General features: G+C 46.6%; 39 protein-coding genes and 1 pseudogene (1 of these 40 only partly in view). 8 read left to right on the plus strand and 32 right to left on the minus strand.

Annotation, left to right across the window (positions count from 1 at the left end):
* The 5 genes from R8O70_RS17715 to R8O70_RS17735 all read right to left on the minus strand — a co-directional run.
* Positions 1-798, minus strand: the 5' end (the start) of a protein-coding gene (locus tag R8O70_RS17715) for a hypothetical protein (protein ID WP_318184289.1). It extends 939 nt beyond the left edge of the window; the window shows 798 of its 1,737 coding nt (coding positions 1-798); the start codon lies at positions 796-798; the stop codon falls past the left edge of the window.
* A gap of 101 nt (positions 799-899) precedes the next feature.
* Positions 900-2,501: a BCCT family transporter gene (locus R8O70_RS17720; RefSeq protein ID WP_005388593.1), complete on the minus strand. Its 1,602-nt coding sequence runs from the start codon at positions 2,499-2,501 to the stop codon at positions 900-902.
* A gap of 109 nt (positions 2,502-2,610) precedes the next feature.
* Positions 2,611-3,600 (minus strand): membrane dipeptidase, encoded by a 990-nt coding sequence (locus R8O70_RS17725; protein WP_005388594.1) that lies wholly within the window; start codon positions 3,598-3,600, stop codon positions 2,611-2,613.
* A 69-nt stretch (positions 3,601-3,669) separates the two neighbouring features.
* On the minus strand, positions 3,670-5,130 hold the full coding sequence (locus tag R8O70_RS17730; RefSeq protein ID WP_104980773.1) for an aldehyde dehydrogenase family protein: 1,461 nt from the start codon (positions 5,128-5,130) through the stop codon (positions 3,670-3,672).
* Positions 5,131-5,199: 69 nt separating this feature from the next.
* Positions 5,200-5,598, minus strand: a complete 399-nt coding sequence (locus R8O70_RS17735; protein ID WP_005375789.1) for a RidA family protein — start codon at positions 5,596-5,598, stop codon at positions 5,200-5,202.
* A 155-nt stretch (positions 5,599-5,753) separates the two neighbouring features.
* On the opposite strand from R8O70_RS17735, the gene R8O70_RS17740 reads away from it, so the two are divergent.
* Complete coding sequence (locus tag R8O70_RS17740) at positions 5,754-6,644, plus strand: LysR family transcriptional regulator (protein WP_104970091.1); 891 nt, start codon at positions 5,754-5,756, stop codon at positions 6,642-6,644.
* An 80-nt stretch (positions 6,645-6,724) separates the two neighbouring features.
* Here R8O70_RS17740 and R8O70_RS17745 read toward each other — a convergent pair whose 3' ends face one another.
* The 13 genes from R8O70_RS17745 to R8O70_RS17805 all read right to left on the minus strand — a co-directional run bounded on the left by R8O70_RS17745 (position 6,725) and on the right by R8O70_RS17805 (position 21,663).
* Positions 6,725-7,831, minus strand: coding sequence for an NADH:flavin oxidoreductase (locus R8O70_RS17745; protein ID WP_062730958.1), 1,107 nt, complete (start codon positions 7,829-7,831; stop codon positions 6,725-6,727).
* Between the two features lie 671 nt (positions 7,832-8,502).
* Positions 8,503-9,417: a heme o synthase gene (gene cyoE / locus R8O70_RS17750; RefSeq protein ID WP_017634257.1), complete on the minus strand. Its 915-nt coding sequence runs from the start codon at positions 9,415-9,417 to the stop codon at positions 8,503-8,505.
* Positions 9,378-9,689, minus strand: coding sequence for a cytochrome o ubiquinol oxidase subunit IV (gene cyoD, locus R8O70_RS17755; RefSeq protein ID WP_012842490.1), 312 nt, complete (start codon positions 9,687-9,689; stop codon positions 9,378-9,380). Before cyoD ends, cyoE begins: the two co-directional genes overlap by 40 nt.
* Positions 9,689-10,291, minus strand: coding sequence for a cytochrome o ubiquinol oxidase subunit III (gene cyoC / locus R8O70_RS17760; RefSeq protein ID WP_005375782.1), 603 nt, complete (start codon positions 10,289-10,291; stop codon positions 9,689-9,691). The genes cyoD and cyoC overlap by 1 nt, the downstream gene beginning before the upstream one ends.
* Complete coding sequence (cyoB, locus tag R8O70_RS17765) at positions 10,281-12,317, minus strand: cytochrome o ubiquinol oxidase subunit I (RefSeq protein ID WP_005375781.1); 2,037 nt, start codon at positions 12,315-12,317, stop codon at positions 10,281-10,283. The genes cyoC and cyoB overlap by 11 nt, the downstream gene beginning before the upstream one ends.
* Before the next feature lie 5 nt (positions 12,318-12,322).
* Positions 12,323-13,204 (minus strand): ubiquinol oxidase subunit II, encoded by an 882-nt coding sequence (gene cyoA, locus R8O70_RS17770; protein ID WP_005388604.1) that lies wholly within the window; start codon positions 13,202-13,204, stop codon positions 12,323-12,325.
* 798 nt (positions 13,205-14,002) lie between these two features.
* Positions 14,003-14,761, minus strand: coding sequence for an SDR family oxidoreductase (locus R8O70_RS17775; protein WP_005375778.1), 759 nt, complete (start codon positions 14,759-14,761; stop codon positions 14,003-14,005).
* Positions 14,762-14,871: 110 nt separating this feature from the next.
* Positions 14,872-15,777 (minus strand): 3-hydroxyisobutyrate dehydrogenase, encoded by a 906-nt coding sequence (gene mmsB, locus R8O70_RS17780; protein ID WP_005375775.1) that lies wholly within the window; start codon positions 15,775-15,777, stop codon positions 14,872-14,874.
* A gap of 11 nt (positions 15,778-15,788) precedes the next feature.
* Complete coding sequence (locus R8O70_RS17785; RefSeq protein ID WP_017821198.1) at positions 15,789-16,928, minus strand: enoyl-CoA hydratase/isomerase family protein; 1,140 nt, start codon at positions 16,926-16,928, stop codon at positions 15,789-15,791.
* Between the two features lie 8 nt (positions 16,929-16,936).
* Positions 16,937-17,722: an enoyl-CoA hydratase gene (locus R8O70_RS17790; protein ID WP_005375773.1), complete on the minus strand. Its 786-nt coding sequence runs from the start codon at positions 17,720-17,722 to the stop codon at positions 16,937-16,939.
* Positions 17,723-17,760: 38 nt separating this feature from the next.
* A complete protein-coding gene (locus tag R8O70_RS17795) occupies positions 17,761-18,915 on the minus strand; it encodes an acyl-CoA dehydrogenase family protein (RefSeq protein ID WP_318184290.1) in 1,155 nt (384 codons plus the stop codon).
* Positions 18,916-18,934: 19 nt separating this feature from the next.
* Complete coding sequence (locus R8O70_RS17800; protein WP_258656242.1) at positions 18,935-20,428, minus strand: CoA-acylating methylmalonate-semialdehyde dehydrogenase; 1,494 nt, start codon at positions 20,426-20,428, stop codon at positions 18,935-18,937.
* 23 nt (positions 20,429-20,451) lie between these two features.
* The gene (locus tag R8O70_RS17805) at positions 20,452-21,663 is read right to left on the minus strand and encodes a thiolase family protein (protein ID WP_053303721.1); all 1,212 of its coding nucleotides are present in this window, start codon (positions 21,661-21,663) and stop codon (positions 20,452-20,454) included.
* 275 nt (positions 21,664-21,938) lie between these two features.
* Here R8O70_RS17805 and R8O70_RS17810 point away from each other — a divergent pair, with 275 nt between their 5' ends.
* From R8O70_RS17810 to R8O70_RS17830, 5 genes are all read left to right on the plus strand, one after another.
* Positions 21,939-22,313 carry a MerR family transcriptional regulator gene (locus tag R8O70_RS17810; RefSeq protein ID WP_017821195.1) on the plus strand — a complete coding sequence of 125 codons (375 nt, stop codon included), beginning with the start codon at positions 21,939-21,941 and terminating at the stop codon, positions 22,311-22,313.
* A gap of 66 nt (positions 22,314-22,379) precedes the next feature.
* Complete coding sequence (locus R8O70_RS17815) at positions 22,380-23,549, plus strand: isovaleryl-CoA dehydrogenase (protein WP_005375766.1); 1,170 nt, start codon at positions 22,380-22,382, stop codon at positions 23,547-23,549.
* Between the two features lie 25 nt (positions 23,550-23,574).
* Positions 23,575-25,179: a carboxyl transferase domain-containing protein gene (locus R8O70_RS17820; RefSeq protein ID WP_158173129.1), complete on the plus strand. Its 1,605-nt coding sequence runs from the start codon at positions 23,575-23,577 to the stop codon at positions 25,177-25,179.
* Between the two features lie 29 nt (positions 25,180-25,208).
* Positions 25,209-26,048, plus strand: coding sequence for an enoyl-CoA hydratase-related protein (locus R8O70_RS17825; protein ID WP_053303724.1), 840 nt, complete (start codon positions 25,209-25,211; stop codon positions 26,046-26,048).
* Positions 26,048-26,956, plus strand: coding sequence for a hydroxymethylglutaryl-CoA lyase (locus tag R8O70_RS17830; RefSeq protein ID WP_176311599.1), 909 nt, complete (start codon positions 26,048-26,050; stop codon positions 26,954-26,956). The genes R8O70_RS17825 and R8O70_RS17830 overlap by 1 nt, the downstream gene beginning before the upstream one ends.
* 46 nt (positions 26,957-27,002) lie before the next feature.
* On the opposite strand, the gene R8O70_RS17835 is transcribed toward R8O70_RS17830, so the two are convergent.
* The 4 genes from R8O70_RS17835 to R8O70_RS17850 form a co-directional block, all read right to left on the minus strand.
* On the minus strand, positions 27,003-27,881 hold the full coding sequence (locus tag R8O70_RS17835) for a DMT family transporter (protein ID WP_017634269.1): 879 nt from the start codon (positions 27,879-27,881) through the stop codon (positions 27,003-27,005).
* A gap of 215 nt (positions 27,882-28,096) precedes the next feature.
* Entirely contained in the window at positions 28,097-31,144 is a 3,048-nt protein-coding gene (locus tag R8O70_RS17840; protein ID WP_318184291.1) for an FAD-binding and (Fe-S)-binding domain-containing protein, read from the minus strand.
* A gap of 55 nt (positions 31,145-31,199) precedes the next feature.
* Positions 31,200-32,069: an amidohydrolase family protein gene (locus R8O70_RS17845; protein ID WP_206952814.1), complete on the minus strand. Its 870-nt coding sequence runs from the start codon at positions 32,067-32,069 to the stop codon at positions 31,200-31,202.
* 58 nt (positions 32,070-32,127) lie between these two features.
* Positions 32,128-33,021 (minus strand): alpha/beta hydrolase, encoded by an 894-nt coding sequence (locus R8O70_RS17850; protein WP_005375755.1) that lies wholly within the window; start codon positions 33,019-33,021, stop codon positions 32,128-32,130.
* A gap of 154 nt (positions 33,022-33,175) precedes the next feature.
* On the opposite strand from R8O70_RS17850, the gene R8O70_RS17855 reads away from it, so the two are divergent.
* The gene (locus tag R8O70_RS17855; protein ID WP_005375751.1) at positions 33,176-34,132 is read left to right on the plus strand and encodes a GlxA family transcriptional regulator; all 957 of its coding nucleotides are present in this window, start codon (positions 33,176-33,178) and stop codon (positions 34,130-34,132) included.
* 36 nt (positions 34,133-34,168) lie between these two features.
* Here the strand turns inward: R8O70_RS17855 and R8O70_RS17860 are convergent, their stop codons facing one another.
* The 9 genes and pseudogenes from R8O70_RS17860 to R8O70_RS17895 form a co-directional block, all read right to left on the minus strand.
* Positions 34,169-35,518 carry an MmgE/PrpD family protein gene (locus tag R8O70_RS17860; protein ID WP_206952811.1) on the minus strand — a complete coding sequence of 450 codons (1,350 nt, stop codon included), beginning with the start codon at positions 35,516-35,518 and terminating at the stop codon, positions 34,169-34,171.
* Between the two features lie 14 nt (positions 35,519-35,532).
* Positions 35,533-36,369 (minus strand): nitrilase-related carbon-nitrogen hydrolase, encoded by an 837-nt coding sequence (locus tag R8O70_RS17865; protein WP_206952809.1) that lies wholly within the window; start codon positions 36,367-36,369, stop codon positions 35,533-35,535.
* A gap of 4 nt (positions 36,370-36,373) precedes the next feature.
* Complete coding sequence (locus R8O70_RS17870) at positions 36,374-37,255, minus strand: glycine betaine ABC transporter substrate-binding protein (protein WP_193837744.1); 882 nt, start codon at positions 37,253-37,255, stop codon at positions 36,374-36,376.
* A 35-nt stretch (positions 37,256-37,290) separates the two neighbouring features.
* The gene (locus tag R8O70_RS17875) at positions 37,291-38,025 is read right to left on the minus strand and encodes an ABC transporter permease (RefSeq protein WP_005375743.1); all 735 of its coding nucleotides are present in this window, start codon (positions 38,023-38,025) and stop codon (positions 37,291-37,293) included.
* Complete coding sequence (locus tag R8O70_RS17880; protein ID WP_005389193.1) at positions 38,022-39,191, minus strand: ABC transporter ATP-binding protein; 1,170 nt, start codon at positions 39,189-39,191, stop codon at positions 38,022-38,024. The genes R8O70_RS17875 and R8O70_RS17880 overlap by 4 nt, the downstream gene beginning before the upstream one ends.
* Before the next feature lie 24 nt (positions 39,192-39,215).
* Positions 39,216-39,818 carry an ABC transporter permease gene (locus R8O70_RS17885; protein WP_017635730.1) on the minus strand — a complete coding sequence of 201 codons (603 nt, stop codon included), beginning with the start codon at positions 39,816-39,818 and terminating at the stop codon, positions 39,216-39,218.
* A gap of 287 nt (positions 39,819-40,105) precedes the next feature.
* Complete coding sequence (locus R8O70_RS26500) at positions 40,106-40,642, minus strand: methyl-accepting chemotaxis protein (RefSeq protein ID WP_372036153.1); 537 nt, start codon at positions 40,640-40,642, stop codon at positions 40,106-40,108.
* Positions 40,640-41,419 (minus strand): annotated as a pseudogene (locus tag R8O70_RS26505) (PAS domain-containing protein); the annotation flags it as partial. The pseudogene R8O70_RS26505 and the gene R8O70_RS26500, both read right to left, overlap by 3 nt.
* Before the next feature lie 414 nt (positions 41,420-41,833).
* Positions 41,834-42,004: a hypothetical protein gene (locus tag R8O70_RS17895; protein WP_258624136.1), complete on the minus strand. Its 171-nt coding sequence runs from the start codon at positions 42,002-42,004 to the stop codon at positions 41,834-41,836.
* Between the two features lie 174 nt (positions 42,005-42,178).
* On the opposite strand from R8O70_RS17895, the gene R8O70_RS17900 reads away from it, so the two are divergent.
* A complete protein-coding gene (locus R8O70_RS17900) occupies positions 42,179-42,619 on the plus strand; it encodes a phosphate-starvation-inducible PsiE family protein (protein ID WP_005375731.1) in 441 nt (146 codons plus the stop codon).
* 419 nt (positions 42,620-43,038) lie between these two features.
* On the opposite strand, the gene R8O70_RS17905 is transcribed toward R8O70_RS17900, so the two are convergent.
* Complete coding sequence (locus R8O70_RS17905) at positions 43,039-43,647, minus strand: MarC family protein (RefSeq protein WP_017635732.1); 609 nt, start codon at positions 43,645-43,647, stop codon at positions 43,039-43,041.
* Between the last annotated feature and the right edge of the window lie 218 nt (positions 43,648-43,865).

Consider the following 43,865-nt stretch of genomic DNA (forward strand, 5'->3'; position numbering starts at 1 on the left):
CCATTGGTCAACGATGCACGGGTGATTAATCAAGTATGGAGCCATGCCTAAGCCAGTCGCATTGCCGACACCAAGGTAGCGCTGCAAGCCACGATGCAAAGCCACCGCGTTGTCGCCACCTTGTTGAAGTGCCAGATAGTGCACCCAATCTAGGCTGAATTCACGCAACATATATACGGCACACATTTGAGCACTAAAAGACTGGCTGAAATCTGAGTTGTTCTCTAACAGTTTGAAATCGGCGATACCAAACTTTCCGTTACCATAAACTGCTGTGGTACGCAGGATATAACCCACTTCCGCTAACTCTTTCGGCTCAGGCTGCTCGCCTTGAGAAAGTGCGCTAACAATGTGCTCAAACACGCGCACACTTTTATTTGCGCGAGCAAGAACAAGTACGTTGTTTGGATTACGTCCCGCTTCTTGCAGCGGTACATTTTCTCGCAATCTTTCCAACAAAGTAACATCAACATCGCCTTGAACCAGTGCAAATGTGACGTCCCACTTTTCAGCAATTACGCGATCATTACGCTCGTCGTCGGCAATTTCATCACAGAATACCACCAAATGATAAACGTGCTCTGGCGTGGTCAATTTGTAAATCACATGACCATAACCACGAGGACAAAGCTGCCACTCATGCTTGGTTACTTGCCAGTTTTGGCTTGCCATATTACGAATCAGACTGCGTACAAAGCTGATTCGGTTTTGGTGCATTGCGCCAAGCCTTTCGGCTGCCATGACAATCGCTGCATCGCGCATAGTTGCTTCCGTATAAGTAGAACGATGTGCATCCATTTTGCTCACCACCTATTTGTTATTGTAAGAATACTAGGGTTTGTGCGGATGCAGGAGGAAAACACCCGCACAAGCTCCACGTTGTTTGAATTAGATAATTGTTATAGCCCTTGCTCTTTCGCCATTTTGATTGCGATTTGCGGCGCATTCCAAAGTGACGGTAACAGAATCAACGAAACCGGAACCGCGGTAATCACAATGAAAGATTGCAGTGCAGAGATGCCACCAGAGCCAAGAGAAATCAGGATTAGTGCCGTCACACCCATCATTACGCCCCAAAAGGTACGGATGATCGCATTCGGCTCCGTTTCACCACTGATCACGACACTGATTGTGTAGGTCATTGAGTCGCCCGTCGTGACGATGAAGATCGTGGTTAAAATCAGAAATAGAATTGAAGTCAGCATTGGCATTGGTAGTTGCTGAGTCACCGCAAGCAAAGCACCTGGCAGGTTAAAGCCTTCGAACGCCGCACTCACGCTACCCGGTTCAGCAATTTCAAACGCAAGACCTGAGCCGCCCACAATCGTGAACCAAAAACAGGTGGTTAACGGAGCCACAATACTGATGGTGGAAATGACTTGTCGGATAGTTCGACCACGGGAAATACGCGCAATAAAAATTGCCATCATCGGACCATAACCAAGGAACCAGCCCCAGAAAAATACTGTCCACCAGCTTAGCCAACCTTCATCACCACGGTAGGTCGCCATTGGGATAAAGTTATCCAGCATGCTCCCTACACCTTGAATGTATCCGTTAAAGATAAAATTCGTAGGGCCAAAAAACAGGATGTAAACCATCAATGCCATTGCCAGAATCACGTTGTAACGACTAAGCAGTTGCATGCCTCGGCTTAATCCACTGAGTGCTGACAAGGTGTAAAGAGCAATCGCAAACAAGATGATGATAAGCTGAGTGGTAAAGCCATCAGGAATATCAAACAGCGCATTTAACGCGTAGCTAACCTGCAAGCCTAGAAACCCAATGGGCCCGATGGTGCCCGCTGCTACCGCGATAATGCAGCACGCGTCAATCAATGCACCGAGTTGGCCTTTAAGTGCTCGTTCGCCCAAGACTGGGTAAAGCAAAATACGGGGTTTTAGTGGTAAACCTTTGTCGTAATGTAGGTGCATCACCACGATGGAAGTTAAGCTACCTACAATCGCCCAAGCTAGAAAGCCCCAGTGCATAAAGGATTGCGACAACGCATTCACCGCACCTTGCTGCGGGTTATCTTGCGCGCCGTACAAAGGAGGTGGGCTAACATAATGCGCGATAGGCTCAGCCGCGGCCCAGAAAACGCCACCACCAGCCAATAAGGTACAGAAAATAATCGCCATCCAGCGGAAAGAATCCATTTCTGGTTTTGCAATCCCGCCCAACATCACCTTGCCTGTTCGCCCTGCAGCCAAGCCAAGACCAATAAGAAAAGTGAGAAGCAGCAGTAACTGCCAGTATGGACCAAACACCTGAACTGCCCAGCCAAAGCCAGCGTTAACGATCGTAGATAACAGCTCGCCGTCATAAAGTGCAATAGCAACGAACAACGCGATGAAACCACCGCTATACCAAAAGGCCGGGTTATTCAGTCCTAATTTGTCCGTCGTGTTTTCTGTTGTTGATGTGTTGTGTTTTGCTTTTGACTTGCCCGATGACACGCTCATCGTGGAAGCTTTCATGCTATTGGTTAAATCAGACATACTCTGGCTCCAGAGGTTCTTTGCAGCAGCCAAAGACTGGCTACAAATGTGAGTTTTACGCCTGCCGTATTGTTATTATGTGGACAGGCGGTTCCTACTTTGGGGAATGCTATGAAATAGGCTCTAATCCTTCTTTAAGGAAGTTGAACCAGTTTTCACCCAATATTTTTCCAGCCTCAGATTCACTGAATCCGTGACCCATTAATCCGTTGTAGATGTTCTCCATCCCTGCGCTGCCGCAGAACCATGGCAGCGCATCTGGCCATCCCGAGTTACTTGCTGAACCTTCGCCGTAATCCATCGCTTTTGACCAACGCCCGTTGCGCATCCACTCCAACACTTGTTGCGGCTGATTTAGGCACAAATCGCTACCGATACCTAAATGGTCAACGCCAAACATGTCTGCGGTTTTCGCAACCATCTGGCAGAAATCATCCAACGTGCACTGGCTGCCATTTGGCAAATGGAACGGATATAAACTGAATCCAATCAAACCACCGCGCTCCGTCAGTGCTTTGATCACGGTGTTGGACTTGTTGCGCAGTGCGTCATGCGCAAACGTCGGGTTAGCATGGCTGATACAAATTGGACGCGAAGAAAGATCGATGGCTTCCAACGTCGAACGCTCTGCACTGTGGGACATATCAATGATCATTCCGACTCGGTTCATCTCTTCAATCGCTTGCTTACCAAAGCGAGTTACGCCGGAATCGTTTTGTTCGTAACAACCTGTCGCCAGTAAGCTTTGGTTGTTGTAGGTCAGTTGCATGATCAGCAGACCTTGGCGGCGCATCACTTCAATCAGACCAATTTCATCATCGATAGGTGAGCAATTTTGCGCGCCGAAGAAGATGCCGACTTTGCCTTCTGCTTTGGCTTTTTCTACATCTGCCATTGAATAAATAGGCATGATGAGGTCCGCATTTTGCTCGAAGCGCAAGTTCCACTCAGCAAAACGCGTTAAGGTTTCGCGCGCAGTTTCGTGGTAGACGATGGTGGCATGAACGGCAGTAATGCCACTCGCCTTAAGCGTTTGGAAATACTCTCGATCCCAATTGCAGTACTGCAATCCGTCAATCACAATCCGTTGTTGGTACATAACCACTCCTTAAACAATTTCTTAGCCTTTTCGTGCGGGCAACTGACACCATCAGTTACCCTGCCGATCTTAGTAAGGACGCTGATAAGCGGTTTTCACTACGGTGTAGAACTCTTTGGCGTACTGACCTTGCTCACGAGGACCAAAGCTAGATTCTTTACGGCCACCAAATGGAACGTGATAATCTGTACCCGCAGTTGGCAAGTTAACCATGACGCAGCCCGTTTGGACTTGCTGTTTGAAGATCGCGCTATTGCGCAAGCTTTGCGTGATAATGCCGCCTGTCAGGCCAAAGCGCGTATCGTTCGCGACTGCAATTGCCTCATCCAGATCAGAAACGCGAATCACGCTCGCCATTGGTGCAAAGACTTCGTCTTGGTTCACTTCCCAGCTGTTTTGTGTGTTCAAGAACAGGGTTGGTGACATGTAGTAACCGTCATGCTCTAGGCTCAGACGCTCACCACCAAAAGCCAGCTCTGCGCCAGCTTGGCGTGCGTTTTCGATCCACTCAAAGTTCGCATTCAATTGGTTACCATCAACCACTGGGCCCATAAACACGCCCTCTTCCAGTGCGTGACCCACTTTAAGTTCACTCATGCGTTTGATTAGCGCTTCAACATACGCGTCGTGAATTCCGTCCATAACCACAAGACGAGAAGACGCGGTGCACTTTTGACCTGCACCCGAGAATGAGCCTGCGATTGTCGCTTCGACAGCAATCTGAATGTCTGCATCATCTGCCACTACGAGCGCATTTTTGCTACCCATCTCTAGCTGACAACGCACAAAATTTGGTGCCGTTGCCGCTGCAACTTTGCGGCCAGTGTCCACAGAACCAGTGAAGCTAACGCCGTTCACATCCTTCGAATTGATAAGGGTATTACCGACTTGCGAACCGCTGCCCAAAACGAGGTTAAACGTGCCAGCAGGTAAACCTTGGCGATGGATAATCTCTGTCAGCGCAACGGCACTTGCTGGGGTTAGGTTGGCAGGCTTCCAGACGACGCTGTTGCCAAACGCAAGTGCTGGCGCGATTTTCCAAGCCGCTGTTGCTGTTGGGAAGTTCCAAGGAGAGATAATGGCGATAACGCCGACGGCTTCGCGAGTAACTTCAACGGAGACACCTGGACGGACGGAAGCAGCGCTATCGCCAATTTGACGCAGAACCTCAGCAGCAAAGTATTGGAAGAATTGGCCAGCACGGTAAATCTCACCTCGACCTTCAGCAAATGGCTTACCTTCTTCACGCGAAAGCAAGGTGCCCAATTCGTCACATCGTGCAATGAGCTCATCACCAATCGCTTGTAGCACTGCTTGCTTGCGCTCGATTGGTGTTTTTTCCCACTCTGGCTGCGCTGATTTAGCCGCTTGAATCGCTTGCTCTACTTGCGACACACTCGCTTGTGCGAAATCGCCAATGTTTTCGCTGATATCAGAAGGGTTAATATTGGCGATGGTGTCCATGCCCGATTGCCATTCACCTGCTATATAGAGGGATTTTTCTGCTTGAACATTGTTAATAAAAGTCATGGTTCTTTCCTTGTTCTTCCGATTTGTGATGGCAAGCCACTCACTGATCTCTAATTATTCTCGTTGGATTTATTCTGGTTGGCTTGCCGACGCGTAGACAACAAACTCCACCAACATCTCTTCTCGCGCTAACCCTGCAACCACCATGGCGGCGCGATTTGGGTACGGCGCTTCAAAATATTCCGCGTACACTTGGTTAACGGTCTTTAAGTATTCTCTGTCAGTCACATAAATCAGGACCTGCAACACCGAGTCCAAAGACTCCCCTGCACACTCCAGGGTGTGAATGAGATTGTTAAAGGTTTGACGTGTTTGTGCTTCGATACCGCCTTCCACAACCGCGCCTGTGTCATCAATAGGAATTTGAGCCGTATACAGGGTTCCGTTGTTGACTATCGCCCATTCAAGCGGCGCTTTAGAAGCAAATAGACTGGTTTTAACTGGGTGTTTTTTAGTAGGAGTATTCACGTGCCTTTCAACCTTTGTAACAGCTTTGTTTCAATATGGTTAAATGATGCACATTGACAGGCGATAAATCTAACGGTAAATTTTTTACATTTGATAAATTAAACTTATCACTCTGTTTAAAATAACGTAAATAAAGGGATTAAGAGGCATTAGGGATGAGTATTAAGCTTCAACAATTAATGCATTTTGTGATGGTAGTCGAGGAAGGAGGCTTTCGAGCCGCTTCACATCGTGCAAATCGTTCTCAGGCGGCACTGTCAACATCGATAAAAGAGCTTGAAAGAATTCTAGGGCAAACGCTGTTTGAACCCGGAAACAAAACCAAATTGACCCCGTTTGGTGAAATTTGTCTTCCCAAAGTGGTTCAGTTTCTCAATATCTACAGTGCACTAGACAACGATCTCAAAGCAGCCGCTGCCGGACAGCAAGGGAGAGTGCGAATTGCGAGCGTTCCTTCTGTTGCAGCGAAGCTCATTCCTAGCGTGTTGGGCGCCTTTTGCGAACAGTATCCAAATGTAGAAGTAAGCTTGATAGACGATAATGCCGCTGGCGTCGAGGCTCGCCTACTCTCCGGTGAGGTCGACTTAGCGCTCGGTAACCCCTCTCACCTCGATGAGGGCGGCATTGACTTTACGCCGCTGTTAGCCGATCCAATAGGTGTGGTGTGTTTAAAGGACAACCCTATTGCGAGTCATCCAGAAGGAATCGAGTGGCAAACTTTGTTGGAACAACCCTTTATCCGTAACGGCACTTGTACACTTCTCGATCCAACCCCAGCAAGAGCTCTGAGTCAGCAAGCGCTCTATTCGGTCGAAAATATTACTTCGCTGTTTTCTGTCTTAGAACTTGGGATTGGTGTCACGACCCTACCGAAGCTTGCTTTCCCAACCAATGAAACACGCTTGGTTTGGATTCCGCTTATCGATCCACCACTTGAAAGGCAAATTGGTATATTTACGTTAACCGATCGCACGATCTCGCCTCAAGCTAAAGCATTTCACGATCTTTGTGTGCATTATTTAAACTATCAAAAAGAAGATAAATAATGGTTCGATTAACATGCGGATAATTAAAAGCCTCCATATTCAGAGTGGAGGCTAATTTGTATTTGTGTATTCGCTTCGTTCTATTTTTTGCGACGATTTCGGTTCTTATACACCACGCAAAAGTTACCACGCTTGGTACGACACTTTGAGCAACGTTCGCAATCTACTGGTGCGCGATTGCCTTCTTTCCAACGTTTGATCAACTGTGGCTCAGCCAATAAAGGGCGTGACACAGCAAAAAATTGGATACCTGTGTTTTCTGCAATTTTCTCAATCGCATCAATGTCGCTCAGCCCGCCGACAGTAATCACCGGTATGCTAACGTCCTGACTGATCACGTGACCATATTCGTGAAAGTAACCTTCTTCTTGTAGTGTGTAACCATCGAACGTTTGACCAACAAGTTCGTTTGCTTTGCCGTGAACATTGCCAGATACGATGATCGCATCAACGCCTATTTCTTCAAGTTTCTTGCAGACGACGCGAGTTTCGTTGAACGTTAAACCGCCGTCAAAGAACTCTGTTGCCGTCAGTTTAACGAGGATGGGAAATTCGCTTCCAACCAGCTTTCTGGTTTCAGAATAAATTTCTAAAAGAAAGCGCATGCGATTTTCTAAGTCACCACCATATTCGTCTTCGCGACGATTATAGTACGGGCTTAAAAACTGGTTAATTAAATAAGTGTGCGCCGCATGAATCTCTACGCCGTCAAAACCAGCGTCTTGAGCACGTTTACTCGCCAATGCGAATGCCTTTACGATGTAGTCTATTTCGTCCTTTGTCATCGCTTTGCCTTGCGTATTTGTACCACGCTCAGGCACGTCACTCGGAGCGAAGATGACACGCTCACCGACGTTATGGGTGGTTTTGGTGCCACCGTAAGCAATTTGCATCACGATTTTAGAATCTTGTTGATGTACTAGCTCTGTTAGCTTTTTGTATTCTTCAATAAAAGAGTCGTTGTAGATCCCCATCATACCTGCGTTGGGTTTCTCTTCTTCAACGATATTGGCATAACCCGTAACAATAAGCCCAACTTCCCCTTTCGCAAGCGTTTCGTAAATATCGTAAAGCTTTACCGTCATGTGACCATCTTCGGTCGCCATGTTCTCCCACGTTGCGCTTCTCACAAAACGGTTCTTTAGGGTCATGTTGCCAATGCGGGCTTCGGAAAACAAAATGCTCAAAACCAGTCCTCTTAAAGTTGTCTTTATGTTTTATCTTTTCGCAAGTAAACAAGATCGAAAAAGGAACAGCGATACACGATGTATGGCTGTTCCTTCTCTGAATCCTTGAGACCTGCAAACTACAGGCGCACCTTAATGCCTCGGAGACGACAAAACTTTAATCTGGGTTAAGGTTTGGTGAGTTTTTAGATTATGTAAAAGGATGATTCTTAATCGTGTTCATTTCACTGGAGCTAAGATGCTTCCTCACCCACTTTCAGTCGTAAAACTTGTGTATTTCGTTAGCTGGTGATTCAACTCAAACATTCACATTGTTAGTTTGTATGCTGCTATGGGAACTAGCACTCCCCCCCAAATGTTTACATTACAAACTATCGATATTGAATTCTCATATGGTAAGTAGAGTTATTGCGCTGTTTATACTTTTTAGCTTAATAGTCACTATCTCTTGGCATTATTACGCGTCAGCGCAAACGTGCTTCACTATGTTTTACACACTGGTTGTTTTTGCTTTTAGATATGAATACGTGATAGTGAAGCTAGAGGAGGAACAGGAAAAACAGGGAAAATAAAGGACAATAGAAAGTTAAATGACCTTACTTCTAGGTAAGGCCATTGATGCATTCAGCAGCAAAAGATATTAGCGCGTAGCAAACGCTTAGGTTTGGTTGTTACAGAGCTAGAGGAATCAACTCGACGCCAAGCACACCACTGATCCCCATCACCACTAGCAGTGAGACTTTAAACACCGACTTTGACCAAGCGATGTAGTTGTTGTCATCAATGCTGCGAAAGGTCACTTTCGTCCACATAAAGCAAACAACCGCTGCAACCGCTAAGTATTCATACCCGGCTTCACCTAGTAAAAATAACCCCAACGATACTGCTCCAAACGCCACGACATACGCTTTCATGTGTCGATGCGCTTTATGAATGCCTTCTTTAACTGGCAATACGGGAATCCCGGCTTCTCGGTAGTCTTGCATGCGGAACATGGCAATGGCATAAGAGTGCGGCATTTGCCAGAGACAGAACATGGTAAAGAGTAAAATCGCTTCCAAGCTAATGAAGTTTGTTACCGCCAAGTAACCCACCAATGGCGGAACTGCGCCTGAGATACTTCCCACTAAGGTTCCATACACCGAGTTACGTTTGTACCACATCGTGTAAAAGAACACGTAATACACGTAGCCAAGCAACACGACGACAGCGGATAGTGGGTTCACTCGGATAAATAACAGTGCGGTTCCTACCAGCAATAAAGCAAGTGCATAAACAAACGCAATATCGATATTGATGTTGCCTTTCACTGTTTCACGATTTCGTGTACGTGCCATCTTTTGGTCGATATCACGATCGAAAATATTATTCACCACACAACCTGAAGCGATGACTAACCCAACACCAACTAACGTCGTAACGAACAGCATTAGACTGGCTGGTTCTGTTTTTGCGGCGAGGAAGAACCCCGCCGCAACAGAAATCAGGTTGCCGAAAATAATGCCCGGTTTAGTGATAGACAAATAACTTTTCAGCATACCTTGACCTACAACTTCATGTTGACGTTCATGTTGTAGATGATCCATACCGAGCCAGCGATAAGGATAAGTACAACAATGGCGGTAAACATCAGTGATACAAGGTTCCAACGTCCGTCGGATGTTTTTGTTTCCATGTGCAAGAAGTATTTAAAGTGAACAAATATCTGCACTAATGCACATCCAAATAGAATCGCATAGGTCGTTGTATCTGGTAATGATTTCGTCCAAACAAAGTAGAACGGAATTACCGTCAGAATCAGTGAGGCAATAAAGCCTTTCACGTAATCTGACGCACTGGTTTCTACATGTTGATCCATTACATTACCCCCAGTAAGTAAACGATGGTAAAGACACAAATCCAAACGATATCTAGAAAGTGCCAGAATAGGCTTAAGCAGTTAAAGCGCATTGCCATATTGTCGTTCAGACCTTTCGTCGACAGTTGATGATACGCTACCGCTAACCAAATCAGACCAAAGGTTACGTGCAGGCCGTGCGTACCAACCAACGTAAAGAATGCCGATAGGAATGCACTTGTTTGTGGCCCATAGCCTTCTTCAATCAGGTGATGGAACTCATAGACCTCCATACAGATAAAGCCAAGACCAAGCGCGAACGTGACTAACATCCAACGTTTGAGACCAGCAACGTTGTTGCGCTTCATCGCGATAATGCCAAAACCAAATGTGATACTGCTAAACAGAAGCAGCATGGTTTCGACAAACACGAATGGGAGTTCAAAAATGTCTTTACCTGTTGGGCCCGCAATTGAATTGCTCGACAGCACAGCGTATGTCGCGAACAAGGTCGCAAACAGTACACAGTCACTCATCAGGTAAACCCAGAAGCCAAATAGCTTGTTGCCATTCGTGTCATGGTGGTGATCATGGTCGTGATGTGCTGCGATATTAGTTTGCATACGTCACCTCCAGATCATCTTTACTTTCGCTGTCTTTCACTGAGTTTTTCTTCGCTTCTTCAAGCTGAGCTCGACGTTCGGCCTCAATTGCTTTGATCTCTTCAACTTCCACGTAGTAATCCACATCATCGTTATAGCTATGCTGAATACACGTCACGATAATACCGACCAAACTTGCCGCCGCTAGCCACCAGATGTACCAAATCATGCCGAAGCCAAATAGGAGCGACCAAGCCGACACGTAGATGCCTGTTGCCGTGTTTTTTGGCATATGAATACGTTCGTATTCCACTTCTTTAGTTGGATCGAACTCGCCACTTTGTTTCTGGTACCAGAAGGCATCCAGCACATCACCTTTTGGTAGGTGCGCAAAGTTGTAGAACGGCGGTGGAGACGATGTTGCCCACTCAAGAGTACGTCCACCCCACGGGTCACCAGTTAAATCACGATTTTGCTCGCGGTCACGGATACTCACGTAAATTTGGATGAACTGAGACAATACGCCCAGCGCAATCACAACCGTACCTGCTGCGGCAATCGACAACAGTGGGAAGTATTCTGGGTTGATGTCTTGGCTTAAACGACGAGTCATCCCCATAAAGCCCAGCGCATAAAGCGGTAGGAACGCCATTAAGAAACCAATAATCCAAAGATAGAACGCACGTTTGCCCCAAGTTTCATTCATGGTGAAACCGGTCGCTTTCGGGAACCAGTAAGTGATCGCAGCGAAACATCCAAACACCACACCACCGATGATAACGTTGTGGAAGTGAGCGATAAGGAATACTGAGTTATGCAGAACGAAATCTGCACCCGGAACAGCCATTAGTACGCCCGTCATACCACCAACAGTAAAGGTGATCAGGAAACCCACCGTCCACATCATTGGCGTCGTAAAGCGGATGCGGCCTTTGTACATGGTGAATAGCCAGTTGAAGATCTTCACCCCTGTTGGGATAGAAATGATCATCGTGGCAATACCGAAGAAGGCATTTACGTTCGCGCCAGACCCCATCGTAAAGAAGTGGTGTAGCCAAACAACAAAGGCAAGAATCGTGATAACTACGGTAGCCCAAACTAGCGATGTGTAACCGAACAACTTTTTACGTGAGAAGGTTGCGGTGACTTCTGAGAACACACCAAAAATTGGCAAGATCAAAATGTACACTTCTGGGTGACCCCAAGCCCAAATCAGGTTGACGTACATCATTACGTTGCCGCCAAGATCATTGGTAAAGAAGTGCATGCCTAGGTATCTATCCAGCGTAAGCAGAGCGATAGTCACCGTTAGGATTGGGAATGAAATGATGATCAAAATGTTTGCACACAGAGACGCCCAAGTGAAAACTGGCATCTTCATCATTGGCATAGACGGTGTACGCATACGCAAAATGGTCGCGAAGAAGTTCACGCCTGTTAACGTCGTACCAACACCTGATATCTGCAGCGCCCAAATCCAATAGTCGACCCCGACTCCTGGGCTTGCCTCAATACCTGAAAGCGGCGGATACGCTAGCCAACCTGTACGACCAAATTCACCTAAGCCGAGAGACATGTTTGTTAGGATGACACCAACAACAAACAGCCAGAAGCTCAAGTTATTCAGATACGGGAAAGCCACGTCACGTGCACCAATCTGCAATGGCACGATGATGTTCATCAAACCAATGACCAATGGCATCGCTACAAAAAAGATCATGATCACGCCGTGGGCAGTAAAAATTTGATCGTAGTGATGCGGTGGCAAGTAACCTGCTTCACCCGCAGAAGAAAGGAGTTGCTGACTACGCATCATGACTGCGTCAGCAAAACCACGAACAAGCATCACCATCGCTACTGCGATGTACATGAAGCCAAGTTTTTTATGGTCTACTGAAGTAAACCATTCATTCCACAAATATTGCCACTTTCCGGCTTTGGTCACCGCGTAAACTACGGCTAAACCAACCAGCGCCACAACCGCTAGGGTGATGACGATAATAGGTTCGTGGAATGGAACTGAATCAAGAGTTAATCTTCCAAACATTACGATTATCCTTGGTTTTCAGGCAAACAGTTCATTGAACCAGGATGCTGAGTCACAACGTCGGTGAACAAGAACGGAGGAACGCTAGAGAACAAAGTGACTGGCTCTGCGATACTTGGCGCTGCCAGTGAGCTGTATTGCTCCCAATCTTCAATACGATCAGGGCTCGCCTTCACTTTCTGCACCCAATTTAGGAACGCAGCACGATCAGACATTGCTGAAGCTGTGAACTTCATTTGCGAAAAGCCTTCGCCGCTGTAGTTCGATGCAAAACCCTTGTAGTCACCTTCGTGGTTCGCTATCAGGTTGAGCTTGGTTACCATTCCTGGCATCGCGTAGATCTGTGTACCTAAGCGAGGGATGAAAAACGCGTTCATGATGTTGTCCGAAGTCAGTTTGAACTGCACTGGCACGTCTTTCGGGAACGCCACATAGTTCACCGTCGCAATGTTTTCTTCTGGATATATGAACAACCATTTCCAATCGAGTGACACCACTTCGATGGTCATTGGTTTAACATCACTTTCCAAAGGTTTGGATGGCTCTAGTTCATGAGTTGAACGCCATGTGATCGTCGCAAGAATCGCAATGATGATGATTGGAATTGTCCATACCACCACTTCGATTTTGGTCGAGTGTGACCACTCGGGTGCGTACTCTTCTTCAGTGTTAGAGGCGCGGTATCGGTAAGCGAAGTAAATCGTCATTAAAATCACAGGGATTACAACGATCAACATCAGCAAAAGAGCAGTAATAATTAACTCTTTTTCTTGCACACCAATGGCACCTTTGGGGTCAAGTAAAGCTGAATTACATCCTGAGAGCATAAGTATGACGGACGCCAAACTTCCCCTCGACAAGATGCGTTTATATCTTGAGGCTTCCATTAACTTTCTCGATGGTTGTCTGGTTTCAAAGCAGATGCCAATCAAAGTAAATAAAAGCTCACAAATAGCGCAGAGGTAATGTATGAGAACAAGAAAAAACTTCGATAAGTAGTTATTCTACTTACAATTTTTCAACTTCGTCATCAAGCATTTAACCAGCTAGAATGAACCGTTATTTGCTACGATACGATTGGTATCAAGCCAAGAACCAGTTGTTATAGTCATTAGAATGTTTATGTGTTGAGCATGAGTAACGTCGGGCTCAGAGCGAAACAAAACGGAATTGAGTGGAGATCAAAACCACACTCTTAGTGTGAGTTTATTGTTACACTTTGAAACACTATGTTACATTTGGCGCATTATGAGGAGTAAAAAGTTAAAGCTCATTAGCCACAACTGGAAACTAACCTTCCATTAATGGAAGTTACACACTTTAAATCGAATATCAACCTCAACACGAATTTCTCGTGCTTCAACAATTAATTATTTAAAAACAAATAGTTGAAACTTAAAATTGATGAGACTGACTATCAACTTCATTTACGCAGATAGCCTTAATGAGAAGCGGAAACTAAAAAACCAAAAGTGTGATCAGCATCAAATTAATGATTTCACTTAATATTTGAGTGGTATTTACATCTCTTTATTGGATTGCGAGAAATCATTCTCAAGGTAAATCCAAACATAAGTTGTAAATACATTTGGGTTGCGCAGAATTAGCACTCCACAACATAGAAAATGTTGAAATGGAAAGAAACTTATTATTCAGGTCTATCAGAGCCTTATTTAAGTGGTCACTTACATACGAATACCGCCATCCACTTCTAAAACCCTGCCAGTAAAGTAATCACTCTCAATAATGTATTTTACTGCATGCGCGATTTCGCTTGTTTCGCCCATCCTGCCAACTGGGATCATCTTTTCTAATCGCTCTATGGCTTCTGGTTTCATTTGCTCTGCCATCGCGGTATGAACTACACCTGGTGCAACCGCCGCCGCGCGAATACCGTATCTTGCGAGCTCACGGGCCCATGTTGTCGCCATGGTCGCGACCGCCGCTTTTGACGCAGAATAATTGGTTTGTCCGATATTCCCTGCTCTCGCAACACTAGAAATATTGATGATAACGCCTTGGGAGCCACTCTCAATCATCTTGACGGCAGCTTCACGCCCACACAAAAATGTTCCTGTCACGTTAACGTTCATGACCAAATTGAATTGATCTAAAGACATCTTACTGATCACGCCATCTTTTGCTTTTACAAGTAACCCATCTCTTAACACGCCAGCGTTATTGACTAACCCATTGAGTTGACCAAAATCTTGGATAATCGCTTCAAACGTGGTTTCAACATCGATTTCGTTGGTGACATCCACTTGATATGTCAACGCTTTCGCACTCAGCATTCGACACTGCTCTTGTGTTTCCATTAAGCCACTGGCGTTTACATCCAATAACGCTAAATCAGCGCCAGCTTGAGCAAGGGTAATGGCCATCATTTGCCCAAGCCCCTGCCCTGCTCCTGTAATGGCAATAACACTACTTTTTATGTCCATATTGGTGCACTCCATAGCTCGTAATGTTCTATACCTCAACCAGTCTAAGTTGGCCGAAATGATGCGCATTTTACGTCACCATCTCGGGCTGGTTTGTCACAAAACTCGGTCTAGCCTTTCTTACTCTTGTATAACTCAAATAAGCTTGAGAAATCGAGCTCGCCGTGGCCGCTCGCGTTGTGGAAAGAATATAAGTTGCGCGCTAACGACCCCATCGGAACCGAAGAATGTGTTTGTAACGCCGCATCTAACCCCAAGCCGAGATCTTTTAGCATGAGTTTGCTCATAAAGCCCGGTTGGTAATCGTGACTGGCTGGCGCACTGTCCATCACGCCTGGGCAAGGATTGTAAAGCTCCAATGCCCAATTTCGGCCAGAGCTTTGCAGCATGATGTTTGATAGCACTTTTGGATCGAGTCCATGATCGATACCTAGGTTTAATGCCTCGCACGTACCAGACATTAAAATGCCGAGCATAAGGTTGTTACAGATTTTTGCCATTTGACCATCGCCTGCTTTGCCAGCATGGAAAACATTTTTTCCCATATACTGCAAAATCGCATTGGCTTTAGAAAACGCTTGATCCGAACCACCAACAATAAAGGTTAATGTCGCCGCTTTAGCGCCAGCAACGCCCCCCGAAACGGGCGCGTCGACAAACAACACGCGTTTATTTGCCGCTTCATTGGCGACTAATCGCGCAGAGTCCGGATCAATGGTTGAACAATCAATCATCAAGGTACTTGGCGAGACAAGATTGAGGACACCTACGCCACCGTGTAAGTCACCAAGATACACGGAACGAACGTGAGACCCTGCTGGTAGCATCGTGATGACTGTGCTAGCACCATCTACTACCTCTTCGATAGAGCTCGCCACCACCGCACCAAAAGGTACTAGTTGCTTTGCGGCTTCGCTATCGACATCGAATACTTGCACGTTAAATCCAGACGCGAGTAAGTTTTGCGCCATAGGATGCCCCATCCTTCCTAAACCGATAAATGCGATGGTACTCATGATCATTCTCCTTATTGACCTAGTGTTTGTTCACCCAAATTAGCAAGCGGATGCTCGTTATCTGACCAAAGCGAGGTAAACAAAGTATCGATAACATCTTCATCGACTTCACTGACACTGTTAAATATCCAGCTCGGCTCGCCATCCCGGTCAATGAGCCGAGAACGGACGCCCTCTTTAAACTCACCTAATAAGGCACTGCGAACCGACAAACTCAACTCTAAACGGAAGCAATCTGCAAGCGGTAAGCTGTGGTACTCTTTCACTTGTCTAAAGCAAATATGCGCGGTGATCGGACTGCCCGATGCGAACGTTTGTTTCGCGTTTTCTATCCACTGACTGTTCCCGTCGATAGCCATGATTCGCTGTGCTATCGCATTAAGATCAAAGCCTTTGCACGCTTCCTCTATCTGATCTAAGTATGGACAAATTTGCGTGGTTGGTTTGCTATCAATAACCTGTTCTTCCATTAATTGTAGTAGCGCAGTTACCAACTCTTTCGCATCTTCTTTGCCCCACTGGAGCCGCTTTAGCTCATCCAGTAAGGTGGGATACTGCTCTTCCAACAGTAACCAATCGGCCAAACCAATAGTGACAGCGTCACTTGAATTTACCATTGAACCTGTCAATCCGAGGAATAAGCCCACTTGCGGATCTATCTGGCTTAAAAACCACGTACCTCCCACATCAGGATACAGTCCGATATTGATTTCTGGCATAGCAAGGCGTGATGTTGTTGTCACAACTTTATGGCTGGTTCCCATAAAAAGCCCCATCCCACCGCCCATGACAATACCTTCTCCCCAACCGATAATGGGTTTGTTGTAAGTGTGGATGAGATAGTCACACTCATACTCCAACGAGAAATAGTTCGTACAGAACTCTACGATTTTTTCTTTACTCTCGTTATGCATGACGTGATACATAGCTCGAACATCACCACCAGCACAGAATGCTTTTTCTCCAGCGCCAGTCAGTACCACACAAGCCATATGTGGATCATCTTGCCACTTGATAAGCTGATCGTTGAGTTGGACCAACATGTCATACGTCAATGCATTCAATGAAGCGGTGTTTTCTAACGTTGCGATACCAATGCGGTGCACGCCATCTAAGCACTCTATTTCACTAATGGTTACCATCCCTGCCATGTGGCCTCCTATCGGTTTTTCCATTGCGGTGGGCGTTTTTCTAAAAAGGCGCGAACACCCTCAACTTGATCTTCCGTATCAAAAAGATTCAGAAATAACTCTCGCTCTTTCATTAAGCCGTGCTTAAGTGGCGCAGAGCGCATATTTTGAATGAGCGCCTTACATGCGGCGACAGAAGATGGTGACTGGTTCGCAACAGATTCAGCAAGCTCCAGCGCTTTACTTAAAGCTTCGCCTTTGGGAACCAACTCCTCAACTAGGCCTAGTTCTTTTGCTTTGTCAGCGCTGACTTGCTCTCCACATAAAATGATGCGCTTTGCCCAGCCTTCCCCCACTAACGCTGTGAGGTTTTGGGTACCACCAGCACAGGGCAAAAGTCCGACTTTGGCTTCTGGTAAAGCAAGTACCGCTTGCTCTTCAACGACTCGAATATCACAAGCTAATGCCACTTCTAACCCTCCGCCCATGGCGTAACCATTAATGGCGGCAATGGAAACACCACGAAATTCCGAGAGCGTTTCAAAGGCTTCACCAAAGCATCGCGCCATGTCTGACGCAACCGCTTTGTCACCGTCAGAAAACAACTTGAGATCCGCACCAGCAGAGAAAAACTTTTCTCCACTGCCAGTTAAAACCAGTGAATAAACCTGGTTATCATCGTTAAGTGTGAGTATCAGCGATTTCAGTGCCTTGAGACTCTCTGCTGTCCACGTATTGGCTGGCGGGTTGTTCATCGTCACCAGCGCAACGTGATTAGCGATCGTATGTTGAATGGCAGTTTGGGTTAATGGCATATCTGAATCCTTTCTCAATGAGCAAATCCAATACTTCGCTACAGCAAGGCCGATTCCTCAGAGAGCAAACGGCGCGCGATGATCAAGCGCATGATTTCGTTCGTTCCCTCCAGAATTTGATGCACACGCACATCTCTGAAATGACGCTCCATTGGATACTCTTTGATGTAACCATAGCCGCCATAAAGCTGCAGCGCTTGGTCGCAAACCTGAAAGCCCACATCAGTTGCGAACCGTTTTGCCATCGCACAATAAGCCGTGGCATCCGGGTCATTTCGGTCGAGTTTACTGGCGGCATAGCGCACTAACTGCCGCGCAGCCACTAGCTCTGTTGCCATGTCTGCCAATTTGAATTGTAAGGCTTGAAACTGCGCAAGCGACTTGCCGAACTGCTTACGTTCTTGAATGTACCGTGCCGCCCGTTCAAGGGCCTGTTGAGCCGTACCGACGGAACAGGTCGCAATATTTATACGCCCTCCATCAAGCCCTTTCATCGCAAAGACAAAACCTTGCCCTTCTTCGCCCAGTAAATGGCTAGCTGGAATAACGACATTTTCAAAAGTAACCGCTCGTGTTGGTTGGCTGTTCCAACCCATTTTGGGTTCTTTGCGCCCATAGCTGATACCATCAGCGTGAGCAGGAATAACAAATGCGGACACGCCTTTGGCACCCGCTTCTCCGGTTCGCGCCATCACGACCAAAACATCTGTCTCTCCTGCGCCAGAGATAAAGGTTTTGCCGCCGTTGATGACATACTTATCTCCCTTTTTTGTAGCGGAAGTGGTCAGTGCAGCGGCGTCTGATCCTGCGTTAGGCTCAGTTAAGCAATAGGAGCCTAACCACTCCCCCGTAACTAATTTCGGACAGAACTGCGTTTTGGCTTCATCGGTAGCAAAACTGGCTATCATCCAACTGACCATGTTGTGAATCGTCATAAACGCCGTAGTGGACGTACATCCCATGGCCAGTTGTTCAAAGATAATTGAAGCATCCAAGCGACTCAGCCCTAGGCCACCTTGCGCTTCTGGAGTGTAGAGACTGAGAAACCCTAGTTCCCCCGCCTCTCTCAATACGTCTTTGGGGAAAATCTGCTTTTCATCCCACTCCGCCGCCATCGGTGCTAAACGCTCATCGGCAAATTGTTGAGCGGTATCGGCAAATGCACGTTGATCTTCATTAAGTTCAAAGTCCATAAAAGCTCCTTTTATTCACTCAGCGCAGTTGGATGGTCAGATTGAGCCCCGTTGGAATATCGTCATCAAACCAACGCGCCGTCACCGTTTTGGTCTCGGTATAAAAACGCACTGCTTGTTTACCATACGCATGTAAATCACCATAGAAACTGCCTCTCCAACCAGTAAAGGAGAAAAATGGTAAAGGGACTGGAATTGGCACATTAATCCCCACTTGACCGACTTGAATGTCATGCTGATATTTTCTCGCAGCAGCGCCATTAGCGGTAAATATAGAAGTTCCGTTGCCGTAAGGGTTGCGATTCACCAACTCAATGGCCTCTTGCAACGTTTCGACTTCCATACAAACTAAAACAGGGCCAAATATCTCTTGCGTGTAAATCGACATGTTCGCTGTTACACCGCTAAACAAGGTTGGGCCAATCCAGTTTCCATCGGGAAAGCCGTCCACTTCACACTGACTGCCATCGAGTTCACACACTGCGCCTTGTTGTTTGCCATCTTCGATTAGGCCCAATACGCGTTGTTTGGCTTGCTCACTGATCAGTGGGCCATAAGCAGCCTGTTCATCATCCCAAGGCCCTGGGTGTACTTTCGCCATCGCCAGTTTCAGGTCTGCAATCCATTGTTTTGAATCGCCGACAAATACCGCAACAGAAATTGCCATACAGCGTTGCCCCGCAGCCCCTACGGAGGCTCCGATTAGGTTATTCACCACTTGATCTTTGTTTGCATCAGGCATGATCACCATGTGATTCTTTGCACCAGCAAAAGCTTGAACCCGTTTAAAATGTTTAGTCCCTGTGGTGTAGATATAACGGGCAACGGGAACCGAGCCAACAAATGACACCGCTCGAATATCAGGATGAGCCAGAAGAAAGTCGACTTGCTCTTTGCGGCCATGAACGATCTGCAACACTCCTTTCGGCGCGCCAGCTTGCTCAAATAATTCAGCTAAACGAATAGAGGTCAATGGCACTTGTTCGGAGGGTTTAAGCACAAATGTATTGCCCGCAGCGATAGCGATTGGGAACATCCACAACGGAATCATGGCAGGAAAGTTAAATGGCGTAATGCCGCAACACACACCTAGGGGCTGAATCATTGAGTAACTATCAATATCCGTGGCAACGTTTTCGACGGTTTCGCCCATCATGTTGCTAGCAATGTTTGCCGCCTGCTCAACCACCTCGATACCACGCCACACATCGCCTTTAGCATCCGCTAAAATCTTACCCGTTTCATGAGAAAGCAGTGTGGCAAGCTCATCATGATGCTCTTTGAGCAAGTGCTGATAACGAAGCATGACTCTGGCACGCTCGGATACTGCCACTTCCTTCCAGGATTGGAATGTCTCTTTCGCATTATCAATGGCAGCTTCCATCTCGTGCTCTGTGGAACATGGAACGTACGCAATGACATCATTAGTGGCAGGATTGGTTACCTCAACCCAATCCGATGTTTGAGATTCACGAAACTCGCCACCAATAAACAAGGGAACCAAACGAGTCATCATTTACTCCTTTCTGATTTCAATTAAAGCGGTATTTCAATGCCTATCGCCGTGGCTTCTCCACCACCGATACAAAGTGACGCAACACCCCGCATCACTTTTTTGGCTTCGAGATCACCATTGGTGCCTAGCGCTTGTAGCTGACGCAAACTGTGAATCAATGTCACCAGAATTCGTGCGCCACTAGCCCCTATCGGATGCCCAAGTGCACAGGCTCCACCTTTAATATTTACTTTGCTCGTATCAAGCCCAAGTTCCGCCACCGCTATTTGTGTCACAACGGCAAAGGCTTCATTGATTTCCCACAGGTCCACTTCATAAATTGACCAATCTAGCTGGAACAGCAGTTGCTCAATTGCGTAGACGGGTGCCAAAGTAAATTCTGCAGGTTTTCTGGCATGTGTAGAGTGCGCCTTGATGATCGCAAGTGGTTTAAGCCCCTGATGACGCGCAGTGTCTTCATCCATAAGCACAAGAGCCGCCGCGCCATCTGAAATGGCACTCGAATTAGCAGCGGTCACCGTACCTTTTTCATCGAATGCAGGTTTGAGTTGAGGAATTTTACCAAGGTCAATCGAGCGTGGGTGCTCATCGTAGTCCAGCACCGCTTGTTCTGACTTGGTATTGAGTGAAACCGGCGAAAGTTCATCGGCAAACAAGCCTCGCTCTTGAGCTTCCAACGCACGTTTTGCCGACATCACGGCCCATTCATCCATTTGCTCTCTGGTGAACTTAAGCCTGTCAGCGACTTGCTGAGCATAAACACCCATTAAGTGCCCTTCGTAAGCATCTTGTAGCCCATCGAGAAACATGTGGTCATACGCAGACTGGTGCCCCATACGCATTCCCTTTCTCGCCTCCCTCAGCAAATACGGCGCATTGGTCATACTTTCCATACCACCAGCAATGGCAGAGCGAATCGTTCCAGCTTTAATGAGATCGTGCGCTAACATGACGCTCTTCATGCCAGAGCCACACACTTTGTTAATGGTGGTGCCCCCTACACCCAAAGGAAGATCTGCCCCCATAGATGCTTGCCTCGCAGGAGCTTGTCCACACCCTGCTGGAAGCACACATCCCATGAACACTTCATCCACCGAAGTCACATTCACTTCGTGCATTGCCGCCTTGATCGCCAGTGCGCCTAATTGAGGAGCAGAGTAAGTTTGCAACTTGCCTTGAAAGCGCCCAATTGGCGTTCTTTTCGCGCTGACAATCCAGATGTCTTTTCCCATGATTCGCATTCCCTTAAGGTATATGTGAACACTTGGCAGACTGATGACACCCTACATAGAATTACTCACCAAGCGCCACACCAGCCTTTATCGCCTTTTTCACTAACAAACTTTCATTCCGCGATTTCTTGACGTTTACGTAAGCATAGCACTAGCCTTTACAATGAGATGAAAAAACACACCAAGCAGACGTTTATATTTCAAAGTTGATGTTCGGCCTTCCCATTTAAGGTTCGATTTCCAGAAACTGGATTTTTATTCGAGGTAAGTATGTTATGGAAAAATACAAGATCAGTGACCTCGCCAAGGAGTTTGATATTACTACTCGCAGTATCCGGTTTTATGAAGACGTGGGTCTGATTGAACCAGAGCGAAAAGGCAATATGCGCGTTTATCAACGCAGGGATAGAATTCGCCTCAAACTGATTTTAAGAGGGAAACGACTCGGTTTTTCGTTGGCAGAAATTCGTGAACTTTTCGAGCTCTACGACATGCAACAAACCGAAGGACAGTTATTGAAAATGCTCAATATCATTGAAGAGAAACAAGCCGTCCTACAGCAACAACTCAACGACATCAGCGTCGTTATGGCAGAGTTGAATGCCGCTAAGGAGCGTTGTATTCAAACACTCAAAAGCAAGCAGACATAAACGCTATACTCAATTAGCAACACCGCTACAGGCTTTTCCACCTTACCTCTGATACCGGGAGACGTTATGAAAAGCACCTATACCCCACTCAATTTCGGACTTGGTGATACCATCGATATGCTCCGAGAACACGTTAATGCCTTTGCTACGGAACATATCGCGCCCATCGCCGCTGAGATAGACCGCGATAACCAGTTCCCGAATCATTTATGGCCTTTGTTGGGAGAAATGGGGTTGCTTGGTGTGACCGTCGATGAAGAGCTTGGTGGTGCAGGCATGGGATACCTCGCTCATGTTGTTGCCATGGAAGAAATCAGCCGTGCCTCTGCGTCTGTCGCTTTAAGCTACGGAGCTCATTCTAACCTGTGCGTCAACCAAATCTTTCGTAACGGCACGCCTTCTCAACGCGAAAAATACCTTCCAAAACTCATTGATGGTACGCACGTTGGCGCCCTAGCGATGAGTGAGCCCAATGCCGGTTCAGACGTGATAAGCATGCAACTGAAAGCGGAGAACAAGGGCGACCATTTTGTACTGAATGGCAACAAAATGTGGATAACAAACGGGCCCGATGCTGACGTAGTGGTGCTTTACGCTAAAACAGATGTCAGCGCAGGTTCACGTGGCATTACCGCATTCATTATTGAACGTAACTTCGCAGGTTTCACTCATGCTCAAAAGCTGGACAAGCTAGGCATGAGAGGCTCGAATACTTGCGAACTTGTATTTAACCATTGCGTAGTGCCAAAAGAGAATATTCTTGGCGAGTTGAATCAAGGCGTCGAGGTGTTAATGAGTGGGCTGGATTACGAGCGCGTCGTCCTCGCTGCCGGACCACTCGGGATAATGCAAGCTTGCATGGACATTGTGGTCCCGTACGTACATGAACGAGAGCAGTTTGGAAAACCCATTGGCGAGTTTCAGTTAGTTCAGGGCAAGATCGCCGATATGTACTCTCGAATGAGTGCAGCAAAAGCGTATGTATATACCGTCGCAGCGGCTTGTGATCGAGGTAACGCAACACGCAAAGACGCCGCTGGCGCGATTTTGTACAGTGCAGAACTCGCCACACAAATGGCACTCGATGCAATCCAGTTGCTCGGTGGGAATGGCTACATCAATGAATACCCTGCTGGTCGTTTGCTACGTGATGCAAAGCTTTATGAAATCGGCGCGGGTACCTCAGAGATTCGCCGCATGTTAATAGGCCGAGAACTGTTCGAAGAATCTCGCTAACGGAACATACGACAAGGAAGTCATTATGGCCATTATCAAAAGTAAAACTAAGCCAACTGACGAGTTATTTCTTTCCAATAAAGCTGCGATGGAAACGTTGGTCACTCAACTGAATCAACACATCGATACCATCAAACAGGGAGGCGGTGAAAAAGCCATTCAGCACCAGAGGCAAAAAGGAAAACTCCCAGCCCGAGAACGCATCGCGCGCTTGCTTGATGACAACACTGACTTTCTTGAAATCAGCCAGTTTGCCGCCTGGCAGGTGTATGACGAAGCGATCCCATGCGCTGGCGTTATCGCCGGCATTGGTATCATAGAGGGAATTCAATGCATGGTTATCGCCAACGATGCTTCGGTAAAAGGTGGAACCTACTACCCACTCTCGGTAAAAAAACACCTAAGAGCGCAAGAGATTGCCCAACGCTGCCAACTCCCCTGCGTGTACTTGGTGGACTCCGGTGGAGCAAATCTCCCTCATCAGTCCGACGTCTTCCCCGACAAAGAACACTTTGGTCGCATTTTCTTTAACCAAGCGAGAATGTCAGCGAAAGGCATTCCCCAAGTTGCTGTTGTGATGGGGCTTTGCACTGCTGGGGGCGCGTACGTTCCTGCCATGGCGGATGTCTCCATTATGGTTAAAGAGCAAGGCACCATTTTTTTGGCGGGGCCACCTTTGGTGAAAGCGGCCACTGGCGAAGTCGTGACGGGTGAAGAGCTCGGCGGTGCAGACGTGCATTGTCGGAAATCTGGTGTCGCAGATTATTACGCTGAAAATGATGAACATGCCCTAATGCTTGCGAGAGAAGCCATTGCCAATGCCAATAGAACAAGACCTGTTAAGCCAGAAAACACCGTACTTCCTCCCCGCTACGACGCAGAAGAAATCTACGGAATCGTGAATGCCAACTTACGACTGTCATTCGACGTTCGAGAAATTATTGCCCGCATCGTCGATGATTCTGATTTCGACGAATTCAAATCCTTGTACGGCAGAACGCTAGTGTGTGGCTTCGCTCGTATTCAAGGACACTTGATTGGTATTGTGGCAAACAACGGTATCTTGTTTTCTGAATCGGCACAAAAAGGCGCGCACTTTATTGAGCTGTGCGCCAAACGGAAAATACCGCTTCTCTTTCTCCAAAACATTACCGGCTTTATGGTCGGAAAAAAGGTTGAAGAAGAAGGCATCGCAAAACATGGCGCCAAGTTAGTGATGGCCGTCGCTTGTGCTGACGTGCCGAAGTTTACCGTGATCATCGGTGGATCGTACGGCGCTGGTAATTACGGCATGTGCGGCCGAGCGTATGATCCAACCATGATGTGGATGTGGCCGAACGCGCGTATTTCTGTGATGGGCGGAGAACAAGCAGCAGGCGTTTTAACACAAGTTCGAAAAGACGCGAAGGAACGTCAGGGGGAAGCGTGGTCAGAGCAAGAAGAGCACATTTTTAGAGAATCGATCATAGACTTGTATGAAACACAAGGACATCCCTATTTTGCGAGTGCTCGGCTATGGGATGACGGAATTATTGACCCTAAAAAAACGCGTCAGGTGTTGAGTCAAGCGTTAACGGCAGCATTAAATGCCCCCATTCCTGATAGCGAGTTTGGCGTCTTCAGAATGTAAGCATCCAAAGATGAATTAAGGAAGTTAGTATGCAGGAAATGCAACCAAGCATTATTCCCAACGCCCAAAGGCAAGATGATGTTCTTTGGCATGTCGATGATAATGGCGTAGCGACCATTACCTTAAACAGAACAGCCAAACACAATGCTTTTGACGCTTGTACGATCGACTTGCTGATCCACCGCCTAGATTATCTCGCTTTACGAACGGATGTGCGGTGCTTGGTATTAAGAAGTAACGGTAAGCATTTTTCATCCGGGGCCGATTTGAATTGGATGCAGTCGATGGCCGACAGCACGAGGCAAGATAACTTCGTTGATGCCCAAAACTTGGCAAGACTCATGGAAACATTAGATTCGTTCCCTCAACCCACCATCGCAGTTGTTCAAGGTTCCGCTTATGGTGGTGCTTTAGGGTTGATTTGTTGTAGTGATATCGCCATCGCAAGCCAAAGTGCCAACTTTTGCTTAAGTGAAGTTAGGCTTGGTTTAGTTCCAGCAACCATTGCGCCTTACGTCATGCGCGCGATGGGGAATAGACAAGCTAGACGCTATATCTTAAGTGGTGAAGTCATTTCAGCCGAAGATGCCGAACGGTTTGGTATTGTGCACGAAGTAAAAGAAGCCAAACAGCTTGAAAGTGCGGTCGGTAGCGTAATCAAGACTTTACTACTGAATAGCCCAGATGCGATGCGTAAAGCAAAAACGCTCTGCCATCAATGTCATCAAAACCCCATTGATCAACAACTGATTCACTATACTAGCAAGCTCATTGCGGACATTAGAGTATCACCCCAAGGTCAAGATGGGCTGCAAGCGTTTCTTGAAAAACGTAGCCCAAGTTGGGTCACCAAGTCACAGGACAAGTAATGCTACCTTCCAAAGTAAAGATTGTCGAAGTAGGTCCTAGAGATGGGTTGCAAAATGAATCTCCTGTTGCGACCCAAACTAAAATCCGGCTGATCAACTTACTCTCTGATACTGGGTTAACGCATATTGAGGCGGGCTCTTTTGTCTCACCCAAATGGGTGCCACAAATGGCGGACTCAATAGAGGTCATGAAAGCAATAACACGGCGAAATCATGTTACCTACTCTGCCCTGACTCCAAACCTAAAAGGCTTAGAACAAGCGTTGGAGGCTGACGCCAATCAGGTCGCAATTTTCACTTCATCCTCAGAAGGATTCTGCCAACACAATATCAATTGCTCGATTGCAGAAAGCCTAACTCGCTTCGAACCTGTAATGCGATTAGCCACCAAACACGGCATCCCTGTTCGTGGCTATCTATCCTGCGTTGCCGACTGCCCTTACGATGGCCCGACAGCCCCTAAACAAGTGGCGAGCGTGGTCAAATCACTCATCGATTTAGGGTGTTATGAGGTGTCTCTAGGCGACACAATCGGTACAGGCACGCCAAACCGTATCGCTGCTATGCTGGAAGCCGTCATGTTGGTTGCACCTCTTCGCCAGCTTGCTGTCCATTTCCACGACACATGGGGACAAGCTCTCACCAACATTTATCAGGCACTGAGTATGGGCATCAATACCATCGACAGTAGTGTAGCTGGGCTGGGTGGATGCCCATACGCTCAAGGCGCATCAGGAAATGTCGCAACGGAGGATGTACTGTATTTGTGCCAAGGGTTAGGAATAGAAACAGGGATCGACTTAGAGCTACTGGCTAAAGCTGGCTGGATGATCAGCGAAGAGCTGGGTCGGCAGCCTACATCAAAAGTGTCATTAGCATTGCGTAACCGCGTATTATCACTTTCGTAGAAGGCCATCCGGCACCTCAAATTCTCCCAACCCAAGTTAATTTGCTCTACTTTCGAGTAGGGAAGCGAAACCGCCCGCCAGTACGATAAATAATTAGAGAAAATAAGATAAGCACACAACCTACTAGTTTATTTGCCGTTAGTACTTCGCCATACCACAGCACGCTCAGAATAACCGTCCAAACTGGTTCTAATATCATAATTAGAGCAGCGTTACCTGCCTGAACAAATTTTTGCCCCATGGTTTGCATTACGTAACGCAAGCTCGTCGCTAATAAGGTACTCAACGCAAACCACCACCAAATAGAGGAGTCCACCTCTACCGGGAAAGATTCCATAAAAAATGAAACCAACAAACCTAAACAACCTGCTGAAAAAAGTTGCACGCAAGTAAGCAGCAGCACAGGTAGTTTTTGAGAGTATTTGCTGTTCACATTAAAATGAAGCGCCAAAACCAGTGCTGCACCAAGAAACCACAATTGACTGGCCGATTGTTTCCAGCCACCAACTAAAGAAAGACAAGCAAGACCTAATACAGCGATAGGCAAAGAAAGCCAGAAAATTCGTTGTGGTCGTTGACGAAACATAACCCATGCAACAATCGGCACAAACAGCATGGAAAGGCTCATGATAAATGCGCCTTCCCCGAGAGTATCACTGATAGAAATAGCGTAAATCCATGTCATAACGGCACTGCCTAACAGGAGCCCGACACCACCAGCAGAAAGCACATCTTTTAAGTTTGCTTTCAGCAAAGGTCGGTAACATAGAGGCAGTAAGCAGAGCGAAGCGATAGTAAATCGCGCCCCAATAAAGCCAAAAGGTGGTAAACCCTGTATTGTTTCCTTAGAGAATATCCAGCCAAGTGCCGCGATCATCGTCGTCGCAACCAGAATAACCGTCGCTTTGCGTTCTGAGTTAAACATAAGTACTCACAAAATATGGAACACACAATAGCGCAGCAAGAGAGTTTTACTGCGCTTTTGTGTAAATTTGAAAGGGGTTTGTGTCGAGCGAAAAAGTGAAAGCCCGATCCTCTCCTGTATTGTTGTCACGCAGATTGAAGTTCTGCTGCTAGATACATTAAATGCAGGCAAAGTCTTAAGGCAAGCCTTTTCGCATACTAAATTACTTTAGCATTCTATACAGCAAGCAAACTGGCTAAAACCTGTACGGGGTGTCGAACTACCTCTCCTTCAAAACGCTTAACTTGACTGCGGCAGGAGTACCCCGTGGCTAACACACGCTCAGTGGGCAGGTTCTTTATATTCGGTTTCCAACTAAGCTGATATATAGCTTCAGACGTACTTTTCTTATCCACTTCATGTCCGAATGTCCCAGCCATGCCACAACATCCCGTAGGTATGACTTGCAGATTTAAGCCAAAGTGCTGAAAAATAGACTGCCAAGATTTCTCAGTCTCCGGTATTTTGGTCTTTTCTGTGCAATGCGCCATCAAATACCAAGGTTCTTCATCCGATACACGTACTGGCGGCCATTCATTAAGTGTATCCACCAACCACTCAAGAGCCGTATAAACTGTAAATTCGCCTCGCTTCTCTTTTAGAGCCTGATGGTACTCATCACGATAACAAAGCACTAAGGCTGCATCGATACCGATCATAGGAATTTCAAGCTCAGCAACTTGGTTGAGAAAATCCGATGTGTTTTGTGCATTTCTGGCGAATGCCTTAAGGAAACCTTTTACATGTTGAGCTTTCCCATTGGGTTTGAAAGGCAGAACAACAGGGTGTTTCCCTAACCGCTGCAATAACTGAATAAAGTCCGCAACCAACTCGGCTTCATAAAAGCTGGTAAATGGATCTTGAACAATCAAGACGTAATTTTGCTTCACTTCTGGGGAAAGCGATTCTAGATACACAAAGTCAAACGGGCTCACTCCAAGTGCCTGACATCGACTTTGCAACGTAGGGATCGATAGCACTGGCGAATCAATAAAACCGATGGATGTCTCTAATACTTGCGTAACAGGCCTACTAGATGCAATTTGATTAACCAGCTTGGGAGCTTTTGCCATAATCGGCAGCAGTTGCTCAATATTCGACACCAGATAGTCGCGCAGAGGTCTACGATAACGAGAGTGATAGAGGTGTAAAAAACGCGCTCTAAAATCAGGTACATCAACTTTCACAGGACACTGGCTCGCACACGCTTTGCACGCTAGACAACCGTTCATCACCTCATAAACTTCATGCGATAAATCATCAGGAGCGGGGCGAGATATCAACTTACTCAGCTTCTGAGCCAAAAGCTTAACCGATAACTTTTGATTGAGAAGTTGCTGTTCGTTAGCGAGCAAATCGAAGTCACTGTCATTAAGGCGACGCAGCCATTCACGCATTATCCCCGCCCTCCCTTTCGGAGAGTGGCGACGATCGGCTGTCACTTTAAATGATGGACACATTGGGCTATCAGCATCGTAATTAAAACACAGCCCATTGCCATTGCAAGACAGTACGGGCTTAAGCGACTCTCGGACTTCTACGGGGATCTGACGATCATAGTAGCCACGCTTGGTCGCTGTGACTTTTACCATTTCAGCGTCGCTATTCAGTGGTGTGCAAATCTTCCCCGGATTCATTTTATTGTCGGGGTCAAACGCCGCTTTAATACGCCTTAATTCAGTAAAGAGCTCATCACCAAAGAAGGCAGGTCCATATTCTGAGCGATATCCTTTACCGTGCTCTCCCCACATTAAGCCATTGTATTTTGCCACTAGCTCGACCACATCGTCAGACAGTTGATGCATTAACGCTTCTTGCTCAGGGTCACACATATCGAGCGCCGGACGCACGTGAAGAACGCCAGCATCCACATGCCCAAACATGCCATAATGCAGGTTATTGCTGTCTAGTAACGTACGAAATTCCGCGATAAAGTCCGCCAAGTTTTCGGGCGGCACACAGGTATCTTCCGCGAATGCAATCGGCTTTGCCTGACCTTTAGTCGCGCCAAGCAGCCCAACCGCTTTCTTGCGCATGCCATAAATGGCCTGGATGTCTTTGGGGTCGCGACAGACTTGATAGCCGATGATACCACTGCGTCGATGAACGATTTCTTTATCAAGAATTAAAAGTAAGCGTTCAACTTTATCTTCAATATCATCGCTTTGACTGCCTGCGAACTCGACAAAGTTAATCCCTTGCATCTGTTTGCCCTGCACGTCTGAGATCGCGTGTTTTACCGAGTGCCAGACAATGTCTTCTCTTGCAAGATTGAGTACCTTTGCATCAACTGTCTCAACCGATAGCGCCTCTGCTTCGACCATCAAGGGCGCATTTCGTAGCGCAGAGTCAAAACTATCGTATTTAACGTTCACTAATAGTCGCGTGGTAGGTATTCGCGTAAGATTGAGCTTGGCTTCAGTGATAAAAGCTAACGTACCTTCAGAGCCACATAATATTCTCGTGACGTCAAACTCTTCACTCTTGTCGTTGATGGCGTTTTTTAGGTCATAACCAGTAAGAAATCGATTCAGAGGAGGAAACTTATCCAGAATCTGTTGACGCTTGTCTCGACAAACTTCCTCCGTAATTTTTAACGCTCGCGATACTACATCACTATTTAACCATTTGTTTTGTTGAATTGCTTCGGTATCGAGAACCGAACCATCCGCCAATACGGCTTTGAGCGCCAACACATGATCCGAGGTTTTACCATATTGTAAAGAGCCTTGGCCTGATGCATCAGTATTAATCATCCCACCTAATGTTGCGCGGTTGCTGGTCGACAGATCTGGCGAGAAGAAATAACCATAAGGGCGAACGATGTCGTTGAGTTGATCTTTGACTATCCCAGCTTCCACTCTCACCCAACCTTCCTGCTCGTTGATCTCTAACACTCGATTCATATAGCGAGACAGATCAACCACGATCCCCGAGTTCAATGATTGTCCGTTGGTGCCCGTTCCGCCTCCTCTGGGCGAAAAGGTCAGGTGCTTAAATTCATCACGAGCACTGACCTTGCCAAGTATTACCACATCATGATGGTTGGCAGGAAAGACGACCGACAACGGAAGTTGCTGGTAGACGCTATTGTCAATCGCCATACTCAATCGAGTGGTATAGCGAGCATCAGTATCCCCCTTGAAACCAAGCTGTTTAAGGGTGTTAAAGAACTTGATAACCACAGGATTAGAGGAAACCTGTAGCGGAAGTGCAGGAAGCATAATTTGAATCAGTGCCTTACGGTTGTCTTTTTAGGTTCGTAACATAAATGCGGAGTTAAAAGCAGTAGAGGCGCTTGGGGTTATCGACCAGAATCTTGCCAAACAGTGTCATATCTTGCGTCCAGTGCCACAAGGAATCTAACAACTGGCCATCATTTGGCATCTCAGCAGCAAAACATGGGTGAGGCCAATCCGAACCCCAGACACATTGCTCTTCATTCGCTTCTAACAAAGCTTGAGCAAATGGAGAAACGTCATCATAAGGCGGCGATTGAGGCGACAAACGATACGGAGCCGACAGTTTTGTCCACACTTTCCCTTCGGCCTTAAGCTTCAATAAGGTTTGAAAACCAGGATGAGAAATCAGCTTGTTTGTTGGCATATGTCCAAGATGATCAATCACTACGGGCACGGGTAAAGCTCTTAATCGATGATATAAGTCATCAAACTGCGAAACATCAATTAAGCATTGAAGGTGCCAGTGTCGCTCTGCAAGGCGAGCCGCTAAACGCTCAACATCACGCCACTCAATACCACCTTTAAACAGCAAATTCATCCGTACACCACAAAATCCCGCTTCTTGTAGCTCATCAAGCGTTTGCTTAGACACATCCGCATCCACGACCGCGACGCCTTTGTAGTCGTAACCTTGCTGGCGTAAATACCGTAATGTATCAAGATGCAACTGGTTGTCATTGCCATACACACTCGGCTGAACCAGAACACCATGACGGATGCCTAATTGCTTGTGCAAATGCAGGTACGCGCCGACGCTGGCATCAGGTGGCGTGTAGGTTCGCGTTTCACAGTACGGATAACGTGAAGAAAAAACGTGGGCGTGACAATCAACCGCGCCTTCAGGAATCGCGATTGTTGGTTTATGTACAAATGGGTCCGCCGCTTCACAAAATGGAATTATGCTCATCGAAAATCATCCTGTCAGAAAGGTAGAGGTGCCATCAACGAAAGCACCTCTTGAAGACTTAACTGAAGTTCTCACTCAACCAGTTCGCGATCACGCCAGAGAACTGAATAAACTTAGGATCGTCGTCCAACATCCACTCGGTGTGACCACCTTCAGGCAGTAAGAATAGAGATTTCGGCCCAGGGTATTTCGCGTACAGCGACTTTGCTTCGGTCACTGGGTGAAGGTCGTTTTCTGCACCGTGCGCAATCAAGATTGGCGCGTCTGCAAATCGCTCGTCCAGTAGGGCTTCCGGTTTGAAATTGATGAGAGAATCCGCAAAATCCAGATCAGATGTCACGCCGTAGCCCGGCGCTTTGACCAGTTCAGTGAATACATATTCGCGGCTTACTGGATCAAGCGGGTAGATTTCAAATGGATCAATCCCCTGCTTTTCTCCACCAAGAGCAAGACGTGTACGCTCTTCTAACATAAATTGACGGAACGCTTTCCAGCCGTGCTCGCCACGTTGAGCAACCTGAACACGTACCGCATCATAAAAGCCGTTCATGGAGATAAGGCCATCAATCGCATCTTGGCAAACTCGGTAAGCATCAAGAATTAATCCCCCCGCCATGCCCCAGCCAGCCAGTACGACTTTGCGGCCTTCCTCGTCAGCGCGCTGTTTCACAACCGCAACCGCGTTCGCGATGTCGCGTACTTGTTCATCCAAAATAACTCGCTCACGAATGCCCTCAGATTCACCAAAGCCACGGTAGTCAAATCCGAATACCGTAAAGCCCTTCGCAGTTAAGGCTCTCGCGTAACGCTCTGGGTGAATATTTTTTTGCCCAGTAAAGCCTGAGCAGACAATAACGATCGGTAAGTCTGGGTTGTTAACGTTCTCGTCAGTAAAGAAAGCGCCATCAAGGCGTAGACCATCACTAATTACTGGGGCTTTTTGTTCAATCATAATTATCTCGTCCAAATGAATGTGTATGCTCGACAAAGAACTCCTTGTCTTAAGTCACATCATGTTCGAATTTTGATAGCAATAATTTAACAATTGCGACATTCTTATCCAGAAATACGACATAGATGAACTGCCCACTTGGTGACCACAGAGAATGAAAACGACACACACGTATCGCATTGGTTTTTTCCTTATTCCTGATTTTTCGATGCTCTCTTTTTCGGCAGTTATCGAACCTCTTCGAATGGCCAACCGCCTCGCTGGTTGCGATTTGTATCAGTGGGATATTTATGGATTCGAAGATAAAGAAGTGTCGGCCAGTAATGGCGTTTCATTCTCGCCAACACAGTCAGTCAACAACATTGCTCATTTAGACTTGCTTCTAGTTGTGGCAGGTATTGGCGCCCATGTTGCTGCTGCGAGTGGCTCGGTGAATCAGTGGTTAAAGCAAGCGCTTCGTCAAGGCATCGCCGTGGGCTCGACTTCGACAGGCAGCGTATTGTTAGCAAAAGCTGGCCTGTTAAAAAACAAAACGTGTACCGTGCATTGGGAGTCCGCCAACAGTCTGGCTGAGGAGTTTCCAAACATTAACGTGACCAGTGAGTTGTACGAATTCGACCCACGCACACCAACTTGTTCGGGCGGCTTAGCCGGTTTGGATATGATGCTTCATTTAATTACAAACCAACATGGGAGTGACTTGGCGAATCAAGTGGCTGAGCAATGCATTCACCCTGCGATTCGACCCGCGCATGATAAACAGAGGATGTCGTTAATCCGTAAGCACAACATCCGCCACCCGCGCCTGCTCGACGCGGTAGAAATCATGGAAGCCAACATGGAAGAGCCACTAAAGTGCTATGAAATTGGCGAGCAAGTAGGGTTATCGGTCAGGCAGATGGAAAGGTTATTTTTGCAATACTTGCAAGACAAACCAGGCAATTACTACCTTCAATTGCGCTTAGAACGCGCTCAACATTTGTTGTTGCAAACCATGCTGTCCATCACTCAAATCAGCACCGCTTGTGGGTTCAGTTCTACATCGTATTTTGCGCGCTGCTACAAAAAACGCTATGAAAAAACGCCGCGTGAAGAGCGACGTTTAGCTTAAGATTGAGTAAGAGAAAGGAGTTCGATCTCTTCGATCTCATCGTGATGTGTCAGACGGCTTATCGGACAACGTGCCTTGGTAAAGCAATGATAGCCAAGCAAGTACCTGCTCTTTACTGGCTTTATCAAGTTGCAAACAGCCCTCTTCTATCGCTGACACGCGCGAAGCGGGCAGTTCTTTCTCTGCCAAAGTACGAAACTTACCTCGCATCTCGCCTCGACTGAGCGGATTTTCAGGATTACCTCGCGCAATACAGGGAGGCGAAGTCAGTTTGTCGCCATTTTTCAACGTCACCACGACATGCGCCCAACGTTCGGCTGGAAACTTATCATTGTATGCAGGCTCTTCAATTAACTTCATCCGTTCCGTAAGTGCCAAGCGAGCAGGATCTTTCAGTCCTTTGGTGACGGCTTCTACCGTGACCGTATTATCTATAACCGCACTCGCGACTGAAAATGGCAAACTGTACTGAGCCTGCTCGGTTGTCTCTGGGCGCTTGGTATGCAGGCACACCGCCTGATGAAAGCTATGAACTTCGATAAGTTCAATCTCATCAGGTTCTAGTTTATTTTCTTGTTGCAGCGCTCTCACTGCTTCAACCGCGGGTTGAGCCCAACGACAAACCGGATACGGTTTAAAGTATTGCTCTAGGATATACCAACGCTGCCCTAAATCTGCCCACAAAGCGTGAGTTTGTTGGTCCAGCAGAGTCACGGCTGGCGCGCCAGTAAATCCCTCTTCTGCCAGCTCTGCACTGGCAAAGCCCGCCATCGCTCCCCAGCCAGAGCCGTCTTTGAGCATGGTTGGATGTTCAATACAACGCATCATTTGGCTGCGTGGGCCATAAAACTCAGCAATGCCGAGCGCGTGCTCTGTTTGTAAATCCGTTAAACCTTTTCTTCTTGCGGACACCGCTGCAACACCCAACGCATTCCAAGCACCAGAAGTATGATAATCACAAGCGGTTTGATGCAGCGCGATTCCGGCGCGAGTTGCTATTTCGTAGCCAATGACGAGGGACGTTAATAACTCTTCTCCCGTAACTGCTGAATCATGCATACTGGCGAGCAGCCCCGGCAAAACAGCAACGCCTACATGGCCTTTCGTCAGGACTTGGCCGTCGTGCGCGTCCATACTGTCAATCAACATGCCGCCATATAGAGTCGCCCCACAACCACTGGCCGTGTGATCAGAAAACAGCATCGGCGTATCACCGGCAAACTGCTTCTGTGCGAGTTTAGCTACCATATTTTGCAGTTGCGTCGCTTTACCTGCTGCGGCGACACCCAACAGATCCAAGACGCAATATTTCGCTTGTTCAATAACGTCAGCAGGAAGCTGTTCAAAGGTTAATTCGTGAATAAATCGATGAATAGATTGCATCATCTACTGCTCCAGTTTTAGCGTTTTGCCTTCGACAATAGCGTTGTGATTAATGGTGTATTGCTGTCTCGCACGGTAGGCAGCTCGAACCTGGCTTTATCAATATCGTCCAATGACAAAGTCGCAGTTATCAAGGTTTCACCGTCTTCTGCCTGCGCCAATAGCTCACCCGTTGCAGACAAAATACAGCTTCCCCCCCAAAACCACGCTTCGCCCTCTGGCCCGTAACGATTGGCCATCAAAACTGGGGTTCCGTAGAGCACCGCATAGAATTTAACGTTAACTAACCAGTTGTCTTCATTGGAAAAGTCTTTACTGACAATACTGCTGGCCGAGTTGATCGGCGCGAGCAAGATTTCAGGCTTATCGAGTAGCGCGCAATGAACCAAAGGTGGGTTCCATAAATCGGCACAAATTAAAACCGAGCCTCGCCAATTTTCATCAAGACAAACGCTGGTGGTGGCATCTCCCGAATGAAACCACTTGCCCTCTTCAAGCCCACCATAGGTTGGTAAATTGATTTTACGATGCACAGTAACCACCGTACCACCGAGCAACCAAGCCATCGCGTTGTAGTACTCTCCCGGAGCAGCCTGTTCAACAAAGCCGACAATAACATTCATGTGCGGTGCAACTTGCGCAAGCTCTTTAAGCCGAGCATCATCACGCTTCATGGCAACTTCACGCACTGAGGATTGGAGCTGGTATCCGGTCAAGGAGAGTTCAGGAAACAGCAATAGCTGCGACCCTAAGGCCGCAGCTTGCTTTATGTAATCCTGATGAATATTCAGATTGGCATTCACATCGCCTAACTGGGCGTTGATTTGGGCCACACTGACTTGCAGGATAGTCATGGTACTACCCCAAGTTATGCTCAGATAGGAACTGGCTTGCGACTTCTGAGATCGAACGTCGCTCCACATCAACTTGTTGATTCAAAGTCGACATCGTATCGCCATCGATCGCCGCAGAAAGGGCGTTCAATTGCTCGGCAAGCTCTGGGTTCATATCTAACGTTTCTTGGCGAACAACAGGAGTGATCGCGTAATCAGGGAAAAACTGTTTGTCATCCGTTAAAACGGTAAAACCGAATGCTTTGATACGACCATCTGTTGCAAATACAAGCGCAGCATCGACTTCTTTCCCTTTCAGAGCATCATAAGTTAACCCAGTATCCATGCGTTTCACTTGGTCACGTGAAGCTTTGAATTTGTAGGTTTTCTGTAAAGGTCGGAAGCCATCTTTTCGTGCATAGAATTCCGCATTCAAAGCAATGGTCATTGGCGGGTCTTGGCGCATTTGCTCGGCGAAGTCGGATAAGGTAGAGATGCCACGTTGTTTCGCATCGTCACTGCGCATAGCGAGCGCGTAGGTGTTATTCGCTTTTGAAGGGTTAAGCCAAACTAGGCCTTTCTTCGCATCGAGTTCCTTAACGCGTTGATACACTTGCTCTGCTGGGAGCTTGTCTTTGACTTTGTTGTAAATGATCAGTGATGTGCCCGTGTATTCCCAATAAAGATCAATCTGGCCGTTTTCTTGCGCTTTACGCAAAACCGCACTGCCCATGCCCGAACGTTTATCAACGTCGTAGCCTTTTTTGGTTAAATATTGAGACGTGATCTCCGTTAAAAGCTGTTGTTCTGTAAAGTTTTTGCCACCTACGACGATTTCCGCAGATGCGTGAAAACTTGAAAGCAGTACACCAACGGCCAGCAAGCGGCGAGTAATTTGCTTTAACATGTTTGACTCCTGTCTGTGTTCAATTTTTAGGATTGTTATTGTCTAGCTCTAATAGGGTTACAGCCTTTAGGTACAGTGACATAGGAAACGGCTCCTACCACACTGTCGATAGCGATAGCCAACATCGCTGTAGGAATAGCGCCTGCCAGCATCATGATGGGTTCATCCAGATCAATACCGGTAAAAATGAGCTCCCCTAACCCACCGCCACCAATTAAGAAGGCCAGTGGCACGGTGCCCACGTTGACAGCTAACGCCGTGCGGATACCGGCAAAAGTGACGAACAGCGCATTAGGAATTTCAACCTGAAATAACATTTGTAACTCGGTCATACCAATGCCTGACGCCGCTTCTTTTAAATGAGCGGGCACTTCTTTCAGCCCGATGTAGGTGTTTCTGACAATCGGCAACAACGAGGCAATCGTCAGCCCAAATACCGCAGGCACGGTGCCAATGCCAAGAAAGCTCATTGCCAGCGCAAGAATAGCTAAAGTAGGAATCGTGGTCCCCACATTCAAAACCTGCATCGCCGATTCTGCGACTTTCTGAAAACGAGGACGGCTGAGCAATACGCCGACGGGAATAGCGATTAGGATCGCCAATCCACCAGACAGCAGCACCAGTTCAATGTGCTGAACCGTCAAATAAACAATGTCTTCTTGGTAGTAGAGGAAATCATCGATCGTACCCGCGCCTTGTAAATAAATACCCAACGCAAAGACACACGCCAATAAAACGAAATAGTAGGTTTGTTTTAGCTGATTGGTCACGATGCCTCCTTAGCCTGATGCAATGGCTGTGGCTCACTAAGAGAGGTATCGCGCTGATAAGTTGCGCCTAGATAATGAGTAATGCCGCGCTGTGTGACTTCGCCCACTAAGCGGCCATTCTCGTCAACACACGGCATCCAAACAATGTCGTGCGTGAACATCTTCGACGCGACTTTACGCAGATCATCCGTGGTTCGGGCGATTGTTTTCAGGCCGACATAATGTTCACCGCAGTACCCCTTCATATTAATTGCTGTAGCTTTTGGCACATAACCGATAGGCTGGTGTTGGCCATTTACTAATATCACGGCGTCGCGATACCCATACGCGTCAATTTTGGTTAAAGCGTCGGCAAGCGTCTCGTTAGGTTTCACGTGCGCAAAGGTGGTCTGCATGACGGACTCAGCCGTCACTAAGCGTAGACGTTTAAGTGCGCGATCATCTCCGACAAAGTTTTTCACGAAATCATCTTTCGGGTGTGCGAGCAAATCGTCAGGCGTATCGTACTGAACCAGATGACCATCGCGGAAAATCGCAATTCTATCGGCCATTTTGACCGCTTCATCAATGTCATGACTGACAAACATGATGGTCTTGTTGAGCTCTTGCTGCATTTTAAGGAACTCATCCTGGATTACTTCACGGTTGATCGGGTCAATCGCACCAAAAGGTTCATCCATCAGCATGACGGGAGGATCCGCAGCTAGCGCTCGAGCAACTCCAATTCGTTGCTGCTGTCCGCCAGACAACTCATTTGGATAACGATTAAGAAAGACACTAGGATCAAGAGCAACCATCTCCAATAGCTCTTTTGCACGCGTCATGTATCTTGCCTTATCCCACCCTAATAACTTGGGAACCACCGCGATGTTTTCGCCGATCGTCATGTTGGGAAATAAGCCAATTTGCTGAATAACATAGCCGATGTTGCGGCGCAGAGTGACTGTATCCATCCCAGAAGTATCTTCACCGCCAAGATAGATCTTGCCCGATGTCGCGGGAATAATTCGGTTGACCATTTTCAGCGTGGTGGTTTTGCCACAACCGGATGGGCCAAGTAACACACATATTTCACCACTGGGAACTTCCATCTCAATGTGATCTGCGGCAGTCACCGGGCCATTAGGCGTTTCAAAAATTTTGGTTAGCTTGTCAATTTTGATCATTTGAATGTCCCTATTATTTGTCCTTTATCGAGCAGCGGTTAGGCCCGGTGGCGTTAATCTTTTTTGTAGTCGAATCAATCCGTAATCCGCGATGATAGCCAGAAGGCTGACGGCGATGGCACCAACGATCAGTTGTCGAGGATCACTTTGCGAGATGCCACGGCTGATAAACACGCCCAGCCCACCGGCTCCGATATACGCGGCGATCGCCATAACGCCAATATTCATTACTACTGCCGTCCTCACACCCGCCATAATCACCGGAATCGCCAATGGAATTTCCACCATTTTCAAACGTTGAAAAGGCGTCATCCCGATACCGCGAGCAGCCTCTCTGAGTGACGGTTCTACGTTGTGAATTGCGGTATAAGTGTTGCGAATAATAGGCAGCTGAGAATAAAGCAGTACGGTAATCACGGCGGGCACGTAGCCAATCCCATGACCAATGGTCGATAAGAGAGGAATCATCAAACCAAACAATGCGATTGAAGGAATGGTGATAATGATGGACGCTACGTAAAGCACCACTTTCGCAGCGCGCTCATTTTGTGTGATAAGAATGCCGATAGGTACGCCAGTTAAGATGGCAAGCCCAACAGCCAGAGCAACCAAAGAGATGTGCTCCATGGTAAGCGTACCTAGCAGCGCTAAGTTATCTATGGTGAAATTTAGTAAGTCCAAGTAGGTCTCCCCCAACTGTGATTCGCAACCAAGTTAACAGGAGATTAAATTACGCTACTTTTTATTAACAGTGTTGTAAAATAGCGACACGTAAAGATAGAAATACGAAATATTAAGAAAGGAATGAACTGGCTTTCTCATCACCAAAAACACGCTTGATTGGCGATGAGTAGCACTAGTAAACAATTTGATTATATAGGAACTTAAAAGCCTGTGCTGGCATGAAGAACTGACTACAACGAGCGGTTAAATTGCTCCACGGCCTCTACAACACGGCTAGCGCCATCTTGTATTTCATTCATCACATTGCCTGCTTTTTCAGAGAGCTCTAGCGTATCTAGTGCTTCTTTTTGGCATTTAGCGATCAGCTTAACTGCGTTATCTGTTCGCTGTAGGTTTTCACTGACCATTGTGACAATTTCATCGGTGGTTGCATTGGTTCTTGTAGCAAGCTGTCTGACTTCATCGGCAACAACGGCAAAACCTCTACCATGCTCACCCGCACGAGCCGCTTCTATCGCCGCATTTAACGCCAATAAGTTAGTTTGGTCAGCGATACCACTGATGCTATTTACCAACTCGCTAATACGCGATGAGTGCGCTTTAAGCTCGTCAATCGCGGTGTTCGCTTGCTGCATTTGCTCGGAAAGTATCTGCATCTTTTCTAACGTTGAGCCTATAACCTCTTGCCCTTGCAGGGTTTGTGTTCCAGTTTCTTGGGAGATTTCATTCGCCAATTGCGCAGCCTGGGCCATTTTCTGTTCCTGCATCACCTGCAGGGTAATATCTGTCGCGAACTTAACGACCTTGTAGAGCTCTCCTCTGTCGTTATGGATAGGGTTATATGAAGCCTCTAACCACACCTCTTCACCATAACGGTTAACTCGTTTGAATCGCTCTGATGAAAATTGCCCTTTTGCTAAACGTTGCCAAAACTCACGGTAAGCTTGAGAGCTCGACTCTTCCTGATCACAAAACATGCGATGATGCTTCCCTAGAATCTGATCAAGCGTATAACCCATTGTGTTTAAGAAATTATCGTTGGCTTTTAAAACATGGCCATCTAATGTGAACTCAATCACCGCCATAGAACGACTTAATGCATTTAGCATGTCCTCTTGCTCACGGGATGATTTGATCGTTCGCGTAAGTTCAGAAGCAAAAACAAAAAAGCTTTCTACTTCTCTGCGCTCATTTAAAACAGGCTGGATAATCGTTCTTAACCAGGCTTCCTCACCATTACCTTTCTGTACTTGCAATGCCCCATTCCAGAACACTTTATCTTGGACGGCTTTCTTCATTCGATGGAAGTGGTCTGTATTGCGCGAATTTGACGGTACCAATTCAGTAATTGATTTCGTTAAGATCTCATCATCATGTAAGAAAAGTTCTTGCTGTAGTTTAGTATTTGCAGAAGTAATGATACCTTTACTATCCAATGTTAAGCGGATCATCTCTTCATCTAAACTGGTTTGGATTTGCTGCAGGATTTGCAACTCCTGCTTTAATCGTTGATTTTCTTGTTGAAGCGACTTATTAAAAAACATGACTTTCTCTCATTTGACCGACCTTCGGATTAGTCAAAGGTTTATTATTTGTATACCGAATAAACTGCAAGCGGCAAAATCGTTTGGTTGCATATTCAAACGCGATTTCTATTTCTTATCAAAGGACCCCGCAGGGAATACGGCGATTTTTTCTCCAGTGTAACCTAAGCGCAGTATACTGAAATTTCTTCAGCACCCAAGTTGTTTATATATTTATCAATATTAAAGCTCTTTATCGCCAATTTGAGGTTTGTATTTGTGGATATACTTATATGGAGAAGTGGTGTGTTCAGATCAATAAGCCTTTTCATTTAAAAAAAGGGCCTTGACTTAGTTCCAATAATTTTCGCCGTTTTACCGCTTTTCCACCCGACTTTTGAGCGATTACCCACTCCTTATTCGCTTGTATTTCTATTAACAACGCACGGAGGAACCAGCAACAAGCGCATCGATTTGCCCAGTATCAATACGTTGTGGTATCCGCTCATTCAGTTTGCCGTGAAGGTGATGAATCACCACCTCACCAGTCGACTCTTCACGATCAGAAATGAGGTAATGAGGTAATGAGGTAATAACGCATGACACCAGAGATTACATTATGTGTCCAACATTGTGCCCACTCCTAAGTTTCATAACTTCCTTCCCTCGGACGCTTCTATCTCTCACCACAGCAACTATGCTTTAAACGACATGTATTCAATTGTCTAGCTTCAACATATGAAGGTTAAGTGAACATAAACAAGCGAAGGAAACAGGGCCATGGAAGTCGATAAAAATGATAAGTTAACAAAAAAATTACAGATAGTGATTCATTGGTCTGTAAGAGTATTGTCGATAGTTATGTTGTTTGTAATCGTCATGGGTGTGATAGATGTTGCATGGACGATATATCAAAAACTTATCACGCCACCTAAACTCATTCTGACGATTTCAGATATGCTAGCCACTTTTGGTGCTTTTATGGCCGTTTTAATTGCTATTGAAATTTTCATCAATATAACTATTTACCTGAGAGAAAATGTTATTCATGTAAAAATCGTCATGGCCACCGCGCTGATGGCAATCTCCCGAAAGGTCATTATTATAGACTTTGAAACCTTGTCTCCAATGTACCTGATTGGAATTGCGGCTGTAGTTCTTAGTATGAGTCTTGGTTACTGGCTGATCCATAAACTGCCCAATAAGAGCCATACTGAATAAACTTCTCAGCCTCCCGAATTTTCAGATACTCTCAAGGCATGAAAAAGTCTTGTCTTGGCACGTTGGAAGCTAATAAATTCCTCCATGCTAGGCTCTATATACTGCGAGACTACAAGATTATAGAGTAGTGCCTAGGCGGAGAAATTATCGATATTATTTTCTAGCAGCTAATCTTTGAGTATTGGCACAGCTCAATGGGGCAAGTGTTGCTCCAGTTCCCCATCTGATTTATACCCTCAACATCTATGTATTTTAATTTCAACTTTTCCGTGATCCTCTTAAACAAGGTCGTCACGAATAGCCTGAAGGATTACATCCGGCTAAAAGTAACCGCCAGAAAAGTGATTGTCAGGTGGTCGGTCATCTCGCCGTAAAATTAGCTCTTAACGCATACCTTCAGCTCAGTTTGCGAAAAAGCCTTAAAGGTCAAAGTAACTTTCAATCCCATTCAGAGTGTTGGTCGTGGCCACAGCGGCTAATATCAACCCCATGATCCGACTTACAGCACTAGCTCCTGTATTCCCAATAATCCTGTGTATGCCGCTGGCCATTAATAGCAAGATATAAACAACCAATAGTACCAGCAGCATCATAGCCACTGTCTGGACTTGCTCCCAAATATTAAACCGCACGTTCTCTGTGAGTAAAACGGCGGCTAATATTGCGCCAGGGCTAGCAATTGATGGAATGGCTAGAGGAAAAACTGCTGTATCATGATGACTATTGAGCGTTCTGATTTCTTCTGCTGGTTTACTCTCACCAAATATCATAGTCAAAGCAAACAAGAACAATACGATACCGCCCGAGATTTGAAACGCAGACAAGGGAATACGCATTGCTGTAAGTATGATTTCACCAGCAACAACAAAAAACAGTAGGATAGCAGCGGAGAATAGAGTCGCAAAAAGAGCGACCTTACGCTTTGCCACTTCTTCATAGCTTTTTGTGGCTGCGATAAAAACGGGCACAGTACCTATGGGATCGATGACAGCAAAGAAAAAGATAAAAGTTGCCACAAAGTCAATCATGCTACTTTCTCCAGTACCAATTTAGCTTTAAGGATAGAAGATCAGCTTGAAGTAGCAGAGAAAATGTTTGACGCTAACATAGCGAGAGCTCATTCAGAAAAGTAAATTACCACCTTCTAAAGAAGGTGGCTTTGTGTGAGCCCCCCTAAAAGGGGGCCTTTGTTTAGTCCAGCGCCAATTGCTGCTGCTCTACTCGCTCTTGCTTCTCTTGATGTCTT

The sequence above is a fragment of the Vibrio sp. 779(2023) genome (genome assembly GCF_033344285.1).
In the GTDB taxonomy this organism is placed as follows: domain Bacteria; phylum Pseudomonadota; class Gammaproteobacteria; order Enterobacterales; family Vibrionaceae; genus Vibrio; species Vibrio alginolyticus.

Coding starts and splice junctions, on each gene's coding strand:
- R8O70_RS17825 (WP_053303724.1), top strand. CDS start 25,209: ATGCAGGAAATGCAACCAAGCATTATTCCCAACGCCCAAAGGCAAGAT.
- R8O70_RS17785 (WP_017821198.1), bottom strand. CDS start 16,928: ATGGCAGGGATGGTAACCATTAGTGAAATAGAGTGCTTAGATGGCGTG.
- mmsB (WP_005375775.1), bottom strand. CDS start 15,777: ATGAGTACCATCGCATTTATCGGTTTAGGAAGGATGGGGCATCCTATG.
- R8O70_RS17830 (WP_176311599.1), top strand. CDS start 26,048: ATGCTACCTTCCAAAGTAAAGATTGTCGAAGTAGGTCCTAGAGATGGG.
- R8O70_RS17730 (WP_104980773.1), bottom strand. CDS start 5,130: ATGACTTTTATTAACAATGTTCAAGCAGAAAAATCCCTCTATATAGCA.
- R8O70_RS17805 (WP_053303721.1), bottom strand. CDS start 21,663: ATGGGAAAAGACATCTGGATTGTCAGCGCGAAAAGAACGCCAATTGGG.
- cyoC (WP_005375782.1), bottom strand. CDS start 10,291: ATGCAAACTAATATCGCAGCACATCACGACCATGATCACCACCATGAC.
- R8O70_RS17905 (WP_017635732.1), bottom strand. CDS start 43,647: ATGATTGACTTTGTGGCAACTTTTATCTTTTTCTTTGCTGTCATCGAT.
- R8O70_RS17855 (WP_005375751.1), top strand. CDS start 33,176: ATGAAAACGACACACACGTATCGCATTGGTTTTTTCCTTATTCCTGAT.
- R8O70_RS17810 (WP_017821195.1), top strand. CDS start 21,939: ATGGAAAAATACAAGATCAGTGACCTCGCCAAGGAGTTTGATATTACT.
- R8O70_RS17725 (WP_005388594.1), bottom strand. CDS start 3,600: ATGTACCAACAACGGATTGTGATTGACGGATTGCAGTACTGCAATTGG.
- R8O70_RS17820 (WP_158173129.1), top strand. CDS start 23,575: ATGGCCATTATCAAAAGTAAAACTAAGCCAACTGACGAGTTATTTCTT.
- R8O70_RS17800 (WP_258656242.1), bottom strand. CDS start 20,428: ATGACTCGTTTGGTTCCCTTGTTTATTGGTGGCGAGTTTCGTGAATCT.
- R8O70_RS17860 (WP_206952811.1), bottom strand. CDS start 35,518: ATGATGCAATCTATTCATCGATTTATTCACGAATTAACCTTTGAACAG.
- R8O70_RS17885 (WP_017635730.1), bottom strand. CDS start 39,818: ATGGAGCACATCTCTTTGGTTGCTCTGGCTGTTGGGCTTGCCATCTTA.
- cyoE (WP_017634257.1), bottom strand. CDS start 9,417: ATGGATCATCTACAACATGAACGTCAACATGAAGTTGTAGGTCAAGGT.
- R8O70_RS17815 (WP_005375766.1), top strand. CDS start 22,380: ATGAAAAGCACCTATACCCCACTCAATTTCGGACTTGGTGATACCATC.
- R8O70_RS17845 (WP_206952814.1), bottom strand. CDS start 32,069: ATGAGCATAATTCCATTTTGTGAAGCGGCGGACCCATTTGTACATAAA.
- cyoA (WP_005388604.1), bottom strand. CDS start 13,204: ATGGAAGCCTCAAGATATAAACGCATCTTGTCGAGGGGAAGTTTGGCG.
- R8O70_RS17900 (WP_005375731.1), top strand. CDS start 42,179: ATGGAAGTCGATAAAAATGATAAGTTAACAAAAAAATTACAGATAGTG.
- R8O70_RS17870 (WP_193837744.1), bottom strand. CDS start 37,255: ATGTTAAAGCAAATTACTCGCCGCTTGCTGGCCGTTGGTGTACTGCTT.
- R8O70_RS17775 (WP_005375778.1), bottom strand. CDS start 14,761: ATGGACATAAAAAGTAGTGTTATTGCCATTACAGGAGCAGGGCAGGGG.
- cyoD (WP_012842490.1), bottom strand. CDS start 9,689: ATGGATCAACATGTAGAAACCAGTGCGTCAGATTACGTGAAAGGCTTT.
- cyoB (WP_005375781.1), bottom strand. CDS start 12,317: ATGTTTGGAAGATTAACTCTTGATTCAGTTCCATTCCACGAACCTATT.
- R8O70_RS17865 (WP_206952809.1), bottom strand. CDS start 36,369: ATGACTATCCTGCAAGTCAGTGTGGCCCAAATCAACGCCCAGTTAGGC.
- R8O70_RS17720 (WP_005388593.1), bottom strand. CDS start 2,501: ATGTCTGATTTAACCAATAGCATGAAAGCTTCCACGATGAGCGTGTCA.
- R8O70_RS17880 (WP_005389193.1), bottom strand. CDS start 39,191: ATGATCAAAATTGACAAGCTAACCAAAATTTTTGAAACGCCTAATGGC.
- R8O70_RS17740 (WP_104970091.1), top strand. CDS start 5,754: ATGAGTATTAAGCTTCAACAATTAATGCATTTTGTGATGGTAGTCGAG.
- R8O70_RS17850 (WP_005375755.1), bottom strand. CDS start 33,021: ATGATTGAACAAAAAGCCCCAGTAATTAGTGATGGTCTACGCCTTGAT.
- R8O70_RS17835 (WP_017634269.1), bottom strand. CDS start 27,881: ATGTTTAACTCAGAACGCAAAGCGACGGTTATTCTGGTTGCGACGACG.
- R8O70_RS17840 (WP_318184291.1), bottom strand. CDS start 31,144: ATGCTTCCTGCACTTCCGCTACAGGTTTCCTCTAATCCTGTGGTTATC.
- R8O70_RS17795 (WP_318184290.1), bottom strand. CDS start 18,915: ATGGACTTTGAACTTAATGAAGATCAACGTGCATTTGCCGATACCGCT.
- R8O70_RS26500 (WP_372036153.1), bottom strand. CDS start 40,642: ATGCAGGAACAGAAAATGGCCCAGGCTGCGCAATTGGCGAATGAAATC.
- R8O70_RS17790 (WP_005375773.1), bottom strand. CDS start 17,722: ATGCCATTAACCCAAACTGCCATTCAACATACGATCGCTAATCACGTT.